42 protein-coding genes (1 of these 42 running past the window's edge) are annotated in these 57,671 nt (G+C 41.4%); 7 read left to right on the top strand and 35 right to left on the bottom strand.

The window, feature by feature from the left end; translation table 11 throughout:
• From HYT61_01150 to HYT61_01140, 3 genes are all read left to right on the top strand, one after another.
• Nucleotides 1–703 carry the 3' portion of an SDR family oxidoreductase gene (locus HYT61_01150; protein ID MBI2062830.1) on the top strand. The gene continues 128 nt to the left of window position 1, outside the view, so the window shows 703 of its 831 coding nt (coding positions 129–831); its start codon lies off the left edge, out of view; the stop codon is at nt 701–703.
• A 13-nt stretch (nt 704–716) separates the two neighbouring features.
• Nucleotides 717–2,624, top strand: a complete 1,908-nt coding sequence (locus HYT61_01145) for a transketolase (GenBank protein ID MBI2062829.1) — start codon at nt 717–719, stop codon at nt 2,622–2,624.
• Between the two features lie 91 nt (nt 2,625–2,715).
• Nucleotides 2,716–4,173 (top strand): aldehyde dehydrogenase, encoded by a 1,458-nt coding sequence (locus HYT61_01140; GenBank protein MBI2062828.1) that lies wholly within the window; start codon nt 2,716–2,718, stop codon nt 4,171–4,173.
• Between the two features lie 27 nt (nt 4,174–4,200).
• Here HYT61_01140 and HYT61_01135 read toward each other — a convergent pair whose 3' ends face one another.
• The 5 genes from HYT61_01135 to rfbB all read right to left on the bottom strand — a co-directional run bounded on the left by HYT61_01135 (nt 4,201) and on the right by rfbB (nt 10,313).
• Nucleotides 4,201–5,241, bottom strand: a complete 1,041-nt coding sequence (locus tag HYT61_01135) for an N-acetylneuraminate synthase family protein (GenBank protein MBI2062827.1) — start codon at nt 5,239–5,241, stop codon at nt 4,201–4,203.
• A gap of 114 nt (nt 5,242–5,355) precedes the next feature.
• Nucleotides 5,356–6,612, bottom strand: a complete 1,257-nt coding sequence (locus tag HYT61_01130; protein ID MBI2062826.1) for an ABC transporter ATP-binding protein — start codon at nt 6,610–6,612, stop codon at nt 5,356–5,358.
• A 127-nt stretch (nt 6,613–6,739) separates the two neighbouring features.
• Nucleotides 6,740–7,555, bottom strand: coding sequence for an ABC transporter permease (locus tag HYT61_01125; GenBank protein MBI2062825.1), 816 nt, complete (start codon nt 7,553–7,555; stop codon nt 6,740–6,742).
• Between the two features lie 17 nt (nt 7,556–7,572).
• Complete coding sequence (locus HYT61_01120) at nt 7,573–9,249, bottom strand: glycosyltransferase family 39 protein (protein ID MBI2062824.1); 1,677 nt, start codon at nt 9,247–9,249, stop codon at nt 7,573–7,575.
• 35 nt (nt 9,250–9,284) lie between these two features.
• Entirely contained in the window at nt 9,285–10,313 is a 1,029-nt protein-coding gene (rfbB, locus tag HYT61_01115) for a dTDP-glucose 4,6-dehydratase (protein ID MBI2062823.1), read from the bottom strand.
• Between the two features lie 53 nt (nt 10,314–10,366).
• On the opposite strand from rfbB, the gene HYT61_01110 reads away from it, so the two are divergent.
• Nucleotides 10,367–11,107, top strand: coding sequence for a glycosyltransferase family 2 protein (locus HYT61_01110; GenBank protein MBI2062822.1), 741 nt, complete (start codon nt 10,367–10,369; stop codon nt 11,105–11,107).
• On the opposite strand, the gene HYT61_01105 is transcribed toward HYT61_01110, so the two are convergent.
• The 8 genes from HYT61_01105 to HYT61_01070 are packed head-to-tail and all read right to left on the bottom strand — an operon-like array spanning nt 11,096 to nt 19,655.
• Nucleotides 11,096–12,229, bottom strand: a complete 1,134-nt coding sequence (locus HYT61_01105; protein MBI2062821.1) for a glycosyltransferase family 4 protein — start codon at nt 12,227–12,229, stop codon at nt 11,096–11,098. The two genes, HYT61_01110 and HYT61_01105, sit on opposite strands and share 12 nt — an antisense overlap.
• A 1-nt stretch (nt 12,230) precedes the next feature.
• Nucleotides 12,231–13,322, bottom strand: coding sequence for an FAD-dependent oxidoreductase (locus tag HYT61_01100; protein MBI2062820.1), 1,092 nt, complete (start codon nt 13,320–13,322; stop codon nt 12,231–12,233).
• Nucleotides 13,322–14,539: a glycosyltransferase family 4 protein gene (locus HYT61_01095; protein MBI2062819.1), complete on the bottom strand. Its 1,218-nt coding sequence runs from the start codon at nt 14,537–14,539 to the stop codon at nt 13,322–13,324. The genes HYT61_01100 and HYT61_01095 overlap by 1 nt, the downstream gene beginning before the upstream one ends.
• Before the next feature lie 19 nt (nt 14,540–14,558).
• Nucleotides 14,559–15,620, bottom strand: a complete 1,062-nt coding sequence (locus tag HYT61_01090; protein MBI2062818.1) for a glycosyltransferase family 4 protein — start codon at nt 15,618–15,620, stop codon at nt 14,559–14,561.
• Entirely contained in the window at nt 15,613–16,737 is a 1,125-nt protein-coding gene (locus tag HYT61_01085; protein ID MBI2062817.1) for a glycosyltransferase family 4 protein, read from the bottom strand. Before HYT61_01085 ends, HYT61_01090 begins: the two co-directional genes overlap by 8 nt.
• 5 nt (nt 16,738–16,742) lie before the next feature.
• Complete coding sequence (locus HYT61_01080; GenBank protein ID MBI2062816.1) at nt 16,743–17,816, bottom strand: glycosyltransferase family 4 protein; 1,074 nt, start codon at nt 17,814–17,816, stop codon at nt 16,743–16,745.
• Nucleotides 17,813–18,520: a glycosyltransferase family 2 protein gene (locus tag HYT61_01075; protein ID MBI2062815.1), complete on the bottom strand. Its 708-nt coding sequence runs from the start codon at nt 18,518–18,520 to the stop codon at nt 17,813–17,815. The genes HYT61_01080 and HYT61_01075 overlap by 4 nt, the downstream gene beginning before the upstream one ends.
• Nucleotides 18,510–19,655, bottom strand: a complete 1,146-nt coding sequence (locus tag HYT61_01070; protein MBI2062814.1) for a glycosyltransferase family 4 protein — start codon at nt 19,653–19,655, stop codon at nt 18,510–18,512. Before HYT61_01070 ends, HYT61_01075 begins: the two co-directional genes overlap by 11 nt.
• 23 nt (nt 19,656–19,678) lie before the next feature.
• Between HYT61_01070 and HYT61_01065 the strand changes: the two genes are divergently transcribed.
• Entirely contained in the window at nt 19,679–20,887 is a 1,209-nt protein-coding gene (locus HYT61_01065) for a glycosyltransferase family 4 protein (protein ID MBI2062813.1), read from the top strand.
• A 52-nt stretch (nt 20,888–20,939) separates the two neighbouring features.
• Here HYT61_01065 and HYT61_01060 read toward each other — a convergent pair whose 3' ends face one another.
• From HYT61_01060 to HYT61_00970, 19 genes are all read right to left on the bottom strand, one after another.
• Nucleotides 20,940–23,921 (bottom strand): hypothetical protein, encoded by a 2,982-nt coding sequence (locus tag HYT61_01060; GenBank protein ID MBI2062812.1) that lies wholly within the window; start codon nt 23,919–23,921, stop codon nt 20,940–20,942.
• Nucleotides 23,922–24,018: 97 nt separating this feature from the next.
• On the bottom strand, nt 24,019–24,264 hold the full coding sequence (locus tag HYT61_01055; GenBank protein ID MBI2062811.1) for a hypothetical protein: 246 nt from the start codon (nt 24,262–24,264) through the stop codon (nt 24,019–24,021).
• A 142-nt stretch (nt 24,265–24,406) separates the two neighbouring features.
• Entirely contained in the window at nt 24,407–25,678 is a 1,272-nt protein-coding gene (locus HYT61_01050) for a PQQ-dependent sugar dehydrogenase (protein ID MBI2062810.1), read from the bottom strand.
• Between the two features lie 68 nt (nt 25,679–25,746).
• Entirely contained in the window at nt 25,747–27,477 is a 1,731-nt protein-coding gene (locus HYT61_01045) for an SH3 domain-containing protein (GenBank protein ID MBI2062809.1), read from the bottom strand.
• Nucleotides 27,478–27,554: 77 nt separating this feature from the next.
• Nucleotides 27,555–29,375, bottom strand: coding sequence for a tetratricopeptide repeat protein (locus tag HYT61_01040; GenBank protein MBI2062808.1), 1,821 nt, complete (start codon nt 29,373–29,375; stop codon nt 27,555–27,557).
• 1 nt (nt 29,376) lies between these two features.
• The gene (locus tag HYT61_01035; GenBank protein ID MBI2062807.1) at nt 29,377–31,068 is read right to left on the bottom strand and encodes a tetratricopeptide repeat protein; all 1,692 of its coding nucleotides are present in this window, start codon (nt 31,066–31,068) and stop codon (nt 29,377–29,379) included.
• Between the two features lie 10 nt (nt 31,069–31,078).
• Nucleotides 31,079–32,668 carry a glycosyltransferase family 39 protein gene (locus tag HYT61_01030; GenBank protein ID MBI2062806.1) on the bottom strand — a complete coding sequence of 530 codons (1,590 nt, stop codon included), beginning with the start codon at nt 32,666–32,668 and terminating at the stop codon, nt 31,079–31,081.
• Nucleotides 32,669–32,670: 2 nt separating this feature from the next.
• On the bottom strand, nt 32,671–34,551 hold the full coding sequence (locus HYT61_01025) for a hypothetical protein (GenBank protein ID MBI2062805.1): 1,881 nt from the start codon (nt 34,549–34,551) through the stop codon (nt 32,671–32,673).
• Nucleotides 34,521–35,321, bottom strand: a complete 801-nt coding sequence (locus HYT61_01020; GenBank protein MBI2062804.1) for a hypothetical protein — start codon at nt 35,319–35,321, stop codon at nt 34,521–34,523. The genes HYT61_01025 and HYT61_01020 overlap by 31 nt, the downstream gene beginning before the upstream one ends.
• Nucleotide 35,322: 1 nt before the next feature.
• Complete coding sequence (locus tag HYT61_01015; protein MBI2062803.1) at nt 35,323–35,958, bottom strand: hypothetical protein; 636 nt, start codon at nt 35,956–35,958, stop codon at nt 35,323–35,325.
• A gap of 206 nt (nt 35,959–36,164) precedes the next feature.
• Nucleotides 36,165–39,767, bottom strand: coding sequence for a hypothetical protein (locus HYT61_01010; protein ID MBI2062802.1), 3,603 nt, complete (start codon nt 39,765–39,767; stop codon nt 36,165–36,167).
• A gap of 636 nt (nt 39,768–40,403) precedes the next feature.
• The gene (locus HYT61_01005) at nt 40,404–43,586 is read right to left on the bottom strand and encodes a PQQ-binding-like beta-propeller repeat protein (GenBank protein ID MBI2062801.1); all 3,183 of its coding nucleotides are present in this window, start codon (nt 43,584–43,586) and stop codon (nt 40,404–40,406) included.
• Nucleotides 43,583–44,152 carry a hypothetical protein gene (locus HYT61_01000; protein ID MBI2062800.1) on the bottom strand — a complete coding sequence of 190 codons (570 nt, stop codon included), beginning with the start codon at nt 44,150–44,152 and terminating at the stop codon, nt 43,583–43,585. Before HYT61_01000 ends, HYT61_01005 begins: the two co-directional genes overlap by 4 nt.
• 92 nt (nt 44,153–44,244) lie before the next feature.
• Entirely contained in the window at nt 44,245–44,865 is a 621-nt protein-coding gene (locus HYT61_00995) for a hypothetical protein (protein MBI2062799.1), read from the bottom strand.
• A 70-nt stretch (nt 44,866–44,935) separates the two neighbouring features.
• Nucleotides 44,936–45,769 (bottom strand): hypothetical protein, encoded by an 834-nt coding sequence (locus HYT61_00990; protein MBI2062798.1) that lies wholly within the window; start codon nt 45,767–45,769, stop codon nt 44,936–44,938.
• Between the two features lie 3 nt (nt 45,770–45,772).
• The gene (locus tag HYT61_00985) at nt 45,773–46,789 is read right to left on the bottom strand and encodes a beta-galactosidase (protein MBI2062797.1); all 1,017 of its coding nucleotides are present in this window, start codon (nt 46,787–46,789) and stop codon (nt 45,773–45,775) included.
• Nucleotides 46,790–46,815: 26 nt separating this feature from the next.
• A complete protein-coding gene (locus HYT61_00980) occupies nt 46,816–47,703 on the bottom strand; it encodes a DMT family transporter (protein ID MBI2062796.1) in 888 nt (295 codons plus the stop codon).
• 76 nt (nt 47,704–47,779) lie between these two features.
• Complete coding sequence (locus HYT61_00975) at nt 47,780–48,961, bottom strand: glycoside hydrolase family 1 protein (protein MBI2062795.1); 1,182 nt, start codon at nt 48,959–48,961, stop codon at nt 47,780–47,782.
• Nucleotides 48,962–49,024: 63 nt separating this feature from the next.
• Entirely contained in the window at nt 49,025–49,888 is an 864-nt protein-coding gene (locus tag HYT61_00970; protein MBI2062794.1) for a hypothetical protein, read from the bottom strand.
• Between the two features lie 139 nt (nt 49,889–50,027).
• Here HYT61_00970 and HYT61_00965 point away from each other — a divergent pair, with 139 nt between their 5' ends.
• Complete coding sequence (locus HYT61_00965; protein ID MBI2062793.1) at nt 50,028–51,221, top strand: acyloxyacyl hydrolase; 1,194 nt, start codon at nt 50,028–50,030, stop codon at nt 51,219–51,221.
• 170 nt (nt 51,222–51,391) lie between these two features.
• Here the strand turns inward: HYT61_00965 and HYT61_00960 are convergent, their stop codons facing one another.
• The 3 genes from HYT61_00960 to HYT61_00950 form a co-directional block, all read right to left on the bottom strand.
• Nucleotides 51,392–52,051, bottom strand: a complete 660-nt coding sequence (locus tag HYT61_00960) for a hypothetical protein (protein ID MBI2062792.1) — start codon at nt 52,049–52,051, stop codon at nt 51,392–51,394.
• A gap of 251 nt (nt 52,052–52,302) precedes the next feature.
• Complete coding sequence (locus tag HYT61_00955) at nt 52,303–54,915, bottom strand: HAD-IC family P-type ATPase (GenBank protein MBI2062791.1); 2,613 nt, start codon at nt 54,913–54,915, stop codon at nt 52,303–52,305.
• Nucleotides 54,912–55,364, bottom strand: coding sequence for a hypothetical protein (locus HYT61_00950; protein ID MBI2062790.1), 453 nt, complete (start codon nt 55,362–55,364; stop codon nt 54,912–54,914). Before HYT61_00950 ends, HYT61_00955 begins: the two co-directional genes overlap by 4 nt.
• Before the next feature lie 685 nt (nt 55,365–56,049).
• Between HYT61_00950 and HYT61_00945 the strand changes: the two genes are divergently transcribed.
• The gene (locus HYT61_00945) at nt 56,050–57,234 is read left to right on the top strand and encodes a hypothetical protein (protein ID MBI2062789.1); all 1,185 of its coding nucleotides are present in this window, start codon (nt 56,050–56,052) and stop codon (nt 57,232–57,234) included.
• Nucleotides 57,235–57,671: the final 437 nt, after the last annotated feature.

The raw sequence follows: 57,671 nt of genomic DNA, 5'->3' as shown, positions 1-57,671 counted from the left end.
GATCTTTGATCTGAAAACACCGAATGAAAGCTGGTTTGATAATCTTCGAAAAATGGGATTGGCAAGAAATATTTGCATAGATATAACCAAAGAATTACGAGTAGAGGAGGGTTTTACTATTACAAAACTTTTGCTGGGTACGCCAACAATTCTGATAAATACTGCGGGACTTGATTCTACTCCCGATGCGTCATCCAATGTAAACGGACCATTTGAAGATTACTCCGAGGAAGCATGGGATGCTGTTATTGATTCGCATCTCAAGGGTGCTTTTCTTGTTTCTCGGGAATTTCTACGAAATTTCAGGAAAGCCGGGCTAAACAATGGCAGTATAATTAATATTTCTTCGGATCTTGGATTGGTTGCTCCCAACCAAAAAATATACGAGTATCGCCGTAAAAAAGGTGAAAACTTTTATAAGCCAGTCGCCTATTGTGCGGCCAAAGCTGGTATGATTGGGTTCACCAAGTGGTTAGCCGGATACTCGGCTCCACTGGGAATCAGGGTAAATGCTCTTGCGCCAGGGGGAGTTTACAACCAACAAGATCCTGAATTCGTCCAAGCATACAACCAAAGGACAATGCTTGGTCGAATGGCAAAGATTGATGACTATGACGGAGCAATACTTTTCCTGGCATCAGACGCTTCAAAATATATGACAGGGGCCGTTCTCTCAGTTGATGGCGGTTCAACTGCTCTTTAAGAAAGGGGAGACGATGATTGAAAATGATAAGCTCTATTTTGTATCACCCGAAGAAATGCGTAGAATCAGGCTTCTTGCAACCGATCGGATCACTCTATGCGAAATATTATCCCAAGCGCTACGAATAAACATTCTTTATATGATAAAACGCGCTGGTTCAGGCCACATAGGCACAAGCTTCAGTTCAATTGATATTATGCTCTGGTTGTGGCTTGTGGAAATGATAAATGCCAACCAACCGGAGTTGCCATATTCCGACACATTCTTTTCCTCAAAAGGCCATGATGCTCCAGCACTTTATTCAATTTTAACCGCTTTTGAAATAATAGATTTTGACAACATCCACAAATTACGCCGATTGAATGGACTACCCGGCCACCCGGATATCAATACACCATTTATTGCGGCCAATACCGGCTCTCTAGGTATGGGCATATCTAAAGCCAGAGGAATGGCAATCGCTAACAGATTAAACGGAAAACAGGGCAGATTTTTTGTCTTAACCGGCGATGGTGAACTGCAGGAAGGCCAGATTTGGGAATCTCTGCAACCAACGGCAAATGGATATTTTGGTGAAATAACAGTTATTGCTGACATGAACCAAATTCAATCTGATAAAAAAGTATCTGAAGTAAGCAATCTAGGTGAAATAAAAGATAAATTTGAATCGTTCGGCTGGAAAGTTACTTCTTGCTACGGCCATAATTTTGAAAGTTTACAAAATACTTTTTATCGCTTAGGAAATATGGGGCGACCAAAAATTATTTTAGCTCAAACCGTTAAAGGCAAAGGCGTTTCTTTTATGGAACGGCTTGGCGATGACGGCTTGTACCATTATCACAGTGGCGCACCCTCAGATGAAGATTATGTAGCGGCATTAAATGAGTTGTTAGCAAACGCAAATGAAAAACTTCAAAAAATAGGTAGGCCACCACTAGCATTACAAGCTATTGAAAAATCGCCTATTGTTGCCACATTATCAAGTCCGGAAAATTTGATAACGGCTTATGGCGATGAACTGTCTAAACTCGGCTCTGAAAGAAATGACATCGTCGTTTTGGACGCAGATTTGGTAAAGGATTGCGGTTTATTGAAATTTAAGAGCAAGTTTCCTGACAGGTTTGTTGAGTGCGGCATCGCTGAACAGGATATGGTTTCTGTTGCCGGCGGTTTGGCTTTGCGCGATAAATTACCGATTGTCCATTCTTTTGCATGTTTCTTGTCAACGAGACCAAACGAGCAGATTTACAACAACGCTACCGAGAAAAAGAAAATTATTTATGTCGGCTCTCTGGCCGGATTGTTACCGGCAACACCCGGACACTCTCACCAGTCCGTCCGCGATATTTCATGTTTGAGCGCAATTCCTGGCCTGACCTTGATAGAACCATGCAACGAACAAGAAACACGCCTGGCTTTGCGTTGGGCAGTCGAAGAAAACAGGGAGAGTACCTACATGCGTTTGGTCAGTATTCCAAGAAAATTAACTTATAACTTGCCACGCAATTATAGAATGAAAAGGGGCTGTGGCGTGAGATTACGCGATGGAGGGCAAGTTGCGTTGATTACTTACGGACCGGTTATGCTGGAAAAAGCAGTGGGTGCCGCCGGGCTACTTGATATTGGGTACATGGGTGTCGCTGTATATAATTTCCCGTGGCTTAACTTTGTAGACACCGAATGGCTGGTTAAAGTATTATCTAAATTTGAAACTTTGATTACAATAGACGACCATTATATAAATTCCGGTTTGGGCACGCTAATTACGGCTGAAGTGGCACGATCATTTATTGGGGTACCGAAGATTATAAATCTAGGCTTAAAAGAAATTCCAGCTTGCGGACAGAATGATGAAGTATTGCAATATCATCAACTGGATGGACTATCAATTGCGGAAAAAATTAAAAAAATATTAAAATAAGCTCCCTACCGGGGGCTTTTGTTTGCCTTTACTTTTTTTAAAAATTAATGTACGGTTTAGCAAAAGTTCATTTAAAAAATGAGTAAAATCAATGAAATATCCTGAAAAAATTCACCATTGGATAGCCGATAATGAGGTCGCCCTGTCTGATGAAGAAACATATTTACCCAAATATAATCCAGCGAATGGATCTCAACTGGGTTTGGTAGCTGAGGGCAAAGAACATCAAATAATTTTTATGACCGCAATAGCGGCTTTTGAAGATTGGTCACGCATATCCGTCATTAAAAGGAGCGAAATTTTAAGAACAGCAACCCAGCTTATGGAGTCTCGCAAACAAGAAATAATTGAAATTGTTGCGCTGGAAACAGGTAAGTCACCCAAAGATGCCAGCGGCGAAGTACAAGCCGCCATTGAGCTTGGTTACTTTATCGCCGGTGAAGGCAGACGATTTTACGGCCAAACAACAACAAGCGCGATACCCGACAGATTTGCCTACACCATACGCCAACCTATTGGAATTTGCGCTTTAATCACCTCCTTTAACACACCTATTGCTAATGTGGCCTGGAAAGCGTTTCCGGCATTGCTGTGTGGAAATACGGTGATTATGAAGCCATCGGAATATACGCCCTATACTGCCATATGGTTCGCCAAGGTATTAAAAGAAGCAGGACTGCCAATGGGGGTTTTTTCAGTAATTCAAGGCGGTATTCGAACGGGTAGATTCTTGGTTAGTAATAATGATGTTAACCTTGTCAGTTTTACGGGTTCAGTAACGGCGGGCCGGGAAATTGCCGAAATGGCCGGCAGAAGACTTGCCAGAGTTTGTCTGGAACTTGGCGGTAAAAATCCTCTCGTTGTTTGCGATGACGCTGATATTGATTGGGCGGTTGAATGCGCTGTTTTTTCGGCATTCAGCAATGCCGGCCAACGCTGCGCTTCGGCAAGCAGGATTATTGTCTTTGATTCAATTTACGAAAAATTCAAACAAAAAATGTGTGATAAAACTTTGGCTCTAAAAATAGGGTTCACAGATAAAGATAATTTGGGACCAGTGATCAGTCAAAAACAGCACGATCAAATTTTACAAAATATACAGCTTGCCTGGGAAGAAAAAGCTAAAATATTAACCGGTGGCCGACATTTCAACCATCCAGAATTTCCCAATGGTTATTATATTGAACCCACGATTATTGAAGAAGCAAAACCCAATACGCAGATCTCCCAAAAAGAATTGTTCGGACCAGCAACATGCTTATTTAGAGTAAAAGATTTATCCGAAGCAACGGTACTTGCCAATAACTCTAAGTTCGGCCTAACGGGCGCCATTCACACTGATAGCATCAACCGCAAAGAATATTTCAAAAATCATTATAGAGCGGGTGTGATCTCAATTAACGGCCCGACTTGCGGGAGTGAACCGCATCTGCCATTCGGCGGACTGCGCGATTCCGGCAACGGCCGGCGCGAACCAGGCACTCAAGCACTTGATACTTATTCGGAATGGCAAACTATTTACGAAAAATACGATCTGAATTTAATTTAAACAAAACAAAACCCCGTTTGGGGTTTTTTAAATGTGTTCAAAACTTATGGCCTCATCTTTTTTAAGCGAAACTTTCAATGTTTTTCCATAAAATTCTTCGGCATAATACGGTTCAAGACCATCACCTGGCGACTTGAAATTAAGATCACCCCTACCGATAATATGGCCCGCCTGTAACTTTTTGGCGGCAACAATTTTCTTGCCCATTTTTAAACGGGCCGGTTTTTCTTCAGGATAAAAATTCTTAGTGCCATCTCCAAGCGCGGCATAAGTACGCTTCAAATCGCGGACCAATCTGCGCATGCCCGTCGGTTCAATGGAAAAAGCGTGATCAGTGCCTTTTGTCGCATGGCTAAGCGTAAAGTGCTTCTCTAAAATTCTGGCCCCTAAAATGTAGGCGGCAACCGGAAGGGCAATGCCGTTATAATGGTCGGACAGTCCGATAATAGCTTTCGGAAATTTTCTTAAATATGTCCCAATTACGTTCAAATCAAGTTTTTCAGGCTCGGTGGGATAAATCGCCGTACACTGGAGCAGGGCTATTTGATTATTGATGGGGATAACGGCTTCAAAGGCTCTTTCCACATCTGCCATCAACGCAGCACCGGTACTGATTATCATCGGTTTGCCAAAACTAGCAACATACTTAAGCAGTGGGGTATTGGTTAAATCGCCGGAAGCAATTTTAAAACATGGCATACCCAACTCGTGTAAAAAATCTGCGCTTGTAAAATCAAAAGCGGTCGCGAAGAAAATCAAATCAAGTTGTTTGGCATACTGCTTGAGCTCATAATAATCCGCATTGCTCAATTCCAGGGCTTCGCGGTGCAACCCATAGGTCGGACCAAAGGCATTTTCTGAATTATACGGCGAATTGTAAAATTGTTCGGTGTAAAGCTCGCGGTTGCTTCTTTTTTGCAACTTTACGGCGTCCACATCGCAACTTTTTGCCGCCTCAAACATTCGCTTGCAAATCTCCAAACTACCCTGGTGGTTATGGCCAATTTCCGCGATTACAAAACAGGGAGAGCGGTCATTAATTATCCTATTTCCCATGAGAAGTTCCATCACCCGAACTCCGTTTTTAAAAAACTAACTAAATCATTATTAGAACGTAAAACAAACTCCTAATTGAGTAAAGATTGACGACTTTTAAAAATAGTTTGTGGTAAAAGTCTGATTTTAATCATGAATGGCCTTTGTTGTCCAATCCAACTTGGGCCTAATTAGTCCGTTGTAAGTAGAGGTATAAAAAGGTGTAACCGAGGGAATAGGGCCTTCAAAAATTTTAAATGTCAGTAGGTTGTCCTCATGAATGTGCTTTATTTTCTTAACAACCTTGGTCCAAATAAAAAATCCAACACGATAGATGCCGGCAACCAAAAGATTTTTTGGAATAATAATTGTTTTTTCATACTCGCCCTTTGAGTACTTTTGACTTAGCGCGTCTGCAGTTGAAAACAATACTTCTCCGGACTCGTTGTATAAATACAAAAATGGGGTAATAGGTGTCATTTCGTCAATCACTGAAATCTTGATTTTTATTACTATGTCATCCTGCAACTCAAAACTGTCCTTCTGGTCTCCCCCAACCCCCTCCAAGCCAATTGAAAGCAACCTGACAGACTCGTCGCCTGGCGCAGTTAGGGGGTTATCCCAGATTCGTCTGCCAATTGTCCTATGATCAGACCGCAAATAACGGTCTATCGCTGTATGAGCATCGGCGTCAATCACAACTTCACCCTCCTTAAGCACAATGACTCTTTTGCAAAGCCGAGAGATAGATTCCATGTTGTGACTTACAAACAAAATAGTCCTATCTTCCTGCTGTGTTACTTCCTCCATCTTGCTTAAAGATTTTTTTTGAAATTCGGCATCGCCGACAGCTAAAACTTCGTCAACAACCAAAACGTCCGGATCCATATGGGCTGCCACCGAAAAAGCCAGTCGGACACTCATGCCGGATGAATAACGTTTAACCGGTATATCAATGAATTTTTCCACGCCGGCAAAAGAAACAATTTTATCAAATTTTTCTTCGATTTCCTTTTTTTTCATGCCCAAAATTGCACCGCCAAAAAAAACGTTTTCCCTGCCCGTTAACTCCGGATGAAAACCAGTTCCCACCTCAAGCAGAGAAGCCAGCTTACCTCCAATTCTTATTTCCCCTTTAGTTGGCGGCGTAATCCGGCTTAAAATCTTAAGAAGGGTTGATTTGCCAGCGCCGTTGGCTCCAATTATTCCCACTATTTCACCTTTTTTAATTGAGATACTTATGTCTTTTAATGCCCAGAATTCTCCTTTCTTAAAGTTTTCTTCGCCCCCAAAAATACGAAAAGGATTTCGAAAAAAAGATGCAATTATGTCTCGCAACGCAAGATACCTGCGCTGACGGTGCGCGATATTATACTTCTTGGAAACGTTTTTTATTTCAATAATTGGTGAATTCATCCCGTACGAAGTAGCTGCTGCGCAGCTATAAATATAAGTTACAGGCGCAGAACTACTGTTATTTTGTATTTGATATTCCCGTTCGTTTAGCCCGCCAGGGCTACTTCGTTCGGGATTAGACGATATCGGCAAAATATTTTTCAGTATTTCTGAAAATAACAATCCCAACCATAAAAATAGCCACGCCAACGGCTCCCGATATGGCAAGCAGTGCCCAATTAACTGGTGAGCCGCCCAAAATTGCAGATCGGGCCGCTTTAATCACTCCTGTCATGGGATTAGCAGCAAGTATCCAAGAATACTTATGCAAAATGCTGGGTGGGTAAATAACGGGTGTTACGAAAAGCAGTGTTTGAATAAAGAACGGGAGTGCATACCGCACATCTCTATATTTAACGTTGATTGCCGCAAGTATCATCCCTCCGCCGACAGAAATCAAAAAAGTGATTAATAGTAGGAGTGGCAAAATTAAAAGACCTGCGAGGTTTGGCAGATATCCGTAATATATCATCAGAATTACAAGCATCCCTGAAGCAATAAAAAAGTCCACGAATTGGGTAACCGTAGACGATATGGGCATGAGCAAGCGCGGAAAATAAACCTTGGTAATAATCCCCTGATTGCCGACCAGACTGTTGCTGGCACCAGACAAAGACGCAGAAAAAAACTGCCACAAAAGAAGACCGACAAAGACAAATATGGGATAGGGAATTCCATCCGAGGGCATTTTGGCAAAGTTGCCGAAAAAAATACTAAAAATAACCATCGTAATAAAGGGCTGGAAAAGCGCCCACAAAATACCAATCGCCGTTTGTTTATAACGAATCTTTATGTCGCGCCATGTAAAAAAATAGAGAAGCTCACGGTAATCCCAAATCTCAGCGACTTCGCGCCAAGAAAATTTCTTTTTTGATTTTATGATTATTTCCATATTTATGACTGCTAGGCTTACATGTTTACGGCATTTCTGCAATCGTAAATCCGAGCTGGTATTTTGCCGGAAAATTCTTCATAAACTGTTTTACAAGAAGAAAAATACTTTACATATGGGCTATCAGAATGCAAGCGGGGAATTTCAATTATTAAGTAGTGATTTTTAAAATTTTTAAGAATATCCGTATAGCTTGATTCAAATTTAGGTGCGGCGTAAAGCCGTCTTTCGTACTTGCCTATTTTTAACAGTTCGCGGTAACCGATATTGTTATAAGTAATCACCCTTTTTATGTCCGGATTGTTTTTTATAAACTCAACAGCGTTTTTCAATACCACGGCCGGGCTACCGTTGATTTTGCCAAATAAGTACTCTTCAACAAAAATACCGTTATATAAAAGCCCAAGAATTATAATTACTATCCAAAACTGTTTTCGCCAGTTTAAATTTTTAAAAGCCGCGATTGCCAAAACAGCGGTTATTAACCAAATAAGTGCCATAAATAACCAGGAAACATAAAAACCCATCGGACCCGAACCGCCGATGAACGGAAACAAAAAATCCCACTTTAAGCTAAGAATGCGGTTAAACCATTCTGTTTTGGGATACAGTGCCGGCACGAAATGAGGCAAAAACTGAAGAAAAAACAAAGCCGATCCGATAGCACAACCGAACACAATGGCCCTCCGCTTATTATAGACGCCGCTACCTTCAAAAATGTTGCTTACGACGACACCCGAAATAATGGACAACGGCACAATCATGAATTGAAAATAACGGTCCAGCGCGCCAGATGAAAAGTCAAAAAGTACCAAGTAGAAAGTTAGCCCAAGAAAAAGAAAAATTATAAAAAGACGCAACTTTCTTGCCAAATCCCTTGTTAAAAACAAAAGCGGCAACAACAGGAGCGGCGAACTGTATAGTAGGGCCTTGAAAAATTGAATCGAAATCTGAAGATAATTCCTGCCGGAAAAAACCACAAAATGTTTCCAATAAGAAAGCGGCCTTGAAACGTTAGCGTTGGGCAAGACATACATAATTCCCAAAATCAGTAAAAATAATAAGGCAAACAGACCAGCGACTATTAAGACAATCTTGGATAACTTTTGACGGGATAATGAGTGTTTTTGTGAATACAAAAAATCCAAAACAAAGGCGCTAGACGCAATAATAAAACTTACCTTAGTTAGAGACCCCAGAAAAATAGAAACTGCTAAAACGCCTCCCCAAATAAATTTATTTTTTAAATTTACACTTTCCCTCCATTTAAAATAGGAGGTGGCTGAAAGTAAAAAAAAGAAAGGCAAGACCTGCCCGTCAGTATCTATCATTAAAGAAGCCAAGACACTAAAAAAACCAGCGCTGAAAAATAAAGAGCTCCAAAACGCGGCTTTTGTGGAAAATCTACGTTTTACTAAAGCAAAAAGCAGCCAAAAATTAATAATACCGAACAGAAACGGCAAATAGCGCAAATGATCCTCGCCAAATGTGCTTACCGCCGCTATAAAAACTAGATTGGTAAATGGTGGGTGAACAAATCCTCCCAAGCCCTCCAAACCGGCGCTGCCAAGTCCTGGCCAAACCCGTTCATCCTCATGGTATGGCAAATCCAAACCTGGAATTCTTAAAACTAAAAATAATATAAAAATTATAACCAGGAACAGGGGTATTTTTTTGTACAATTTGGAAAACATATAAAAACGGTTTGGCGACATCCTTTAAAACTATATCAGAAAATATGCGGATTAAAAACATCGGCCTTCTTGCGCACTCGTTCTATCCATTTGGGATTATCCAGATACCATTTTATGGTAGTCGCAAATGCTTTCTTAAAATTATATTTTGGTTTCCAGCCAAACTCTCTTTTTATTTTAGACGAATCAACAGAGTAACGACGATCGTGGCCGGGACGGTCAGCCACAAATTCAATCCTGGATTCGTTACGGCCAAAGTAATCAAGAATTAATTTTGCAATTTCACGGTTGCTCATTTCGTTGTCGGCTCCAATATTGTAAACCTCACCCGGTTTGCCCTTAAATAAGCAGAGTTCCAACGCTCGGCAATGGTCTAAAACATAAATCCAGTCGCGTACATTTCTGCCATCGCCGTAAAGGGGCAGTTTTTTGTCCTCTAACATTCTTAATATAAAAAATGGGATTAGTTTTTCGGGATACTGGTATGGCCCGTAATTATTGGAGCAATGGGTAACCACAACCGGCACGCCCCAGGTTTTAAAATAAGCGTTGCAAAGCAAATCTCCGCCGGCCTTGGTGGCAGAATAAGGAGCATTTGGGCAAAACACGGTATTTTCTTTAAATTTTTTTTTAGAACCAAGGCTCAAACTGCCAAAAACTTCATCGGTGGAAACCTGAACATAGTTTTTTACACCATATTTTTTGACCGCCTCCAAAAAATTAAAAACACCTATGATGTTGGCGTAAATAAACTCTCCGGCGCCAACATGAATACTGCGATCAACATGAGTTTCTGCGGCAAAATTTATTACATAGTTTGGTTTATAGTTTCTAAAAACTTTGTATACCAAATCATTTTCGGCAATATCGCCTTTGATAAATTTATATCGTCTGTTACTGACAACATCTTTGAGATTGTCAGGGTTGCCGGAATAAGTCAGCTTGTCTAAATTAACTATCCTAATTTTCGGGTACTTACCCAAAATATATCTAATAAAATTAGAGCCGATAAATCCGGCTCCGCCGGCAACCAAAATTGTGGACGCATTTTTATTTCGTAACACAATTGGAGTATAAAATACTGGAAATCTTAGTCAATCTGTGATTTAATTGGCTAATGTGGCAGAACAAAACCATATCAGTTGTTATTTCAACTTACAAAGAAAAAAATTCAGTTAGAAAGATGGCTGACGATTTTTTTAATACCGGACGTGTTGACGAAGTAATAGTGGTTAATAATAATGCAGAACCAGGAACAGATGATGAAATCCGCAAAACCAGGTCACGACTTATCTATGAATCTAAACAGGGATACGGCTATGGTTACCGGCGGGGCATCAAGGAAGCCAGCGGCGATTATGTTGTTTTGTGTGAAGCTGATAATACCTACGCCGCAGAAGACCTGGAACGGTTTTTGGTTTTTGCAAGAGATTTCCCAATTGTGGTCGGATCACGCACCAATCGCAGTACCATATTTGATACTAAAACCATGAATCTATTAAGAAGACTAAGCAACGTGATCTACGCCAAAGTTATAGAGATTATCTACTCCACCACGACCTTAACTGATATTGGCTGCACTTATAAACTTTTCCGCAAAGAAGCTCTGCGTAAACTTGAACCGCAATTCCAAACTACTAATTCACTTTTTGCAACTGAACTTGTGCTTCTTGCGGCTGTAAACAGAATCCCATTTGTAGAGATACCGGTTACATTCCGTGAGCGGGTTGGGATTTCAGGAACAATCCCCCACTTTGGCAAACTTATTGAGTGGGCTATTCGTATCTGGGTTTTTATTTGGATCTATTGGTGGAAATGGCAGTGGAAAAAACTTTTCCATCACAACTCAAACTTCTAAAATGTCATGGTGGGAATTTATCACTTTATCCCAGGTTTGGTTTAACGCCATTTCCGCCACAATCGTTTCGGCTCTCTTATAAAATTCCGCGTTAAAAAACTGGCTCATTTTTGATTGAAGCTCCTGTTCACTTTGTGGATCAAACAAAAATTCTTCCGGCATTTTGACTAATAACCCATTCTCACGGCTTAAAAGCACCGGTTTACCAAACGATAAACACTCTAAAATAAAATTTGGGTTAAACTCGGTAAGCGCCGGCCCAATGCCCACCCACGAAGAAGAAATGTATTCAAACAATTTATCCTGATTTACTTTTGAAATTATATCGATGTGGTTGGCTGAGGGTAAATTAGAGATAACTTTTTCCAGCTTTTCCCTGTCCGGCCCCTCGCCTATCAACACCAGCTTTCCCTTGTTAAATTGTCGCCATACGCCGTCAAAAGCCCTGATTACTAGCTCTAGATTTTTATATGCCACAAAGCGACCGGCAAATAAAACCGTCGGTTCGCTGCTTAACTCAAAACTAATCGGCTGTCGCTTAAAAACGGGATTGAGAATAATTGTAATTTTGCCGGCTGGAACATCGTAATATTTCTGATAAATCTCCGACAGAAACGGCGTATAAAAAACTATTTTATCAAATTTCGGCAGGATGAATTTTATAGTTTTGAAAAGCCACGGCCTGTCAATCAAATATAGTCCTTGTTTGTAATAATTAACAAAAGATACCAGACGTTTGCCACCCTCGACTATGCGTTCCCAAATTGGATCACCCGGAACGCGAATTATAATTTTTTTTCGCAATACTTTACCGACGATAAAAACAGGAATTCCGGCGGTTGACAAATTAAAAGCATACAGTGTTTTTGCGCCAAAAGCCTGTTTAAATAAGACAAGTAGGTATTTAAGATGTCTTGGTAGTGGCGATAACTTATTAGAAATTCTGATAACTTTAAACGGAAATTGTTCCGGACCATCATAGTCGCCATAGGCAATAACTACCGGCAGGTGGCCTCTTCCTGCTAACGCTTCAGCAATTTTACGCACATGTATCGCCGGCCCGCCAACATCGGGATAAAATATACCTGTAGCTAGGACGATTTTTATCGGTCTTACGGCCATTTTATAGTGTTTTAAACTTTTTATTCACCGCGGCCAATACTTCATCTGCCGCCTCCACGCAATTACCTATTTTGCCAGAAAAAATTGTTATTGTTTTGGGATCAATTCTTGAAACAACTGTCGGCCTCTCATCGGTTTTTTCTTTGTGGGGCAACACTGTGCGGAAAGTAAACATGGAACCAACATGTTCTGCCTTAGACAAATCGGGTATAAATTCCGACCCGGATTCAATAAATTTACTGAAATTGGTTACTGGCGGATTTTTTATTATTCCTTTGTTCAAAAGTTTTTTGAAAACCGGATCAAACTTCGGGTACGGACCGATATTGGTTTGGTGTATGGCATGCACCACGTTGCCCAATAAAAACATGCCAGTCTTACTAAAGGGATCAACGCACATGAATGGTCCGTCCATAACAACAAAACATTTGCGATTAAATTTTCGCGGCAAGCGCACTACTGGCTTCTCGCAAAGTTCAAATTGATAATTTCTGCGGTGGGCTTGTGGAAGCAATTCATTAATCATCGCGTAGGTCGCAATAACCGTGAAATCATATTTTTTTAAATTTTTATGATTCGCCGCTTCGCCCAATCTCACATTAACCTCCGCTTTATTTAGCTTCTGCCAACAAATTTTACGTAGAGCTGTGGGATCAATTCTCTTTTCTTCTCCCTTGGCTGACAACTCGAGTTTTTCATGGTTGACCAGGCCCGGCTTGGCTACTATATATTTCAAATCTAATTTTTGGCAAACATTTTTGTGTTCTTGGGCCGAAACTAAACTGCCCTCCTTGGCTATGCAATAATAATGTTCCTCGCTGCCAATTGTAGCACTGCCATATTCTTTCAAAAAACTCTCTTCGGCTCGCAAACAACTGCGCATGGTGTCTAAACTGCGCGGATAGTGGTAACCGCGATGCAAACGAAACTGATTAATTCCCGATGCCACTTGTAATATGTCTTTTTCTCTTTCAAAAAGATCAACGCTAAAACCGGCTCTCGCAAGACGTACCGCCGCTGTTACACCAAAAATACCACCTCCCACAACGGCGATTTTGGCTTTTTGGCTGTTATTTTGCTTCTTTTTCATCATTATTTGTTTGTAAACCTTAGCAAAAATTCCTCTATTTTGGAAGCGATTACTTTGTGGCTAAAATTATTAAGAATATATTCCCTGCCCGATTCACCCATCTGTTTAGCAAAGTCATCGTCTTTTAAAATTTTGTAAATTGCCACCGCCAACTGTTCGGGATTATTCGGCTCAACCAGCAAACCGCTTTTTCCATCTTGAACAACCTCATCTATTGATCCTGTTTTAGTCGCCACTACCGGAATCCCACAGGCACTGGCTTCGGCCATAGCATAGCCGAATTGCTCTTCCCAGCCGCCAGATGGCACGCTCGGATAGACAAAGATGTCGGACACATTCAGCAGAGCCGGCAATTGGTCATTTGGCATCCAGTCAAGAAAAATAATTTTATCTTGCAATTTTAAACTTTTCACTTGCAATTTTAAACTTTCTTCTTCAGAACCGGTACCGACAATTATGAGTTTAGTAACTGGCAACTGGTAATTAGTAACTAGTAATTTTATAGCATCAATTAGAACGTTCAGGCCTTTGCGTTTATCAAGGGCACCGTAGAATAAAATTAACTTTTCATCCGACTTAATGCCGAGTTTTTGTCGCCAGTCACTTATTATGTCAGCCCTGCTTAAAGGTCTAAATTTTTCCGTATTTATTCCGGCAATTGGCGAAACTAAAATTCTTAATTCGTGTTTCTTGCTTCTTAATTCTTCGATAATTTTAGCTGCTTTTTTGTTACCGCAAATCACGCCGTCCGCAAACCAAAAATTAAGACGCACAAGCATATTGGAAAGTTTGAGTTTTAACCCTGTCATTCTATCTTCTGACACTACGTTTTGCCAAGTAAAAAGTATATGCTCCAAACCGCAAAGTTTTGCAATTATACCGTTACATAAAGTCGTAAGCAGATTGGGCTCGGAACAAGAATAAAGAACTTTTGCATCATATTTTATTTTCAGATATGGCAATAAAAAAAAGATGCCGGGCAACCAGCCCTTGAATAAACCCCTTATCAAGTGACCACCATAAGACATTGACTTCAAACCATAAATGGTGAAATCGGGTTTTTGCTCAAGTTTGATTCTTATTTTACCGGCTTTGGCTAGCCAGAGTTTTGGCAAAACAAAAACAAAATTATCTTTATTTTTCAAATACTCAAAAACCTTAAAATAATAAGGGAAAGCATATGGAAACCCAGTTATTATAATCGGCTTTATTTTTTTCATGCTTACTACTTACTACTTATTACTTGATGCTTGCTACTAATTTCTGCGCCCATTGTTTTTGTGAATGATGGCTAATTATTATATCCCGCAATTTTTGGCGAAGCCTGGTCTTGATTTCCCCATCTAAATTTAAAACTTTTACCAACTTTTTAGCTAAGTCGTGTGGATCATCTTGGCCAAACAAGAGTTGTTCCCGAAGTTCGTCATCAAAAAACTTCAACCAGGCACGATTTGATGATAACAACAAAGCGCCAGATGACATTGCCTCGAGCATTGTCTTGTCAAAGCTTCCGGTCGGCGTCATGTTGACCACCGCATCGGCCTCCTGAAAAAAAGCTGCGGTTTGTGAGTGAGGAATTCGTCCGGTCCATTTAATTTTTTCTGATACGCCAAGATCTGACGCTAGTTTATTTAAAGAATTAATATATTCTTCATCGCTGGCGTTACTGGAGCCACCCACTATCTCCACCTCTATTTTATTATATAGTTCAAGTTGGTGTTTTTTTAATTCCGAGATTGCTTCAAGTAATATATCTAATTTTTTAATCGGCGATATGCGTCCGAGATATAAAATTTTGTTTGGCTTGCGTTTATTTTCATCGGGTTTAAAAAAGTCAGTGTCTATCCCCTGCCCAATCGATATAAGTTTATCGGTTTTAAAAGGAAATGCCTCTGACACTGAACAGAAAATTTTATCAACCAATTTTTCAGCCAACCGTAATTTCCAACTGCCACGCCAAACCGCATACCAAAGATACAATTTCTTTTTCAAAATTCTAACCAAAAATGATGCCGCAATGACCCATGAAGGCGCCATAATTACAAAAACACCATCATAATCATGCCTTAATCGCCAAAGCAAACACCAAAATTTTAAGATGCGCGAAACTGGATTTGGGTTTTGTTTTTTTTCTATAGAAAAAACTCTTAAATTGTCGGCATGGTCAAATTCGCCAAGATATTGAGTTACCACAACAATCGCCGGCAGGCGCATAGCCAATTCATTAACCCAGCCGACAAAAAAACCAAGCAAATCGTCATTTTTATCAAACTTATTTACAAAAATTAGTAGTTTACTCATGGGTTATTTTTTGTAGTTTTTCGGCATAGTTCTTAATGGCAGACTGTTTTTCAAAATGACCGGCTATTTCCAAACCGTTGGACCGATATTTTTGGTATTTTACGGTGTTTTCTAGTAATTCCTGCGCTTTTTGTGAAATATCTGAAGAATCCCAATTTATAAATCCACCGGATTCGTCGTCCCTTATAACGTCCGGCACGATACCGACGGGTGTGGCAAGAACCGGCACACCGCAAGCCATTGCCTCCAATACAACGCGAGGACCGCCTTCGTTATATGAAGGCATAACTAAAATGTGGGATTGATTTAGCAACCTGGCCACTTCTTGAGAATCCCTGGCCCAACCATGAAAAATAATATTAGTTTCTAGTTTATAGTTCATAGTTTTCAGTTTTAAATTTTCTAATAATGGTCCGGTACCCACTATTAATAATTTTATATTTGGCATTTGGATTTTTATATTTGACATTGCTTGCAATAGCAAGCCCGCTCCTTTGTTTTCTACCAAACGGCCGATAAAAATCAGATCATATTGCTTTTGAATACCCACTGGTTTAAAAACGTTCAGATCGATATAAAACGAGGGCACATGGACAATTTTTTCTTCGGGCACGCCGGATTTGACCAAAAACTCTGGGACTTGGTGTTGGTTGACAACACGGACTGCTTTGGCTTTAGCCGCATCAAATTTTATAAAACACCTCGTAGCAAATTTATAAACCATTTCTTTGAAACTGGCTGCTTTCGGATGGCCAGGAATGTGATGTATTTCTAAAACATACGGAATACGGGTTTTTTTCCAAAGCAGTCGCGCACCTATACCGTTATAAAATGGGGGGTATTCATGAACGGTTACCAAATCAAACTTTTGTTCATTGTAAATCTCGTAACCCTTTTTCAAAATCCACCACGACTGCAACCACAGTGACCACGGGGAAGAATGAATTTTGACGTTGTCAAATAATTTTAAATTTTCAATTTTAAATTTTAAATTTGGCTTGGGCGTTATTATGTCAATTCTCTCCCAGTATTTATGAAACTCTTCCAGCATATTATAAAACGCACCGCGTTTACCCTCGACCAACGAACGATCTCCCGAAATCATTAGTAATTTCATAGAATTTATAATTTAGAATTTATAACTTTGGCAGTTTCTTTAATTGTCTTATCCAAACTAAAAGATTCCGCTGTTTTTTTGCCTTCTTCCGTAAACCGTTCCCTCAATTCGGGCATTTGCCAAACAGTTTTTATAGCCTCAATCAGATTAAATTCATCATTATATCTTACCATGAAACCATTCTCGCCCTGCTTAATTATTTCTGTATTGGCACCCACAGCAGTAGTTATAACCGGGGTTCCACAAGCCATTGCCTTGATTACATTGTTCGGAAAAGGCTCATGGCCACTATTCAAAACAAACATATCAGAAGCGGCCAAAAACAAATCCAGTTCTTCTTGATTTTTGTGTCCAACCAAACTAACTTTTTTATCAAGACCCATATTTTTAATCATGGTTTTAAGTGTTTTATATTCCGGCCCGTCCCCAATTATAATAAGACGAAAAAATTGATTAATGGTGCTAATCTGGGGCATTAATTTAATAAGCATTCTAAAGCCATTCCAAGGCACCAGCGAACCGACAGAAACAAGCAAATTTCCCGGAATTGCAACTTTCTTTCTTGCTTCTTCCTTGCTAATAGGCACTGCAGAAAAATTAACCGGATCGGAAATTGTTTTTATTTTTTCTTGTTCTATGCCCCAACTATGTACAACGTCCGACATAAATTTAGATGGTACGATTACCAGTTCGGCTTTATGACAAAGCCGGATTTGCCTTTTATGCAGCGCGGCTATTCGGCTGGTTTTTTTGGATTTCTGGAAGTCACTCGCTAAAAAATAGGTTTTACCGCTTTCAATGGCAGCCCGCCAGGCATAATCGTCGTCAATTTTGATGAAAAACTTTTTCTTACGAAATCCGGCAGAAATGTAACCACTGTAACCGCTACCCAACGGCGATAAAGCAAAAACCGCATCAACGTCGGCAGCTATTTTTAACATTTTCAAAAAACTACCCGATAAATAAACTTTGAGATTTTTTGACAATTCTTGCGCCAAAACACGGCCGTATGAAAACGGATCATTTACTTTACTGCCATAATTGTCTCCCGTTATTAAAATACTTTTCGTGAAGTTCATTTCTTGGTAAACAAATTAAACATAGTTATGTGCCAAATTGCCGCTAAACCATCTTTCCAATTTATCTTTTTACCATCTTCGTATGTTCTACCCCTATAAGAAATCGGCACTTCAATTATCCTAAAATTAAATTTAGCCACCCAAGCAGTTAGTTCGGGATCAATACCAAACCTATTTGACTTTAGCCGCGGACAAATTCTTTCAACCGCATCTTTGGAAAATACTTTATAGCAAGTATACATGTCGGTAAGACGGAGACCTGCCAAAGCATTGGAAAACCAATTAAGCGCTTTGCTAAAAAAATAACCGCGCTTATAAATAATTTTATTTTTTTTAGACACATCCGCTTTTAAAAAGCGGGACCCATACACGACATCCGCTTTTCCGTTGATAATCGGTTTTATCAAATCTGGATATTCTTGCGGACTATATTCCAAGTCAGCGTCTTGAATAACCGTCAAATCGCCCGTGGCTTCGGCAAACCCCCTTTTTACGGCCGCGCCTTTGCCCATATTTTTTGGCTGGTAAAAAATCTTTACTTTGCCTTCCAGTTTCTGCAGTATTTCTCTCGTACCATCAGTTGAACAGTCATCAACAACTATGATTTCTTTTTCTAACCCCATAACCACTCTTTCTACCAATTCTAAAATCACCCCCAAGGTTTTGACTTCATTAAAAACAGGTATAATAACGCTAAGCTTCATATAATTTCTTGAATTCGCCGGCTATTTTATCCCAATCATACTTCTGAACAATCAATTCTTTTGCATTTTTTATAATCTTATCCCTTAATTCCTTGTCGGATAAAATTAAATTAATTTTTTCGGCAAGATTTTTAGGGTTGCCGGCTTCAGCAAAGAGTCCCGTTTCCTTGTTTTTCAAGAAATCGGGTATGCCCCCGACTTTTGTACCGATTACGGGCGTACCGGTTGCCATCGCTTCCAAAAATGCGCTACCCAGTCCCTCTGAACGAGAAGGTCTCACAAATACATCGGAAATTTTAAGATATTTTGGTAATTCGGCGTGGCTTGTGGGGCCAGCAAAGATTATATTTTGAAAAACGCCTGATTCTTTTGCCAATCCGATTAATTCATTTTTTTGTTCGCCATCACCGACAAAAACCAATTTGTAATTTCTGGTTTCTGGCTCCTGATTTAAAAAACCAAAGGCTCGAACCAAAACATCCAGGCCGTTTTTGGGAACAAGGCGCGATACGCTGATTATAACTTTTTCACCGGGCTTAATGCCGAGCCGGTCGGCTAATTCTGATAGTTCACCATAACTATATTCTTTACTGAAGTTCTTTATATCAACTCCGTTGGGAATAATAGTGATTTTTGCCTTTTTGTTAAATCTCCTGGCATAATCTTGAAGATAATTACTGATTACCGTAATAACATCGGCCCTTTTTATAACAATTTTGCGTAAAAACCTTATCCAAAATCCCTGGTGATCAAGATCTTTGCCTTCCTGCAAAGTAAGAATGAATTTGGCCGCCGAATTAAAAAGTTTGAAAAGATAAGCAGCTCCCCCGCCATATGAGGCCTGGTAAGCATGGATAATAGCGTAGTTATTCAGGTGCGATATCCGTCTGGCCGTCAAAAATCCTGAAATTGGAAAGAAAATTTTATCGCCCAACATTCCCCAGCCAACCCTAAAAATACGCACATGGCCAAAGTCTTCAAGTTTCTTTAATTTACGAGTATATCTTGGAGTGATTATGTCAAAATTAACGTCCGGCAAACGTTTGGCAATCTCTTCTATGGCAAGTTCTGAACCGCCAATGAACGGACGAAATGCGGTGGTAAACAAAATAATCCTATTTGAATTTTTTTCCATTTTAATTTATTATATTATCATAAATGGACGATAAAATCAACCCCAAAGAACATGCAAAAAATAACCCCAAAAGAAGGGTTTTGTTCGTAATTACAATGTCTGAATTGGGCGGAGCGCAAAAGTTTTTATCACAATTGCTGAATAATTTAGATCTGGGAAAGTTTGAATGCGCTGTCGTTGCTGGCCGCGAAGGAAATAAAGAAATTAAAAATTTGTTGCCACAAAACATTAGCTATATAGTTTCGAAGCACTTGCGGCGCAATCCCAACATTCTAAACGATATCGCTTCGGCATTTGAACTTAAAAAAATAATAAATGAGTTTGGGCCGGATACACTTTTTTTAAACAGTTCCAAGGCAGGATTTATAGGCTCCCTTACTACGCACTTCTTACTACGTACTACTCGTCCCAAAACTATTTACCGCATCGGCGGCTGGACATTTAACGATCCGTGGCCCTTGTGGAAACGTCTGTTCTACCGTCAGTTGGAAAAAATCAGTGCCCCATGGAAGGACTACATCATCGTCAACAACGGGCACGACTACGAACAAGCCAGAAAATATGCCATTAGGCCTCGCAAAGAAGTAGTTTTAATTTATAACGGCATAGACCCGTACAAACTTGATTTTTTAGACAAAGACGAAGCAAAAATACGTCTATACGAACTATTGCCACCGTCACAAAAACACTCCAGTTTTCTGCAGGAAAATTTAATAATCGGAACGATAGCCAACTTCTACAAAACCAAAGGTCTAGAGTATCTGATTGGGGCATTCAAATTACTAGTTACTAGTTACCAGTTACCAGTTACTTTAGTTATAATCGGCGACGGTCCGGAGTGTGAAAATATCAAATCTAAAATCTCGAATCTTAAACTGGAAAATCATATTTTCCTAGCTGGCAGAATTCCCAATGCTTACAGATATCTCACCGCTTTTGATATTTTTATTCTGCCTTCCGTCAAAGAAGGATTCCCGTGGGCTCTGCTTGAAGCAATGTCAGCCAAATTGCCAGTAATAGCTACTGCCGTTGGTGCAAACCCGGAAATAATTGAAAACGAAAAAAATGGGCTTCTTGTCGCACCACGCAATCCACAAGCGCTCGCCCAAGCAATCGTGAAGCTCGCCGACGATGAAGCTATGCGTAAAGAACTTGGCATCCAAGCTCATCAAACTGTTTTATTCAAATTTTCACTCGACAAGATGGTAGCAAGGATAAACGATTTGTTGTAATGTCAAACTAAAATCCGCTTTAAAGCGGATTTTAGTTTACCTCCTATTGCTTCTAGTGAACCATATAGAAAAGACGCAATATACTGGCCAGACCGCTATTCTCATAGAATCGTGCGAAAAGTCCGTTTGCTTCGCAAATTTTACCATTCCAGCTCCTTCCTAACTGCTGACAGTGCGTTACTATATAGCTAGGAAAGAGGCCAGATGTTGGGGGTGGCGTCGTATATAGACAAGTCGAGCCATCCCAAGTTCCTCCAGAATTAGCACACGCAGTAGCAGGATCAGCCGTAGGATAAGGAGTCGGGTTAGCCACACAAGCGCTTCCATCCCAGTATTGGTCTGATGAGCATGATGGTGGTGGTGTATAAGTAGTCGTGTAAGTGGACGTCGGATAGGGTGTATATGTAGAAGTCGTGGAGTTGTCTACACAAGATGAACCATTCCAATATTGAGTAGAGGAGCAGGTTGGAGATGGGGTATAGCTTGTGCTTTGATAAAAACAATAGTTATCAGCAGAGTTCCAATAACAATTTGCTACTGATGTACAAGATGACTGGCTTGTACCCGTACAACCTCCATATGAAGTATTTGATCTACAAGAACTCGTTACACTATCCCACCATTGACCTGACGGACAAGAAGAAGATGATGGATAAGGAGAATATGTCGGCTGGGTAGGACAAGTAATCCTACTTGTACCGACAGAATCATAACAAGTACCGCCATAATTTTCCTGGTCGTTCATGCAGAACCCCCCTGATTCGCCATGATAATGATAACCTGACGGACAACCACCAGAACCTGGACCTGGCGAATAAGTTGGATAAGTGGAACCAGTTGGGTATGGAGAATAGGTCGGAAAAGGCGAAACCGTAGTTGATGCGGTATCAGAACAAACAGGAATACCGAATTCTTGCCAATTATTCTGGTCGCCGCCGCCAGGTTTCCAACCGGCAAAGTATTTATTCAAACAGTCATTATACACCCTATTTATATGACCGGCATATTCACTGTCTATTCTGTTAAGAATTGATGAGTGTTGCGTAGAACCGTCTTTAAAACTCCAGGTCTTATTTATCCAACCACTATTAGTACCTGGTGAATATGTCGGGTATGGCCCCTGGGAACCAGTTGGGTATGGAGAATAGGTTGGATAAAGTCCCGGCGAGTAACTCGGAATCGTACAAGGTCCGTCTATCCAACAACCGTCTTCATTTCTAAATGATTCGGCATGATACTGGCCTGCCGGACACTCTATATACGGCCTGGCCTGACATGTTGAGGTATGATCGTCTGATATGTTGGGAGAGGTGCAAACCGCTTTCGCTTTTATAAAATCGCCTGACTGAATCGCGGCAAAACATTCCGGAGACGGTCCAATCGGTCCCGTCCCTGGCGGAGGATTGAACCCGGGACCAGGCTGGGTAAATCCAGGAACTTGTCCTGGCGGGACATAACCAGGCTGGAAACCCGGGTAAGGGCCTTGCCCAGGAAATTGGGGGTACTGGCTATCTGAAGTCAAACCAGGCCTTTGAAGATTTTGATTATATTCTTGTAACTTTTGCACTGCTTCCTGTCCTCTGAAACCAGAAATATTTTGCTTGGCCCCAAAGGAAATACATTCCGGACCATTGGTAGGATTAGAACAATAGGAGTAACATTCCCCCTCTGACCGACATCCGCCTGGGCCGCCTTGCTGGTTGAACACCTCCCTGAATTCATCTTTTCTTTTGATTAAATTTTCCCCCTCGGAAACATGTCTCTTAATATCCTCAATAATAAATCGGGCTTCCCGCGATTGGCCGGCAAGACCCAAACTTTCCATTTTTGCCAAAGCCCTCTTTGAACCTTCAAAACATTTTTTACCAATGGACTCATCAACCGCGCCACGTTCGCATTGTTGCGGGTCAAAGCCAATTTCTGTCTTCATAATTTCAAATATCTGATTACCAGCGTCAAAACTCCCAATCTCATCTTCGGGAAGAAAATCGCGGCAAGAGGCGGGATTAGATAAACACTGCTCAAAGTTAACATTCTGGCTCTTTTGAGTGAACGACTCCATTAATTTAAGCCCCTTGTCCACTTCAGCTTGAGAGACAAACCCATTACTTACTGCAAAACTGCCACAAGCCCTGGCAACTTCTAAGTTACGATTGGAAAATGCCTGGTCGCATCTATTCCTTATCTGTCTTTCACCTACTATTTCACTACCATCAGGCAATACGAGAATAAATTTTTTAGAGTAATAATCTTTGACTTGCCCGACTTGTTGATGGGCCGCTTCCAATTGTTTTACCCCTTCTGATCCGAATATTTCAGAAGCGATTTGAGAGCAGACCGGAGGAATACTAGTTCCTTGAATCGGATTCAAGCAAAAGTTTCCGCACCCCTCAAGAGTTCCGTCGCCACATTGGTACTTGCCGGCAGACAGGGCTTCTCTTAATTTAATAGTGGCTGAGTCTTCAAACTCCGCGGCGAGTAACCTTTTTTCTTCCGGTATGTATTTTTGAACACGAGAATCTTTGGCTAATTTGGCGCACTTCCTTAATAAATCAACTGGAGCCGTATCTGGATTCATTGCCTCGCAGTCACGAAAATTAACACCAACCTCCTTGGCAGCCTGAATAACAGAGTTTTTTTGTTCAATAATTGTAGAGGTTAATTTAAAATTAGTAGCCAAAGTCGGGTTATTAACCTTAACTTTTTGAGCCAATAAGTTGGCAACTTTTATCAAACATGACTCATCCTGGCAGGCTTTTATATCCTCCAAAACCTGCCCCTTTACTTCATTTAAAAAGGCGTCCACTTGCGCCACTTCGACTTCTGTGTAAAGACCGTGCTTCTTCCCGATATCTGCGCAAATATCAAGATATTGCTCCTGATTGCACAGTTCTTTCGCTTGTTCCTCCGATTTTATATCCTGCCCAACAGCAGAACTTAAGTCCTCAATGGCGGCTTGGATTTGCGCCTCTTCAGCGGCTTGAGTAAATAAAGTTGAAAACAAAAAAACCGATGCCAAAAAGACTCCGGCCATAATTAGTGATACGACCAAATAGTTTTTATAAAAATATAAATTCATCATCAGTTATTAATCGTTATTAATCAATGATAAATGATCAATAACTAATAATTTAGTTAAATGGATTGAGAACCTTTTTGGCTTCTTCAAAAGGATTGGCCTCTACGCCTTCAAGCGGATTAGTTGCCTTGAAGGGGTTAGCGGCTTTTGCCGCATCTTCAGCGGCTTTCTGGCCTGCCACTTCCTGGGCTTTTTTGACCTCAGCCTGAGATTTTGAATATCCCCGCCAATCGCCAACAAAATAACCCAAAACGCCGACCGCGATGATAATCGCCCATAACAGTTTCTTGTTAATCAAATTGCTTATTGCAAAAAAACCGCCGGCCAAAAAATTATTTTAGCAAGTTTGAGTTTTGTTGCATATTAAAAAATTTATAAACAGAGTTTATGACCTAATTTTATGTTTCTCTGCTAAACTATGCAAAAGCAGTTATCCACAATTAGTTTGGACTAACTCTAAATATGATTCCCGCCGCATCGTCTGATATATACAACGCGCCGTCAGGGCCGAATTTGATATCAACCGGACGACCAAGAGTGTTACGACCATCGTAAAAACCGGTTATGAAGTCCACGCCATCCTTCGCCAGGGTTTCGGAGGGTAAACCGTTTTCATCCAATTCAAATCTCACGATTTTATAACCCCTTGGCTCGCTGCGATTCCACGAACCGTGGTAAGCCACCAGAAGGTCGTTACGCCACTCCTTGGGCCATTTATTGCTTGTTATGAAGGCCAGACCGAGAGGCGCCGAATGAGCCGGAATCTCAATGGCAGGCGGATAAGTTTTGGCACAATCAGTTGGTATGTCAGTGCGATCAATTTTGGATGGATTAAAAGAGTTATCTCGTGTCCTGTCACCATAGCAAAACGGCCAACCGTATTTTTTGGCGCCGTAATCGTCATGCTGTCCAGCAACTTTGACCATGTTAATCTCGTCAGGCGGTAGTTCATCGCCAAGATTATCGCGACCCATCTCTGTCGCCCAAATTTCACCAGTCACAGGATGGAATGTAAAAAATACTGAATTACGCAACCCACCGGCAAATTCAGCAACAAAACTTCCTTCCGGATCTGACTCCAATATTGCCGCTCTCTTCCAGGTTTCGGTCTCAACACAAACATCGCAAGATGAACCCACACTGATATAAAGCTTGGTTTCGCTCATGGTTTCCTTTTGAAGCTGTCCGTTAAGAATGGGTTGGGTGCGGTAATTGGGACCCAGAGCGATCGTGCGCGTAAAGTGCCCGCCATCAGCAGGAAGATTGGCAATAGTTTGCGGGGAAGTTTTTTGCGCTTCATCAATGTCGCCGGTTTTTACATCGTAAACATAACGCGCAACCCTATGCGTTTCGGCAACATAAAGATAAATTGTTCCTGTTTCTGAATCTTTATAAAAATCAAGGCCGTGTGGCAAGCGTAACCCGTCAAGTAAAACCTTCTTTGAATCAGCGGCATCATCTTTGTTTTTATCTTCTAAAATCAAAACTTTACCCTCTTGGGGCTCGCTTATCAACATTCTACCTTTGGGGTCAAAGGCAATGACGCGCGGATTAATAAGTCCCTCGGCAAATTTGGTAACTTGAAATCCCTCCGGCACACTTAAAAAATCAACTTTTTTAACCGGCCCGGAATCAAACTGAAACAAAACAGCAACCACTAGCACAATCACAAAAATACAGACGATTGATTTTAGAACCTTAAGCTTGCCCATACTACAAGGTTTAATTCCATAACCCAAAAACGCCACACGGGCGTTTTTGGGTTATTATATATTTTGGTTTATATTTCACTGACATATCCGCCATGCACCCAGCCGAAACTACCGTCATCTTTTTTAATCTTATACCAACCATTAGTCCATTCATAAAACTGCAGTAATCGTCCGGGTACCACTGTGCCCAAGATTGCATTTTTGGTTGATGGACCGCTGCGTACCCTCAAAAATGATATATCTTTAACCACTCTTATTTGACCGCCTACTTTCATTTTGCCAAACTCCTCACCGGTAATTTGTTGAACGTCGGCCCAATTGTAACCAGCGGCATTGAAATCTTCGAGGGTCTTAACCCAGGTTAATGTTCCGCCATCTCCTTGAACGTAAACCTTCGGCTCATTTGCTTTTCTAAAAAGTTTGGCTGTTATAGAACTCGGCTCAATTTTCAATTGCGCAAACTCCGGACCTGAAATTACTTGCACATCAGCCCAATTGTAACCAGCGGCATTGAAATCTTCAAGAGTCCTGATCCATGACAACATGCCATCTGCTCCTTGGACATATACTTTAGGATCGGCTACCTTGCGATAAAGTTTCTTGGGTCCGTCTGACGGCATGGGCGTAGGTGTAACTTCCGGTATCGGGGTTGGACTTACGCCAGGTTCGGGGGTGGGGGTTGGTGAAGATTCTGTAACAACTGGCTCCGTTGAAGCACAACTGGCACAACTTCCGCCGATTGCTTTTCTTGTGGGTAAAATTGTGGGTGTCTGCTGGGCATCAGCTTTGGCCGTCCTATCAGTATATGTTGCCGTGGTAGTATTCCAATTGTCATGGCTAAATTGGGCTGTTATGTCGGTCTCAGCCAAAGGAACCGCGCAATACCAATAACCAGCATTGCTCCCCGTACCGGCCGTGCAGTTTGTTCCCAAACTATCTCCTGCCGTAACCGTTCCACTCGTAACTTTATAGTTAGTGAAGTCTCCACCTCTTTCATATACCTGCGCCTTAATGGCAAACGCTAAACCACTTTCGTTGTGGGCACTTGTATCTGAAGTACCAAAATCAACTGAGGTAGACGTAGTAGAATTAATCGTTAAGATCGTGGTTGTAGTCGCACGGACATAACCATTACGATAACCATGAACATTTCCGCCTGTGGTAGTACCGGCAATATATTTCTTCCAAGTCCCAGCCCCCAAAGGAAGATAATTACTGTACGACTGGGAAGCAACTGTACCGTCATAGGAAGCAGATGCGTTCGTGCCACCATTTAAAGTCAGATCGGTACTTAATTCATCAGTAATACCATTTACCACAATCGTATAGTCCATGCTCGCCCTTTGAGTAAAGACGCCAACGTCAAAATCGGCGGCAGTCGAAGCTCCCGGAAACGAGGTTACCGTCCACTCTCTTTCCAGCCAACCATCTAAAGAAACTGATGCCCTCAAGGTTTCACTGGCCCCGATAGTACAGCTGGCATCCGTCATTTCTTTGGAGTTAGAAGCGACTCTAATAATACCGTCCAGGGAGTCAGTACTTTCTGAACCGGTATTGTCGGTTACCTCACCAAAAGTAGAAGCACCATCGCAATACCACCTAACTGTTACCTTATTGCTCGTATCCTTGGCATTAGGAACATTAAGTTCCGTATCAACTCTGAATAATAGGTGCTCGCTGGCATCTGCGGCATAAGCCCTACCAGATAGCAATAAAAAAGCCGTTAACAAAACGGTTAAAAATGTTAAAATTAAAAAAACTCGACCAAGCATTTGCGGGAAATATTGTATTTTAATCATATGCTGTTAATTATAGAACGCCGCTTCTATCAATACAAAACAAGTTATCCACAAGCAGATGGTTTTTAAACTCTTTTCTACTCCAATACCTCCAAAATTCTTCTAATTTCAGCGGCAACCTCCGGATCACCAGCCGAGAACCCAAAAGCCGTCTTCAGGTTTTCCAACGCCAAGTCTTTTTTGTTCTGGGCCAGGTAAACAAGCCCGAGATTATAATAAACTCTTGGATCTTGGGGCTTGAGTTTTTTGACTTCCTCCAGCATCAATGCCGCTTCCACCAAATTGCCGCGGCCCGCGTAAATTACCGCAAGGTTTTGATAGGCAAACGGAAAAGAAGGGTCGGCTTTTATGGCTTCCTTATACTGCTCAATGGCTCTTTCTGTCTCACCTCTGTCTCTATAAATGTTACCAAGATTATAATGCGGTTGTGCAAAAATGTTTCCGTTTGGACTCTCTATGGCCTTTGTGTACATTTCCTCGGCCCTACCAATCTCACCTTTTTCAGAGTAAAGATTACCCAGGTTATTCATTATTCTCACGGTATTAGAATTATATTTCAGAATGTCTTCATAAAATTCCAGCGGCTTGCCCCAGAGAATGTTGCGCTTGATGGATTGATAGCCGAGGAAAGAAGCATAAATCACGAAAGCAGTAGCTAGTATTAAGTAGTAAGTATTAAGGGATTTGGATTTAAGATAGTCAAATACCTTAGTCAAGTAAAAGCCAATGAGAGTAAATAAACCGATCAATGGCAAATACAGCCAGTGTTCATACATCACCGCATTAATCGGGATAATGCCTGACACAGGAGCAAGGCCAATAAAAAACCATGACCAACCGAAAAACCATATCCTGACATCGGATGTCGCAACGGCATCCGATGTCGTTAATTTAAGAACTCTTCCCTTCTTATAAAGCACAACTCCTACCCAGACAATTAAGACCACAATAACCACTGCAAGCCAAACAGGCCATTGGAATAAAGATGTCTTGAGCGGTAAATCCCTCTCCATGTGAAGCCCGACTGGAACAAAAATAAGTTTAAAATATTCTAAAAGAACGTGTCCAAAGGTATAAAGCCGATAACTTAAATGCTGGGAATAGTCACTGGCTTGGGAATAAAAATTGAGGGTATTTTGAAAGTTTAAAACAGTTAGACGCAAAACAAAGTAACCGATAGAGATCGCCCAAAAGTATGATGTTTTTAAAAATGCTGTCCGCAATGACATCAAAAAACCACCACTAGTGAGAAAACTTATGTAAAAAACCATCAACAAAAGCGGCAACAAAATGGCAGTTTCGCGGCTTAGCACAGCTGCAACCATAGACAACAAGGAAGCGCCAATCCATAACCAACTTTTACGGCATCGCAGGTTGTGAAACTGCACGACTTGCGATGTCGTGCAAGATTCGGCTTTGATAAAAAACCAGAGTGCGAGAAGCATGAAAAACACTGACATTGGATCGCCGCGGCCCGAAATATAGGTAACAGCTTCGGTCTGGAGCGGGTGAATTAAAAATAAGAGGGCAGCAATGAAAGCCGGCAATCGCCGTTTAAAAATGGCCAATAAAATGAGGAATAATAGGATCCCGTTGGCAAGATGAAATCCATTGCTGACCAGGTGGTAACCCAACGGTTTAATGCCTCCGATGGCATAGTTGACGGCAAAACTTAACAAAAGTAGAGGTCGGTAATAATTGCTGTTCAAACCAAAACCAGAAAGGATATTTTGGGTAAAAATTTCTTTAAGGTGTGAGAAATCATGAACAAAAACATTTCCTTTTATCCAATCATCATCATCCCAAAAAAGCGGGCCATTCAAATTAAAAGCGTAGACTAAAAAACCGATGGCAACTAAAATGATGATGCATATTTTTTTATCTCTTATATTCAGCATATTAGAACCCTCTTATTATTTTTATGAGCGAGGATAATTCCTCTCCCTCTTCTTGGGTATAAGAACCCACCTTGCGATCTTTGAAATCTTCTAGAACTTGATATAAAATCTCATCTGTCTTAATAATTTTCTCACTTCCTCCAGCAGCGGGAAATTCAATGGCTTTTTTCATATACGCGAAAGCTTCACGATTATTTCCCAAATCAAGATTTAAAAATGCAAGCGTTCTGTAGAAACCGCGGCTATTGCTGTCCCTAACATCCGCTTCAATTGCCTTTTCAAACGCCGCTCCGGCTTCTTCATACCTGCCGTCCCGCCAATACAACTTGCCAAGAATATTTAAGGCAGGCATGTGGGCATTATATATTCGCAGTGCGGCCTCAACTTCTTCTTTTGCTTTGTCAAAATCCTTTTTGCCCAGATAAACCGCGGCCAAATTAGATCTCGCAAAAGCACTGTTGGAAGACACCTTTGCCGCATAAACAAAAAGTGATTCATTGCTAAACCATATTCTGTTCTGTTTAATTATTACGAAAGAAAACCAACCTGTCAAAAATAACGAAAAAATAATAAAAACCGGCTTTAATCTTTTGTATTTACCAATCACCCAATCAATAAAAATCATAACCACAACTGCAAGGCCGAAAGACGGCAAATACCACCAGCGCTCGGCAAAACTACCGCTGGTTAGAAAAAACATGTTTGAAATAAAAATAAAAGGAACCAGCAAAATTGAAGCGGCCACTTTTAAATTTTTATGACCGAATACAATCATCGCAACAAAGCCCAAAAATAAAATGAGGCCGGCTATGGCTTGAGGCGAATAAAAAATGTTTTGCACCGCCGGAATTTGATTGAAATAGTAGTCTGGAGAAAGATCAACGGGATAAAAAGATTTCCTTAAATACAAAAAGAAACTAAAAAAACCACTAAAAATCCTTTCTTTCAAACTAAGAAAAGCTAGCGGAGCGGTAACATGATCAAAAATAATACCCCCAAAAGCATACTTACCCAAGACCAAATAGCGAAGAAAGAAATAAATCGCAGGCGGGGGCAGATAAAAAAGTCCGATTCTGATAAATTTTTTTAATTTTTTTGTTTCCACGGCTTCAAATAAAAGCAACAGTCCGATTAAGGGCAACAAAATAACGGCAAATTCTTTAGACAGAAGCGCGAATAAGAAAACCAGAGAAGCCCAGATATGTCTATTTTTCAAAAACAACAAAAGGGCCAAGAGAATAAAAAATACGCTTAGTAATTCACTACGGCCAACAATTGATGAGACGGCTTCCGTGTGGATCGGCAAAAATAAAAAAAGGAGCGAAGAAAAATAGGCGATTTTTTTGGAAGTAAACTTACAAGTTATCAAAAAAACCAGAACAACATTAAGAGCGTGGATGAGTATGTTTAGGATATGGAAACCGGCCGGTTTTTCTGAAAACGTAAAATTAAAAGCATATGAAAAAAGGGTCAAGGGTCTATAAAGTCCGACTGAAGCCTGACCGGGATATGCAGATGAAGTAAAAAAATCGGGGATATTTTTTAAACTCCTCAAATCCGTTCTGCTGTTTACAACGGCATTGTCATCACCGACAAATTTACCACTTATGACATTGCCAAATAGAAAAAACGATAAAATTATGCTCGCGAGAAACACTGCAACAATCTCTTTTTTTTGCCTAGATGAAATCATTGAATCAAAACTAAAATTCGTAGACAAGGAAAGAATAGCCAATCCTATCAACCGGTTTATATAAGTCCAGCCAATTAAGGTATTTGTCAGGCGTCATGGAACCTTCAAGTTTTAACCGCACCAAGAAATGCGTGTTGACCGCGTATCGACCCGAAGGCTCCGACAGCCATCGCTTCTTTATGCCTTCTGAAAACAAATCGTTTTCTATGCCGTAATAACCGGGGTCAGATTTCCTCCAAGAATAAAGTATTTTCGTTTCCGGATGCCGAATTTGATAAGCCCCCAAACGCTTTAAGTCTTGTCCCCATTCAATATTGGAATCATCAAGATATTTATACCCATTAGCCGACCCGCCGACAAATTCATTAAAGTAAGCCAGGTAATCAGGATAAATCCTAACCGCTGAAAAAATGTACCAGCCAGCTAATCCCGTTAGAAGTAGCCCCGCCAAGGTCCTTCGGACTCGCGACAGGGTCGCGAGCGAGACTTCTAACGGGAGGGCCAAACCCCCGGCGTAAAGGATCAGAAATGGATATATCGGAAGAATATATCTCACTCCTATATTTCCTGCTTTCCAAATAGTAGCTAACAGAAAAACAACTACCGGAATAAATATGATCTGTTTTTCCAGTAAGGTCAATTTGTACTTTTTATAAAACGCAAGAGATAAAGCAAAAGCAATTAAAGCCGGGATCGGTGTTTTTACAAAGAAAGCAAATATAAAATAATACCACCAGCCGTCACGAGAAAAATTGCCGTTAAGATAGTAATAATAATTGGCTGAAATGTCAGAATAAACAGAGCGGAATCCTTTTAAATAAAAGTCTAGACCGGTTGGGAACAGATAAATAATCCAGATTACCAAAAATCCAATCGCCCCGATTAAAATAGAATAAATAAAAAATCTCCTCGTTTTAAAAAAATAATCGCCCGCATTTTTGCGTGCATAAACAAAAAGTAAAAAGGCAACTATGGGAATAAGTAAAACGCCGGAAAATTTTGAACCCAAAGCCAAACCCAAACTAATGCCAACATGAATAATGAATTTTTTACTGCCGGTTTTAAACAGCTTCCAAAGATAGTAAAGGGTTATAAAAGAAAAAGCTGCCACCGCCACATCAGTAGTCACGAATTGGGCATGGGCAATAATATTGGGCATAAATGCGTAGATAAACAACGACGTGGTGCCGGCCTTTCGACTGAACATTTCCGAAGCCCACTTGAAAATATAAAATCCGAGCAAGACCGATATCAGAATCGGAACAATTCGCCCAAGTAAAAGAAGCTTGTCGGTGTCATTCCCGAATAAGAAATTTTTGCCAAATTGCCATTCATTTACGGAAGGACCTGCTAAGTTGCTATCGTTTTTATCAAATTTTAAATTCAGGAATAATAAAGGGAAAGACGCCAATAATTTGACCAGGGGCGGGTGTTGGGGATTCAAAACAACATCTCCTGTTTTCCAATAAGAATAGCCGCTGGGCAAATGGGCTATCTCATCGCTGGAGGGACTGAAATTTTGAGCGCTAAAAAACGGGATAAGAAAAACGGCCGATAAAAGAACGGCGGCGGCGACAAAGATTTTGGTATATTGTGTCATTTCTAGAATGCCTGCAAAATTTTTATTTTTTCCGCCTCGGATTTGCCAGAATCCCAGTTAAAATATTTTCTTGCTTCATTCATATTGCCCATCTTAAAATAATCTACGGCCAGAATCATTTTTACCTGGGAATCACTGAAGTTGCCGACTAAATATTTATTCACCGTATCAATGCTTGCCTGATATTGCTTAAGCTTGGCTAATGCAAAAGCATACATCAAAGCGTCTTCGGTTTTTGGATGCGCGTACGCCCCAAGCGCCGAGTCAAACATCTCTTTTGTTTTTTCATATTGGCCTGTCAAATAATACAATCGGCCGGCATTAATGTATCCTAATGGTATATGTGGAGCCAACTCAATGGCTTTAAGGAACGCGGTTTCGGCCAAATCATAATTACCATCCTTAAAAGCAATGCCGCCTATAGTATTCAATAATGGCGGATATTCTTTATCTATTGTGAAACTGATCTCGGCTTCAATTTTCGCTTCTGTGGTTTTACCGTTACGCATATACAAATTGGCAAGATTGGAATGACCTTGGACACTGTTCGGCGCGGTTTTTATCATACTGCGAAATAAGTTTTCATCAGAAAGCCAAATTTTATTGCGAGAAATGATAGTCACCGCATAAGCCGTAAGCACAATTATAAAAATGGCAATAGCCGTAATTTTTTTCCATTTATGAACCAATAATATCAAATAAGCGGCCATAATGCTCAAACCCACGGATGGGAAATACATCCACCTTTCGGCTAAAATATCTCCTGATTTAAATATAATTTTAGAAATGACCAGATAAGGAATCAGAAATGAAAGCGCGCCGATGCCCAGGGGAGTCAGACGGGTTCTTTTCCAGAAAAATAAAAAAAGTAAACCAACCAAAATAACAAAACCCGCAACTGTTTGCCAAGAATTAAAAAAATAGCCGACTAAGGTCAAATGGTTAAAGTGGTAAGTGGCCGAAAGGTTTATCGGCACAAAGGTTTTGCCAATATACACAAAAGCAATCTTAAAAGCCGTCCATATCCTTGTTTGAAAATCTACATACCCCAAAGGATTAATGGCAAAATATGACTTGTCACTGCCAAAAGCGTAAGGCCCAAGAATTTGAAAGCGCAACCAAAGATAAAAAGCTCCAGTTATTAAAAAGCCGCTTGCCGCTTTCAGAAAAAACGGAAACTTCGGTTTTTGCTTTATCCAAAAAACTGTCAAAAATAAAATCGGAACAATAATAATAAGCTCTTTGGATAAAACCGCCAGTAAAAACAGGATGGCACTGCCTATTATTTTTTTCCAGTTTAATGAATCCATTTTTTCAGTTGCGGAGATAAATCCCGTACGAGACAGAGGCACGCTGCGTGCCCTCGCGGTCTCATTCGGGATAAATAAAAGCCACGACCAAATGGCAAATAAAGCCGCGAGTATCTCGTCACGCGACTTGATAAACACTACAGATTCGGTATGGATAGGCAAAAAGGCGAAAAATAGAGCGGCAATGGTTGCGAGTTTGCGGTCACCGAAAATTTTAAGGACAAGAAGAAAGACTAGAAAAATAACAATGCCGTTAAGTATTATATTAATGAGGTGAAAACTGATCGGTGACTCGCCGAATAAAACAAAATTAAGAACAAATGAAAAAACAGCTAAGGGGCGATAAAGACCGGCCGCCAGATTTTGCGGCAAGTATGGTTCGGTCCATATTTGAAGAAAGTGCGTCGAATTCCTTAATTCCGGCCTATCGGAAAAAAAATTATCGTCATAAACAAATTCTCCGCCCAAACTATTGCCATATAACAAAAAACTAAGCGCAATCGCGCCCACAAAAAACAGCCATAATTTTCTATCCCGGAACATTAGAAAATTAAATTTCTCAGGAACTGCCAAAATGATATAAATGGCAAGATTGCCCGACTAGTTTTGGGCTGTAAACTTGCCGAAGGACTTGGGACAGGTGTAACCGCACTGCGTAATTGAATGGGCGGACTGGTTGTTGATATTGGAGAAATTTTCGGAGAAGTTTCGGAGGGTGAGAGCTTCGGGGTCGGAGAAAATAACGGTGAACTGGATAATGCAGGAACCGTGGTCGGGGTCAACGAAACAACTGGAGAAACTAATAAAGCCGGGGTTACTGAAAGTGCTGGAGTCACAGTTTCAGAAGGCACGGGAGTAGCAACAAAATTTTTGTTGAATGTTACATTAATCGTCTTTGTTTCTATGACTGAATAATCATAGACATCCACTGCCTTAATTGAAATCTCGGCAATATAAGAGCCGTCGGACACCATCTCCGGTCTTACATCAAGTGTAAAATTTACAGCACCTTCACTTTCAAGATAAAGAGAAGTTACATTGTCGTAACCCTCGCGCGAAATAAAAATCCAAGGAACATTTACTGAAACATCAAATCTTTCTTTTTGCGACCCAATGTTTTTGAGGTTAAAATAGTAAAGCGGCCTGCCATCCCCGGTTTGGTAATCAAAAACAACACTGGCCGTGCTTAATTGAATATAAGACGGTGCAGAAATGACCCCCAAAATTGAAGCAAAGGATAAAAATAGTTTTGCAAAAATTGAATCCATCCCGTTAGAGGTAGCCCCGCCAAGGTCCTTCGGACTCGCGACTATGTCGCGAGCGAGACCTCTAACGGGATCCATTTTAAGGCATAGTAACGGTTATTATCCCAAAACAAGATGCTTCTTTTATTTTCTCCACATCCCTTTCGTCTGTTTCCCCGTAGGTAACAGAAGCGGTAAGAGTATAAGACTTTGCCGATGCAGCTTTTTCTATAGATACCCCTATTTCTCTTTCACCATTAGGAAGCGGCAATCCAGAAAAAATATTAGGCCCTATTTTCAGGACTCCATCATCGGGTGTTGTTTTCCAAAAAATCAGGCGCGCAGGACTATCAACGTTATTATAAACTATTTTAGCACCCTTTGATTCATAAAGATCTTCACTGATAAAGTTTATGCTACCTTCAAGACGGCAAGTTGCAGGACCGATAATTTGCTCCTTTGGAACGGAGGTCTGGACTAGTCCCTGATTTGGAATTCCTTTAAATGATTCATCGTCGTTTGGCGTAGGAGATGGAGAAACGATCTTGGTTATTTTGGAAACAATGCCTGATGAGTTAGCTGGTGAAATAGTAGGTGAGACCATGGCCAACGATGAAGAAGACGGATTTTCCACGTCAGACACATTATTTCTTGAAACCGAGGAAAAAATAATAAAACCAAACCCGCCGACAAGAACCAGCACCCAAAATACCGCTTTGGAAGAAAATTTAATCATACTAAAAACATAGCATAAAAATCACTATCCAGCAACCAAAAACCGCCCGAAAGCGGTTTTTGGTTACCCGGTCAAACCCTGCTGCAAGGTCAGGTAAACCGGATGTCCCGATTTGTCCACGATGCCTTCGGCATCGGGACAAATCGAGGATCCTCGATTTTGTAACCAAATCGAAGATTTGGACAAAATCGGGACTTAACTAGAGTTTACTGCTTGACGAAGATAGGTCCGTTCATTGGCAAGAGTTTGAACACGCCTGCGGTGTTCGTAATCTCTTGATCTTCATTTGAGCGGGCACCATCAACATATTTGATTACGCTAGCATCATCCCTAAGGATAAGCTGGTAGTAATCTGACTTGTCAAGTAAGTTCTGGAAAGCCGTTTCAATTCTGAATGACTTGGATTGGCCACCTTGAATTTCAACGTCTTTCTCCCAGTTGTCGAAGGTGACAGAAGCGTTTTGCGCTGGAGTTAATTGAATTGAATCCGGGGTATCTTGAATGCTGGCTACCAATTCTCCGGTATCCATATCATACAAGTAATGCCATAGCGCCTGATCAGCACCACCGGAAGCGACCACCTCAAACGCCAAGGATGTGGAAGTGGGGTCGTCAAATAATATCTTTGAATCTGACAGACCCATCGCGGTAATCTTAAACTTCAACGTATCCTTAGTACCCAGAGGTTCGCTGGCAGCTAATGTCAACTGTTCAACCTTCGGGAATACTCTGTAGACATACATGCTATTCCCGCTAAGATCAGCGATCGTGCTAGTGCCAGTATTGCCTTCAATCAATGAACCTGAACCTTCACCAACAGCTCGGAACTCATCTGCGGCGCCGCCTGAGAAGCTAAGCGCGAAGTTAACTTCAGATGTAGCACCCTGCGCCTTAGTCTTCATGTCGGCTCTTACAATGATATCAGTGCTTGAATCCTTTGGTATGTATGGCCTGTTATCACCGGTAAATCCGAATGACACGGACGGTAGTGTGCTTGTATTAAGCGAACCAACCGCCGTCAAAGTAGTACCAGCCTTGTTGGTGTATGTGAGCCTAACCTTATCAATGTTGTTGGTTGAAGCAGTCGCCGTATTGGCAGTAAGGTTGTAGAAATTCAATCTTTCAACCTGGAATGCTTCTTTGGTTGATCTTAACCTGATACGAGTAAACTCCGTATCTGTCTGACCCCAATACTTGGCTTCGGTAATCGGATTAGCTGGAGCTAGAGCCGCAACAATAGTTCCGCTGTTTGCAACTCCCGCAAAAACGGTAGGAGCACCAGCATTGTTCGGATCTGCATTACCCGAATTAACCGTTGTGCTTCTGTCGTCAATACCAGTCACATCAGAAGTGGCATTGATATCAAAGGTGAAGTAATCCGTTCCTGAACCTGAAGTGGCATTGGATGAAAGGTCTGCCTTCACCAATAATTTATTCGTCTGACCAGCCGGAATTGTCCAGTTCAAATTGTTGAACTTAATCGTACCGGTAGAGTTGTTTAGCTGGTTGCTATACGGGGTGGCGGAAATCAATGTTCCGGTATTTCCGTCATATAACTTCACGGCTGAAACCAAATTACCTACTGACAAGTTGGCATCAGAGCCGGAAGAAACACCCACATCAAAGCTAACGCTGGCGTCATCAACATATCCGGTTAGGGTAATGTCGGTAACCTTGATAGCAGAAGCCAGTGATGCGGCAAATGAAAACGCTACAACTTCAACATCTTTGGTTCCCTTCACGCTTGTCGCACTCTTCGGTGAAGATGACAATCCGAGGGTTAACGTAGATGCCTGAAGCGTCATATTATTACCCGATAAGTCTGTATTTGGAGAAATGTCCGAATCATCAACCGCCGTGCTTGTTCCGCTGTATTTCATAACACCGATATCGCCTGCGGTAGTAGCCAAATCTGCTTCACCATAACCGTCAAGGACAACCTTTATGATGTCGGCAGCGCCCAAAGTAGCTGTGCTGGAATTAGTATTGGCCGATTTAACATCGGCAGTAACCTTGAAATTCCTCGGCTTGCCGGCTAACAAATCAAACGTATCAGTGAATATCTTACTCGCGCCTGTTGCAGAATCCGGACAGCCGGTCGCTTCGCTTGTGGTAAAGGCAGAACCATCGGCTGGACCGACAATAACTTGTCCAGAATCTTCATCGGTTATTTTAATATCTTCTAAGTCTCCGACACCGTTTGTTGTATCGGCGGCATCATTAAAGCCGTTTCCATCATTATCCCAACAAATAACCAACCCCAATTTCTTAACCTCAATGTTTGCGGCGGCTGTAAAAGTATACTTGGCCAAAACACTATCGGTAGTTGTCGTGCTAACATTGGTCGCGCTAGGACCGTTAAAGGTAATAGTCAACACGCCACCTTCCAATGTAAGGTTATGAGATTCAGTTGAAGCAGAAGTGTCAAACGCGGTGATTGTTGCTTTCATTCCTTGGCCATACTGATCGCCCCAACCGTAAATATCAGAAGCATATTCAAGGTAGAACTTAATGGTCTCGTCTTTCTTGCTGGCAACATCACCATACATCGTAAATATCTTACTGTCGCCCTTGGTAATAGTATAACCGGAACCGAAGTCAAATACGGCATAACCGTCACCGGACATATAACCATCAGCAACTTTAGCACCGCTGACTTCTAAGCGAAGATTGGTAAGATCGGCTGACTTCGTACTGCCACCATTAAGCAACTGCATTCTCTTAAGCACCGAGGCTTCCGTGGCTGTTTCAATCTTGAATTCCGAAAGTATGGCGTTCTTTTGGCCAACTTTTGGATTTGAAACTGAACCGCTCTTTGAAACAGTCAGGGTTCCTGAGTTAGATCCGGAAATTTGGAAATTATTGCTGGTTAAAGGATAGCCACTGACAGTTCCTGAAGCTCCAACATTGGTCAATGTCCAATTGTTGACATTACCAGCAACACCGGAGTGATCAGCAACTATAAGTAAATCTTTGGTCCCGCTAACCGCAACACCCAAGCTGATAAACGTAACCGTACCATCAGATGAAGACGGTGATCTGCCGCCAGTTAAGCGTCGGACACCATCATAGACATATAAGTTATCGTAGTCGCCAACGGCACCCGCGCCGCCTCTCTTTAGAGTTAATTCATTGACGGTACCACTCCCGCTGAATCTTAAAGCCATAACCGTCATACCATAAGAATTTATGGTGATGGTTTGGGCTGGCGGGTTGGACGGAGACAAGCTAACAGTTAATGGACCGGTTGCAACCGGAGTTACTGAACCGCCTCTTGTATATGCAGGAACCTGAGTTACAGAAGTAAAGTCAGTTCCCATGGTATAGAGGGCTTTTTCAGCAGCGTTGATGATGAAAACTTTCTTGAAGAAATTTGGATCATCGGCAACCGCCTGTGCTCCTGATGTATTAACCCATCGGAGAACGGCTGTGTCCTCTCCTGTCGTTTCTAAACCGTAGACCTTTTCATCTCCGTCAACTCGGAATAAGCCGGAAGTTACGAAGGCATCTCTCGTTGCCGGAGACACACTCTTCACCGCCGCAAATCCGCCTAGGTGACCGTAAAGATTGAAGATCGCGGGGTTCAAGAATAATCTCTTGTAACCCCAGTCATTTACAATGTACACGTCTGGGTCGTCGGAACCGGCGGCGCTAATTGTGTCGCCTTCCTTCAATCCATAGTCGGAGGGGGCCACCGCAAAGGTGTTACGAACACCAATGAAGTAAACCAGACCTACGACGAGCAACATCGCTGTTGCTATCGCGACAACCACTTTAGTGGTATCGCTATAAGTCATAGCTTTACTCATAATTTTAAAATTTGGTCTTCATCGTTTCCTGTCTAGAGACCGGAAAGCGAAAAAGAAAATTAATAGTCAATACATATCGAACGAAACAATCGGGTCCTGTTCGTGTTTTTGTTGCAACTTGTAATTTTGGAATTCGTTTTCGACCGCGAATACCAATATCGTTGCGAATACTCGACCGTCCAGAAACCCGCTAAATTACACGTTAAACTTTTAAACTTTCAACTTCTTAACATCAGCAACTTTTTATTCAGTTTTCAACGTTCCTTCATTTTGCAGACTCGTGTCAGAATCTCTATAAAATCTGGCGATTCTGACACTAACCCACAAAAACAACAAAGCAACCAAAATGGTTAATCCAAAACGGTTGCGTAATTATTCAAAAATATCATATTTTTCCTGTTATTTCTGCTAATTTAAGCCTTTATTGTGCCTATTAAACAGGTTGCATAATCATCTTAGCAACCCATTAAACTCAAGTCAATAAGCATCTTCGGCCTTTATCAAATACTCTTTAATTCTAACAGATTACAACATCGGCACAATTGCCAAGTGTGGATAATCATAACTAACTTACATACATTATAAATCCCTGAAAAAACACCACAAGTCCCATCTGTGGATAAGCCAGCTCAAACATCAGTTTCCAATTTTAAATAATTTTCCATCTGCGCCCACAAAAACCGCATTATCAGCAAATACGGGATAAGTATCTACAATTACTCCCAAATCAACCTCCCACCGTTTTTGACCATTTTTATCCAAGCTATAGACCTTGCCGGATCGTGTTGCAAAATAAAAGTTACTACCTGGATCCACGGCTACTTGGCTAATAACACGCGAATCAACGGGAAAAGTCCATATTTTTGACTTATCAGACTTGTTTAAAGCTACCACCGCCTGACCGGAGGCGGGATTTTGTAGGGTAAAATCAACGCCAAATACCAAAATATCCTCAAAAATAACTATTTTTGAGGTAGTAGGAACTCCAAAAGCAAATAAATGACTGGATATTTCTCCGTCAGAGTGATTAACAGAAACTACATGTCCGGCCGTTGTCGTGGTGTAAAACTTGTCTGATACTTTGTCAAAAACCGGATCGAATGCTTGGTATTGATGACCGTCTGATACCCTATTTTGCCAAATCACAGAACCATCACTACTGCCTAAGCGGTAAAATTCCGGTAACCCGGCGCTATCTGTTACCAGATAGACATCCCTGTCACTATCGTCAACAGATACCGGCGTAAACCCAAAAGCAAAAGGATTATGGACACGCCATGCTTCACTGCCATCCGGGCCAATTTTATTTATCATCTTATTATTTGAAGTGGCATAGACATTGCCGTCATCATCAACACTGACACCGTTGACACGGCTAGTGTCATACAACCACTTAATCGTGCCATCCGGGTTTAAAGCATAGACCCCGGGACCCGACAGGTGACCAAAATAAACCGTGCCATAATCAGATACGGCTGGAATTGTAGGCATGCCGGTATCCTCAAAATGCCACTTTTCAACACCGTCAGAACCAATAGCATATAACATAAACTCACCAGTCGTATTGTTGGGGGCTCCGAAATACACCGTGCCATCATTTGCAACCGCCGATTGACCGATATAATTAGCATCAGGAACTTCAAATTGCCAGACTATGCCCGGGCTAGGCGTTGGGGTTGTGGTAGGAGTGGGAGTGGGACTTGGAGTTATGTTTTGATTAGCATTATAAACACTATTTTGAGCTTTTGGCGTGCCATTTATGGGGTTGCCACCAGCGTCTTGGCCATTACCGATTAGACCATTATTGGTAGCCCAATTTGTGGCATCATTGCCAGGTTTTAGAGGATCAATCCTTTCCATGGAAAATCTTTGCCACACATTACTTATTTTCTCATTTATACCAGCATACCAGCCATCTTGTGAGCTAGAAACCACATCTTGCAGATCTCCTTTTCCGTCCCTTAACTCCAAGGTCTCGCCAATATTATCCAAACCACCGTTATATATTTGGTCAGCCCCAATATCAGATACCGGATTATCATCGGTTCTTTCCAACAAGAAAAAACCAAATGGATCAATTATTTTATTGACAAATGTGATTAGCGGATCGGGTTGAGAACTTGAGGCGGTATTAGTAAGTGATTTTAATGTCCAATCAGTTAAATCAATGGATCTTGATGTTGTATTAAACAATTCCAACCATTCATCATTGGACGATTTTTCAGTTCCCATCCAGGCAATTTCATTTATAATAACCCGTCTTGTAACAACTGGCGTTGGAGTGGGTGTTGGTAGTGGTGTTGCTTCTTCGGTGGGTACGGGCGCTGGTGTGGGTGAGGGCAATAGTGTTGCTTCCTCACTGGGTGCGGGAGTGGGCATAGGTGTTGGGGTGGACACAGAAGAGGAACTTGGAGATGGAGTGATATCATTGATTGTGACCACTGACGAACCGCCACCAGAACCACTGATGGGTCCATAATAATCGTTGAATGGCTGACTTGGTGACTGGCCTGGCAACACACTCGGTAATGGTGATGGTGTCAATGGTGTCTGCGATGATGTCACGGATAGTGATAATGGTGTCGTGATGATTGTGACATCATTTATACTATTGCTGACATCATTGTCATCATTGCTGACATCATTTGTACTGTCACCAAGTACCATTGGTTGGCTAATTATTGACTCGATTAGGTCAGGATTAAAAATCACGGGGCCACTGCCACTTCCAGAAAAACCCAAAAATACCAAAAATTGTCCTACCATACCTGAATCTTGTCTCCTGAATTGATCATTTGTTGCATATTCTTGTTTAATTTTTTCAGCTTGATCTAAAAACAACTTTAATGCCCCCGCTCCGTGCATCACAAAATCTGTGGATAACCTGGACCAGTAGTCGTCAAGGATTAGAGTTCCAATACTAGGGTCAACAAGTGTAGCGTCTTTAATTTCAACTATATTTCTACTTGTTCTTGTATTTAAAAGTGCCAGTTTTAAATCCTGGAGATTTTTATCCTTGCCAATTGCAAATTTTAAAAATTTTCCGTCAAATTCAAATGTTTGGATTTTAGTTATTTTTGGTTGATTATACTTTTCTGAATCTATGGTATCCTCACTAAAAAAATATTTATTTGAGTACCCAGCAATTTCATCAAAATAACTACCGATTTGATTTAATAAAACTGGTTTTTTAGATTTTTTAAATAATTCGCTTGCGATGTTAATATTGTCCGGATTCCATTTCGCCATTGTTTTTTCATATGGGCTTTCTGTACCATGCCACGGCAAGTGCGTATCTCCTCTTGTGTGCTCTGGCACATTTGAATCTTCAAGCAGGTGCATCACGTGCCCCATTGCAAGCATTGCTCGCTCTCTGTTGCCGCTTGCATAATCATGCAACGCCCGCTCGTAAGAAAAATCTGTCGGCGACAAACCATCACTGAATAAATTGGCAAAACCACCATAGTTATAGGCGGAATCAGTAAACGCTTGTTGGGTACCCGAACTTATGGCCCATTTCTTGGATGTTGTATAACCAATCCAACCGATATTGTAAATTGGATCATAGAAATGATTTAGCCAGCGCGGAGGAGTATCTTCTTCAATCGCGCCCTTGATTAATAATCTTTTGTCTTCATTAGATAACAGGTTGGTTGGAAAATTAAGATTATAAAAATCAACTGCTTCATCTGTAAGCGCGGGGTGAGTATTTTGCTGGTCGTAGCTAGATACGAAATTTACAGAAATAAAAAGAGCGCCTCCGATGAGCGCCCCTCCAAGCGCAAATTTATTTAATTTCCGTTTACGTTTTTTATTCACAAAATACTGATTTTCCAAATTCCATTAGAATATTTTTGAAATAATGATGTGTTGGTTGATGTTCCAGCTTCTATTGAAATCTTCTGGCCATTAAAATCAACCACTGAATCTTTCTCAATGGTAACTGGGTAATAAAATGCTGCGGCGTTAGGGTCGTTAGTTTTTTCACTTTTCCATATTTTTTTTTGATTTTTTAATTCAATCACAAAATCTTTTAGTAAATTTTGTGCCTTATACTCCTCTAGTGTTTTTTTCCATTGGTCTTGTTTGTTCAATACAAAATACTTGCTGGCCAGTTCCACATCATCATTTTCCAGGGCCGCAATAAACATATCAAAAGTTTCTTCGGGAGTTTTGCCGCCATACTTGTCATTACGATATAGTTTCTCCAACTGTTCTTGCGCGCTTTTGGCAGCTCTCTGATCCTGCCATGACCGTAACCATGGCCCAAGATTTAGCATGCTCCAAATCACCAACCCGGCCAAAATGGCTAAAATTAAAACGACACTCCAGTGCCGCCACCAAACCCTCAATCGGGTATTTTGGATATTATTACCGTTAGCCATTACTATCACAATCCTACCTGGGTTTATTTTCGGTTGTCAACAGATATATCATCAAGTTATCAACAACAGGTTGCGACATTTGCATTTTCAACTTACTTAATACTGTCGGCTGGCGCCGTATAAAAAACCTTCTTGCCGAGACCGATTCGCTTGATAGCGCCGGCACCGACCAACTCGCTTAGTTTGCGTTTTAGGGTGCGCCGGCTAATGAAATCAAATTTGCTAAAGATTTCTAAGTTTTGTGAACGGTTTTCGCTTTTTATAAAATCGGCGATTTGCTTATGTAATTCACTTAATTCCAGAGATTTAGTAATTTTTTTTATATTTTTCTTCTTGGTATTGGCGGCCAAATCGTTATTAGTATTAACATCCCCACCAGAGGACGTAGTTTTACGGAAATTTAACAACAATAACTTGAGCTCCAGCAGTTCCAATTCAAGGAGTAGGGGAGTGATTTGATCTATTAATTTGAGATGTTTTATAATCTCAAGGATTCCAGTGATACTCCCGATTTGGAAAATTAATGCTGACCCATATTGTGCGACGTGAGCACCGTTCCCTGCTTTCAAAAATTTTACATATTCCGTTAACAAACTTTGAGAACAATCTTGCAGTAAATTACCAAAGAAGCTGTCCTCAATGGACATGCTAATTTTGGCAAGTAATCTAAAACAGTTAGCAAATGTTTTGACTAAATCGTCCCCTGACTTCATCTTATAACTCTTACTACTTTTTCTTAGCGGTAGTCAAATAGACATTGCCGTTTTTTTAACCCGCACTTACCTAAACCACAAGTAAAATAACGCCAACTACCAAAAAGAGGAAAGAAATTATCTTTACCACAATATGTTTTTCGTGAAAATAAGCGTTGCCGAATAAAATAGCCCAAAACACTGACGTAGACCGCTTTGCGGAAGTAATTATGGAAGCAGGGGCAAACAGATAAGCAAAACTTACCAGCACCGAACCCGCGCCCTCCGCAAAAGATTGACCAAAAAATATCCTTTCCTTGAGAAGTTTGATCGGATTCTGTTCATGTTTCCTTATGGCGGAAAAATAGAAAAATATCAGCAGAAACAGGTGCATCAAAAACTGCTCTGCTTCCACGGAATTAAAATTTGCAATGTTGTATTTAAACAATGAAATTGTCGCAACGGCCCCGACTGTTGAGTATAAGACAAGGCCTAATCCCTCTCGTTGTATTCCATGGTTTAAAGACAACACCAACAATGACAAGACGATAAAACTTATACCAACAATCTGCATCGGAAAAATAGTATAACCAAGCGCCAAATCCACAATAAGCAAAAGTGGTAAAGTACCAGTGCGGATAAAACCATAAGTGCTCCTTTCGGCTAGAACAATCGCTTTCATTGAGACATACACTTGGATTACCTCGAGCACGAGGCGCACAGAAAAGGTGGGCAATGAACCCAAGGAAAAATCAAATCTTTGCTTATATAATATGACCCCCAGAAACCAAAGCGTTCCCCAAAACAAAAACAAGAAAGCCATCGCGTATATGGTCTCTTTCTTTTCTCTTACTTTCTTTTTCCCGATGGAACCGGCGATTTCTTCAAAAAAAGTTCCCAACGAGATTAAAATTAATCCGAACATATATCAAAATAATAACCTGGCACGCTCCCAAAACTCCGGATGATTCTGTTTAGTTTTCATATAATACCACCACTCCGCACCCCAAAGATACTGCGCGTCAAATCCGGTTTTACTTGCAAAATCAATTACCTCGTTAAACTTGTCTATGCCCATACGGCTAAGTAACACCTCGTTTGACGTATCCACAATGGGATGGAGTAACCACGGTTCCGCAGAAAGTTCTATGATCATTTTTGGTTTTTTACCGTAAACCAGTTCCACCATGCTTTGTTTAATTCTGAAAAATGCAGGCGTAATTGGGTAGCGTATTGGCCCCCATTTCCACCAGACATAAAGATACATACTTGTGCCAAAAACTGCTCCGTGATGACGATAAGCCTTATACCACAATCCAAACTCACCGCTATCGGTTACCAATATCTGCCGTGACGGATCAATTTTGTGAACTAAATCCATTTCTTTTTGTAAAAATTCTTCATCCAACATTCCGCACAACGAACGGCTGAAGAATGCCAAATGCGGTTCGTTCTCAACCTGCCAATATTTTATGTTTTCGTAATTTCTGTACCGCCTGACAACCGCCTCAATATATTTAAAAGTCCTTTGTTGCTTAAATTCTATAGCTTCTTGCTGATTGCCAAGTCTTTGCTCACGATCAGTAAGCCACTTCGGTTCGTGACATTCCGGCCAGCCAGGCAAACGCCGGCCAACAGACAAGATTACCGGGACACCACGTCTGCGCGCTTCGTTCATTTGAAAGTCAAGTTCCGAAAAATTAAATTCACCGTCTTCGGGCTCAACCATCGGCCAATGGGCCGTTAACCGGATATGGCGAATTTTTAAATCATCGAGCATGGCCAAATAGGCCTGTTTCCAGTCCAAACCCAACTCATCGGAATGGAATTTGCTAAAAGAAGCACCATAAGTAATTTTTTCTGGCAAGGATCGAATAGATAAAACATAAAAAACAGCTGCTAATAAAAATGCTACAATCAAAGGTATTTTTAATTTATTTTTCATAATCTATGGTGGCCACGGACTGATAATTACAAAAATAACAGGGCCAATCCGACAACTATTACTCCCGTAGCAACAGTTTTGCGCAAAACAGTATGGTGGTGGTGAACCGATTCGTAAAAATAATTTGGAAATTTTTTGGTGAACAAAATTGCAAAGAGCAATAAAAAAGCGAACTGTACCCCAGTCAAGGCGTTAATTATGGAAACGTCACCAAGTTTAATCGCGTAAAGTATCAAAAGGAAGGCAAAACCGGCAATTACTTTATTGGCAACCACTGCGGTTTTGGTACCGGCAGATGAAGTTTTGATGTTTCTCCGGATGGCTCTTGCGTTACCTGGCCAAATCAACAACAATGCCACTCCCAGCACATTGGCCAAACGCGACCAAAAAAAGCCGTTCCAAAAAGCTGTTTGATTGAAAAGTTCTTTTAAAAAAATAGTTGACAGGCTAAATAGAATACCGGCAGTTATCAAAAATAGTGTTGCCTTTTTTGTAAGGTGGAAATATGAGGTTATAAAAGTTCCAAAAACAAGTAAAATAAAACCGTATAAAAGATTGCCGGTTGGGTTCTCGCCCAAAAACAGAAAACTAAAACCAAGCGTTGCGATGGCGCTTACCGCGCCGAGTGCCGGCGCCACGTCTGACGCATCAGATAATTTGAGAGACTTATACAAGAAAAGTAGCGAAAAAACATAGCTGACCCCGGCCACAAGAGAAAGCAAAAATACGTCGGGAGTGGGAACCGCTACAACACCAAATGGTAAGAGCAAAATCGCGGCCACCGACATGGCTCCAATATAAAAAGCGTAAACCGACGGTTTGCCGATAAGAGCCGAGGTAACAAAATGCTTATCAACAAGCGTTACAACAGCATTCAGAAATTGGGCAAAAATTATTAGATAGATCCAGAGCATAAAAAAGTAGCAAGTATTAAGTAGCAGGTATTAAGGGTTTATTTTGCGCTTAATACATAATACTTATCCCTAAATACTATAAAGAATTTGCTTCGCAAATTCTTTTGTATTCATGGGCTGATGGTCGAATTTTGCGCTCCATTGTCTCGTAATCCATTTCTATCAAACCAAACCTATATTTAAAACCGTGGTGCAACTCATAATTATCTAAAAGCGACCAATAAAAATAACCCCGGACATCAATTCCGTCATGAATCGCGCGATAAATCCAGTATAAATAATCTTTTATAAATTTGGTACGTTTGGTATCAGTAGCATCCGCAATACCGTTTTCAGTAATGTAAATTGGCTTGTGATATCGCTTGAGTTCCATAAGAACATTATAAATGCCCTTGGGATAAATATCCCAGCCCATATCGGACTTTTCATGGATATTTTTGCCGCCAAATTTTTTATAAAAATAATGGTTAATCCCGATAAAATCTTGCGATTCAGAAATTTTGCCTATAAACCTATGATTCCAAAACCAAATTAAAAATTTGGCGAGTAGGCGATTGATAGGATTTCTATCGGCTTCAAAGTTAAACTGATTTTTAGCAATTCCAATTTGAGCTAACGGTTGGATTGATTTGATTTTTTTATATGCCACATTGTGCGACACGGCTAAGTTATCCACAACCTTAATAAACCTGAAAATATTTTTTTTAAATGGCGGCCAGCCACCACGCAAATATCCTTGGCTTGCATAAACTATCGGCTCATTTATTGTAATCCAAAATCTTACCCCTATCCCCCCTTGACTCGCGGTAGTCTTAGTGGAGGCGGCAAGCTTGCTCATAACATACTCACAATATCGCTCAAAATAAAAAGCGGCTTTTTTGTTTTCAAAACCACCCATACGCGCAAACCAGACCGGCAAATTAAAATGCCAAAGAGTTACAAACGGCTCCAGCCCTCTATCGTGCAACGCCCGTAATACACTGCGGTAGTGCTCAATAGCACGTTCGTCAAATCTCCCCTCCTCCGGTTCAATTCTGGCCCATTCAATTGAAAATCTGTGGGCGTTCTGCCCAAGAGATTTGGCAATATCAAAATCTTCCTCGTAGCGATTGTAGTGATCACAGGCGCGCCCGGCTGGTGGTATTTTGCCCTGCCTTGCCGCTTCCGCCCAATCATTGTTTTCTATCCCACCCTCAACTTGATATGCCGAGGTAGCACTTCCCCATAAAAAACTTTTAGGAAATTTCAAGCTTTCCATTATTCCCAGTATAGCAAAAATTTAAAAAGACGGCTTGTACCGTCTCATTTGTAACTAATTAACCTAGTGTGCATCCCAGATCAATCGAACTCCAGTTTTGAAACCACCACGGCGTACGCCCTCGTTAACGCTCGGCTGTAACTGCTGATTTGGAGAGTATCCGATATAAATTTGTGCCCGTCCATCTTCTTGCTCGTGTAAAAATAAGTCAACACTTAGATAGCCGACATTAAAAGGACTGATGCCAAATTCATGTTCAGTGGCAAATGATAATTTTACATATCGCCCCTTAACAAGCGCAAAACGCGATGTAAAATACAGCGGCTGGCCGTAAAATTCAAAGCCACCACCATAATGAAATCTTATCGGCTGAAATAGAAATACAAATTTCGGTTCGGCCGGCGCTTTCAACATAAAACCTGCTCCGAAAGAAATTACGTTCACATCCATTGTATAGATTGAGGGTGTTATTCTTCCCTTCTCAATTTCTTCTTTTTCCAGTACTAACAACTCTTCCGTTCTGTGCAAAGAAAGATGGTTGTTGCAAACCGAAAACCAGTTTGTTTCAGTCCTATAATATTTATAACACGCGTCCAAACCGTAAGCCAAACCGGCAATGTTAATACTGCCCCGACTTGGCCTTGCGCCAACAGTCAGAAATCTAACTCTGCCGGTTAGATTATGCCGTCCTTTGCGATAGCCGACAAAGTCCATGTCTATATCGGCCCGCCAGGAAAATAACGGATTCTCAAAAAGTTTCTCAAAACCAGCCGTAAAGGTCGCGCTTGGCAAAACCTCCGATTTGGGGGCTTTTTGCAAAACTTTATCTTGAGCAAAAACCACAGTGCAAGTCATAACCACAAAAAGCACAAGAAACATGACTATTCTTTTCATCTGACACCACCTTTTTATTTTAAAGACCGGCATGTTTTAGACTATCACTACTTGAGTTAGAGTCAATCAAAAAATTTAACAAGCGTGTTTGACGCGTATCATCAAACGCAATATATTAAGCATAAGCACATTAAAATAAAGAATCGTAATCGCTAGGGAAGGAGAATTATTCGTGAAAACAGTATTCTTGTCCACCGCTTTGGCCGTATTTATTCTATCTGGGAATGTTTGCAGAGCCGCCGAAGACAGCCGCGCCCAATATCCTCCCTGGCTCTCAAATTCATATATCGGTTTTAACATTGGATATGTAAAACAGACCTTCACGCATGTTCAGTTAGAGCGCGGATATCAAGCCTCGACAATTGAGAACCCGAAGTTAATGGTCTCCGTAACACTATTTGGCCATCATTTTAACAAAAATTTTTCGGCACAGCTGACATATAAGCGGCCCGTGCATTGGGTCAGATATAAAAACATAAACGGGATTACTTCCGAACATACCGTGCGTACCAATTTGGCAAGCATAACTGGGCGAGCGACAGCACCGATTGGAAGTTTATTTTCTATCTATGCCGAAGGCGGCTTGGGCATAGTAACAAGAAGCGGGTTCAATTTGGAAAATCGCAACATTGTAAAAGACGCGAATTACCCGACCATGCTCCTAGGCACCGGGCTTCAATATCGCCTAAGCGATTCATTGGATTTACAAACAAGCATTGCTTATGCCCCGCCTAACAAAAGTTTCATGCAACCACATACATTCCTGGTTTCAAGCGGTATTGTGTTTAATATGCGACCATTATCTGCTGAAAAGGTTAAAAATATCGCTCAATTGGGAGTTATATTTCCAAAAAATCTTGTTCAGATCGGTTATGCGACAAATACATTCGGAACCGGCGTAAATCGCTTTGTGTCACGGGCTAAGATTTTCTGGGGTGGCAGCCATGAGGTAACACATGGGGTCACCCTGCGCTATCAGCGTAATGTTTTCCATACCAAGAAAATATTTTCTTTAGACTTGGGCGTGAGTGCCGCCAATTGGCGAGGTGCCAAAAACCAAATTAGCTTCTACACATTCTCTTTATTCCCCCAGTTTAGATTCACGCTTATCCGCCTCAAACAGATTGACCTGTACTTGGGTTATTCTCTGGCTGGTCCGACATATATTACAAAAACTATAACCGATGGCCGCGACATCGGCCAACGCTTTACTTTCCAAGATCTTTTGGGTCTCGGATGGTACATGGGTAAACAAAGACACATTAATATGGAAGTAGGCATCGGACACTTTTCCAACGGGAATATCTTTCCCCAAAACCCCAGCGTGAAAGTACCTCTTACATTCACGGTTGGCTACACTTTCTAGAACAAAACATGCAAAACTTACAAGCACCGATCAATTATTGACGGCGCTTTTTTTATTTAGATATGTTTTGTTTCAATTTTCGATTTTTATAGACCTCGTTAAATACTTGGCCAGACAATACTCCTCAAACAAAAATCAGCCCTTGGGCTGATTTTTGTTTGAAGTAAATGTTACGGCGTTGGGGTCGGCGTGGAAGTTGCAGTGGGGGTGGCTGTCGGTGTAAGAGTCGGCGATACTGTTGGAGTCGGCGTCCTCAAGCACTTCGGATGAATGGCTAACATCCTTGGCTTTCCAAGTTGCTTGAGAGCGTTGAAAATTCCCTTCTCTGCGGCAGCTTTTGCCGAGGTGCTCATACCGTCATAAGCGGCCTGAATAGCTTCTCTGGCCTCTGTGGCACCAACCGTGGCCTTACAAGCATCTTGGTCGGGCAATGTAGCAACCCATGCTAACAAATTGGAGAGGGCCGAATCTATAAGATCCAGGTGGCTCTGTTTTTCGGCATCGGTTAACGTGCCCGGCGCTCGCTGTGCTTCTTCATATGACTTCACGGACTTAAACAAGGCTCCATAATATTTCATCTCTTGTGAATTCCTGAAATCTTTTAGCACGTCTTTTAGGTCACGGCCAAGATGGAATCCTTTACCACCGGCGTCAGCCGGTCTATGGAAAACGGCGTCATACAAATCGTCAAGCATTTCGCCATCAACAGCTGTGCCGCTCTGGGCATTTGCCATATCGCCGTAATTTCTGGTCAGAAAAAATCCAACCGTCATTCCGACCACCAAAACGGCTGCGATCAGGGTAACCGCTAATCTCTTTGGTATGTTCATGCGCCAAAAAGGGCAAGTATTGTTCAATACCCCGCCAGTGCAAACTTGCGGTGTGTAACAGTACTTGTATTTGTTAAATTATAAAAACCGCCAAACAGTTCTCATCGTTAATTTTAATATAACACGCTTTTTACTGCAATATTTGACACTGCCACGGTATAGGGATTCGAACTAATCTTAAGGATTGGCTTAAAATCTAACATTTATTCTTTTAAATATCCGCAAAACAGGTTTGAGTCCAAAGGGGGTACCTAGTTTACTCTTTCCATTAATCTTTTGCGGCGAAAAATCCATTTCCCAAATTCAACCGCCAGAATATTAATGAGGCCTATCAGCACAACCCCCAAAAGCCAATGAAGTGGCAACGAGGTTGTCTTTAATAAAGACTGCATGAATGGAACATAAATAGCTACAATCATAAGAATAATTCCAATACCGACACCAGCAACCAGATAACGATTTGAAAAAACAGGATATTTAAAAATACTTTTGTCTAAACTTCTGACCGAAAGGGCCAAAAATAATGTATAGCTTCCGAAACTGGCAAATATAAATGTCCTCACGAGGTCTTCCGCGAAACCTGCTCGCAGTAAGAACCAATATAGAACGAACAGGAGAGCGCTCGTGGAAAGGCCGATAAATAAAATTAGGAATCTCATCATGGGATCAAAGAGGCCAGTTTTTGTACTCCGGGGGCGGTAAGCTAAACCGTCAATATTTTTTTCAAAAGCGAATGCGACAGCCGGAAAACTATCCGAGAAAAAATTCACATACAAAATCTGAAGCGCATTCAGCGGAAGAGCTAAGCCGGTTATCAAAGCTCCGCCGATCAAAAAAAGCTCGTCAGCCGTATCAGAAAGAAGATATACGAGGACCTTGCGGATATTGTGCATAATTTGACGGCCTTCTTCCACGGCAGCAGCAATGGTCTCAAAATTATCATCCAGCAACACAAGGTCTGCGGCATCACGCGCCACCTCTGTTCCTGAACCCATAGCAATCCCTATGTCGGCTTGTTTAATACTCGGCGCATCATTTACGCCGTCGCCAGTCATTGCCACGACTTCTCCTGTTTCTTGAAATGCTTTTACGATCCGCATTTTATCAAGCGGGGATACGCGAGAAATAACTCGCAGAGACGGCAAACGCTTTTTGAGATCCGCATCTGAAAGTAGTCGACATTCTGAAGAATCAAGAACACTTTCTTTCTCAATTTCAAAGCCAACTTCTTTCGCTACAGCTTCAGCGGTACCGCGATGATCACCAGTCATGACCATTACCCTTATGCCGGATTCTTGTACCTTTTGGACCGCCTCTTTAACATTTGGCCTTATCGGATCCCGCAAAGTAATTAATCCTTGAAATACAAGATTCGCTAATTCCAAGTCCTTCGAGAAAGTAAAATCTTCTTTTTTTTCAATTTCTTTTATTGCTATACCAACTACCAGTTCCCCGGATCCCGCAAGAGAACTGATTTCTTTTAAAGCAGTCTCTCGTTCCATGCTATTTAAAGTTGAGTGACTGATAAAAACATCCGGCGCACCGAAGAATAAAAGCAAATGTTTTTCTCCGTCATGTATCAATGAAGCGGAAAATTTATTAGCCGCATTGAATGGCAGTGAATTTAAGATTGAGGTTCTTTTCTTAACATCTTCCACAAATATATCTCGAAGGGCAGCCGACCTAACCAATGCCGTCTCCAGTATTCGTCCATTTGTTCGCCACTCTGTCGGCGGATCATTGGGGTTCTCTATTAAGATATTGGTGTTAATGAGAGCTAACTCGAGCAGATTTTTTTCTTCCACACCTTCAATAGGAAGCACCTTGCTTAATTCCATTTTTGCCATTGTTAATGTTCCTGTTTTATCAGTGAGAATTACGCTAGTATCCCCAAGTGTTTCTGCTGCGATCAGTTTTCTAATAACACCCTTACGCCTTGCCATATGCTGAACTCCTATTGCCAAGATAACCGTCATGGCTACCGGCAGACCCTCCGGAACGGCCGAAACGGCTATCGCTACGGATGTCAGAAACATATCCACGCGTGAATATCCCAAAGCAAGACCCATACCAAAGATGATAAGCGTAAGGACGCACAAAAAGATTGCCGCCTTTAGGCTAAAAAGTTTGATTGCATTTTGTAGCGGAGTTTCTTCTCTTTGTGACTCTGAAACTAAGGCTGCGATTTTTCCCAGTTCTGTCGCAAAATCAGTTCGACATATAACCGCAGTACCAATACCTTGTGTTACAAGGGTTCCGGCAAAAACCATAGGGTACTGATCGCCAATGACCGCCTCTGCATTTACCGGCTCAACTGATTTTGACACCGGCAGAGATTCTCCCGTAAGAATCGCTTCATCAATTTGTAAGTCATTAACAAATATGAGTCGCCCATCAGCAGGGATACGATCCCCTTGGGCAAGATGGATTATATCTCCAGGCACCAACTCTGAAGCATCTATTTCACGTTCGATGCCGTCACGGATAACTCTGGCTCTCTGCTTAAGATATGTTTTAAGTTCCGCTAATGCTCTCTCGGCCTTATATTCCTGATAAAAGCCCAGCGCGGCATTGGCAATTACAGCTGCGAAAATAAACAGAGCGTCCCGATAATGAGCAATAAATAAGGTGACAATACCAGCGAATAACAGAATCAGAATCAGCGGGCTTTTGAATTGGTTTAATGAAATAAAAAGACCGGGAGCTCGCCGGGGCTTTTCAATCACATTGGGTCCGAAAACTTTTATTCTTCTCTCGGCCTCGCTTTCTGAAAGACCGCCTCGAGCGTCAGTTTCCAACGCCTTGACAACCTTTGAAGATGGCAGAGCCCAAAATAGTTGTTCCTTTTCAGTTCTTTGAATCATAGAGATTTTGCAATTAAACCAATGAGAACGATACCGACAAAGTTAAATGAGAAGGAAAGAACCATAAAAAGCGACGTCTTCATTTTCGAAAAACCCAATAAGCTAATCCCCAGTTCATCCGGCAAGGGAGAAGCAATGATAGCTCCACCAAGAAAAAAGGTTAGCCATCTGAAATACTTTAGTTTGAATAATACTCTAAGCCTTTTTCTACCACTCTGATGTTTAATCAATTCCATTAAATGTTCAGACAGTCTATTCTTTATAAACTTAAAAATAATAAGGTCTCCGGCTACCGCTCCCATGCCTCCAAAAAGAGCTGTAATAAACACAGAATTAGCATTAGCGATTTCACCCAGAGCAACAATTGCCGGTGCAGTGGTAAAAATTGAAGTAAAAAACATTCCAGCGACGAAACTTCCTAATATCTCCAGCTCTTTTGCTGAAGTCAAGAACTTGACTATAACTTCAGTCCTAACCAAGACAACCGACGCTAAGACGCTCAAAATTATTATAGCAACATCTTGCAATAAAAAATTATTCCGGTGATTATTCATAATCCTATATCCTTATTCTATCAGGAAACAAAAAATCACCCTAGGGTGATTTTTTGTCTTGAATACGACGCTCCCGCCTTCGCCAAAGCTTCGGACGGGCGGGCAGCCGGTATCCTCCTTCGCTAAAGCTCCGGACGGACACAGTGACTTGGCCGGGAAAGTACCGCTGTGACGGCGCGACCCGCGGTGCCGTTCGTAGCTTTCATTGACCTTCGTAGCTTTAGCGAAGTAGGTAGCGTAGACCCGTCGCGGTCGCAAGAACCTGTCACAGGACTGCTGCGTATTTAGAACATTCTCAAACTTTTGAACTTATTTTACCAAATCTGATTCACAAGTCCAAAAAGCGAAACCTGCGCTGACCCGCCGCCAGCCGCCGCACCTGCCCGCCAAAGCCTCGGCGCAGGCGGGAAGCGGCGGCTGTGCCTCGCAGAAAAATTGTCCTTCCCTTCTAAGAGAAAAATCGGCGCGCGCAAAAACAAAAAAGTAAGGGCAATTTTCTGCTCGGCTCCGCGCGAGTACGCGCGGGCGGCGAGATTCGCTCGTGGGCAAAAATTAGATATTATTTTCCTTGCTATGTGTTATGATGTTATTATCCGTTGTTAATTTAATCCCATATATAGATATGGCTAATCAAGAACTTCTAAATTATGTCAATCAGCAATTAGTTTTGGGTACTAGCAAAGATGAAATCAAAAATATTTTACTTGGTGCTGGTTGGCAAGAAAATGATATTAATGATGCGATAAGTCAAGCTACTAATTTATTTCCTGAATCAATTAACTCTGAGCAGGTAAAACATATTTCAGGTAAAAAACTTTTTGTGTTCGTATTTATCGGGGTCTTAATTGTTGGCGTTGGTGCTCTGGGTTATTTTATCTATAACAGGAATAAAGTTATAACCTCGTATTTACCAGTTTCACCTAGCCCGACTGTTTCAGTGGGGTTACCCATTGCAACATCAACACCCACGCCATCACAAACTCCAGTATTCACACCCACACCTCCACCATCACAGATTCCCACGCCCACAAAAACACCAAATTATTCTGCCGCTCCTAAACCGACCCCTACACCAACTTTGTTGCCAGGCCAGATAACTAAAAATGGTTTTCTATTGAGTGGGTCATTATGTACTTTTGATTTTTCTTTGGCACCTCAATCTGAGAGTAACGCGAGAAGATTACTTAATCTTTGCGAAATTGACGTTCCTAAACTAGAAGCAAAATTTGGTCGCGGGCCCAGTGCTCCTCCATATAAAATTCAATTCTATACCCCTGGGTCTGGTAGCCAAGGCACCGGAGCAGACTCGCGTGCTTATGCGGGTAGCTCCGGGGTCTTTCTTAGCACAGACTCTTGGCGCACCGAATTTCCTTACGATGCAAAAATTCTCGCGCATGAAATAACTCATGTCATTCAGTCATTTTATGGTTATAATACTCCGGAATACCCCGGATGGTTAGTAGAGGCTCTTGCGGATTATGGATCTTACGTAGCTGGCTACTCTAACGATCTAGAAAGTGATTGCTATCATTTTTCAAACGATATGCAAAATCAGACACAAGTATATGGTTGCACATACAAATTTCTTAAATTTGTTGGAGGTAAGTATGGCTCAGAAATACCTTTCAAATTACATAAAGCATTACAATCAGGAACCTATTCCGATAATCTTTGGATTCAATATACTGGGAAAACTTTTAATCAGTTAACTGGTGAGTGTTCTCAGGATTCTGATTGTGGAGGCAGTTATCATGGAGGTCTCTAGTCCTCTATAAATATTTAGAATTTTATTTTTTGCCCACGAGCGAAATCCCGCCGCCCACGCGATAGCGCGGGGTCGAGCAGAAAAATTGCCTTTGCATTTTTTATTTGCGCGCGCCGTTTTTAATTTTTAAAGGAAAAGGCAATTTTCTGCGAGGCACAGCCGCCGCTTCCCGCCTGCGCCGAGGCTTTGGCGGGCAGGTGCGGCGGCTGGCGGCGGGTCAGCGCAGGTTTCGCTTCTTGGATTTGTGTATCAGATTTGGTAAAATAAGTTCAAAAGTTTGAGAATGTTCTAAATACGCAGCAGCTTCTGACGAAACGAACTCTGAATTTGAAGATGAGAGGGTTCGCTCACCCAGCCCCGCCAAAGGCGGGGCTGGTTTCGCTTTCGCGGCGGCTTCGCCGCCGGTATTCGCCAAATTGAAGCGGATTTTAATGCTT

The sequence above is a fragment of the Candidatus Yanofskybacteria bacterium genome (genome assembly GCA_016181175.1).
GTDB lineage: Bacteria > Patescibacteriota > Minisyncoccia > 2-02-FULL-40-12 > IGHO2-01-FULL-4-A > 2-01-FULL-44-17.
Note: the sequence above shows the minus strand (reverse complement) of the source record. Positions and strands in the feature narration are given on the sequence as shown.

What these genes read in the sequence shown, in the direction of transcription:
- HYT61_01145 (MBI2062829.1), top strand. Translation starts at nt 717, where the DNA reads ATGATTGAAAATGATAAGCTCTATTTTGTATCACCCGAAGAAATGCGT.
- HYT61_01140 (MBI2062828.1), top strand. Translation starts at nt 2,716, where the DNA reads ATGAAATATCCTGAAAAAATTCACCATTGGATAGCCGATAATGAGGTC.
- HYT61_01135 (MBI2062827.1), bottom strand. Translation starts at nt 5,241, where the DNA reads ATGGAACTTCTCATGGGAAATAGGATAATTAATGACCGCTCTCCCTGT.
- HYT61_01125 (MBI2062825.1), bottom strand. Translation starts at nt 7,555, where the DNA reads ATGGAAATAATCATAAAATCAAAAAAGAAATTTTCTTGGCGCGAAGTC.
- HYT61_01120 (MBI2062824.1), bottom strand. Translation starts at nt 9,249, where the DNA reads ATGTTTTCCAAATTGTACAAAAAAATACCCCTGTTCCTGGTTATAATT.
- HYT61_01110 (MBI2062822.1), top strand. Translation starts at nt 10,367, where the DNA reads ATGTGGCAGAACAAAACCATATCAGTTGTTATTTCAACTTACAAAGAA.
- HYT61_01105 (MBI2062821.1), bottom strand. Translation starts at nt 12,229, where the DNA reads ATGGCCGTAAGACCGATAAAAATCGTCCTAGCTACAGGTATATTTTAT.
- HYT61_01100 (MBI2062820.1), bottom strand. Translation starts at nt 13,322, where the DNA reads ATGATGAAAAAGAAGCAAAATAACAGCCAAAAAGCCAAAATCGCCGTT.
- HYT61_01095 (MBI2062819.1), bottom strand. Translation starts at nt 14,539, where the DNA reads ATGAAAAAAATAAAGCCGATTATAATAACTGGGTTTCCATATGCTTTC.
- HYT61_01090 (MBI2062818.1), bottom strand. Translation starts at nt 15,620, where the DNA reads ATGAGTAAACTACTAATTTTTGTAAATAAGTTTGATAAAAATGACGAT.
- HYT61_01085 (MBI2062817.1), bottom strand. Translation starts at nt 16,737, where the DNA reads ATGAAATTACTAATGATTTCGGGAGATCGTTCGTTGGTCGAGGGTAAA.
- HYT61_01080 (MBI2062816.1), bottom strand. Translation starts at nt 17,816, where the DNA reads ATGAACTTCACGAAAAGTATTTTAATAACGGGAGACAATTATGGCAGT.
- HYT61_01075 (MBI2062815.1), bottom strand. Translation starts at nt 18,520, where the DNA reads ATGAAGCTTAGCGTTATTATACCTGTTTTTAATGAAGTCAAAACCTTG.
- HYT61_01070 (MBI2062814.1), bottom strand. Translation starts at nt 19,655, where the DNA reads ATGGAAAAAAATTCAAATAGGATTATTTTGTTTACCACCGCATTTCGT.
- HYT61_01065 (MBI2062813.1), top strand. Translation starts at nt 19,679, where the DNA reads ATGGACGATAAAATCAACCCCAAAGAACATGCAAAAAATAACCCCAAA.
- HYT61_01060 (MBI2062812.1), bottom strand. Translation starts at nt 23,921, where the DNA reads ATGGCCGGAGTCTTTTTGGCATCGGTTTTTTTGTTTTCAACTTTATTT.
- HYT61_01050 (MBI2062810.1), bottom strand. Translation starts at nt 25,678, where the DNA reads ATGGGCAAGCTTAAGGTTCTAAAATCAATCGTCTGTATTTTTGTGATT.
- HYT61_01045 (MBI2062809.1), bottom strand. Translation starts at nt 27,477, where the DNA reads ATGATTAAAATACAATATTTCCCGCAAATGCTTGGTCGAGTTTTTTTA.
- HYT61_01040 (MBI2062808.1), bottom strand. Translation starts at nt 29,375, where the DNA reads ATGCTGAATATAAGAGATAAAAAAATATGCATCATCATTTTAGTTGCC.
- HYT61_01035 (MBI2062807.1), bottom strand. Translation starts at nt 31,068, where the DNA reads ATGATTTCATCTAGGCAAAAAAAAGAGATTGTTGCAGTGTTTCTCGCG.
- HYT61_01030 (MBI2062806.1), bottom strand. Translation starts at nt 32,668, where the DNA reads ATGACACAATATACCAAAATCTTTGTCGCCGCCGCCGTTCTTTTATCG.
- HYT61_01020 (MBI2062804.1), bottom strand. Translation starts at nt 35,321, where the DNA reads ATGGATCCCGTTAGAGGTCTCGCTCGCGACATAGTCGCGAGTCCGAAG.
- HYT61_01015 (MBI2062803.1), bottom strand. Translation starts at nt 35,958, where the DNA reads ATGATTAAATTTTCTTCCAAAGCGGTATTTTGGGTGCTGGTTCTTGTC.
- HYT61_01010 (MBI2062802.1), bottom strand. Translation starts at nt 39,767, where the DNA reads ATGAGTAAAGCTATGACTTATAGCGATACCACTAAAGTGGTTGTCGCG.
- HYT61_01000 (MBI2062800.1), bottom strand. Translation starts at nt 44,152, where the DNA reads ATGGCTAACGGTAATAATATCCAAAATACCCGATTGAGGGTTTGGTGG.
- HYT61_00995 (MBI2062799.1), bottom strand. Translation starts at nt 44,865, where the DNA reads ATGAAGTCAGGGGACGATTTAGTCAAAACATTTGCTAACTGTTTTAGA.
- HYT61_00990 (MBI2062798.1), bottom strand. Translation starts at nt 45,769, where the DNA reads ATGTTCGGATTAATTTTAATCTCGTTGGGAACTTTTTTTGAAGAAATC.
- HYT61_00985 (MBI2062797.1), bottom strand. Translation starts at nt 46,789, where the DNA reads ATGAAAAATAAATTAAAAATACCTTTGATTGTAGCATTTTTATTAGCA.
- HYT61_00980 (MBI2062796.1), bottom strand. Translation starts at nt 47,703, where the DNA reads ATGCTCTGGATCTATCTAATAATTTTTGCCCAATTTCTGAATGCTGTT.
- HYT61_00975 (MBI2062795.1), bottom strand. Translation starts at nt 48,961, where the DNA reads ATGGAAAGCTTGAAATTTCCTAAAAGTTTTTTATGGGGAAGTGCTACC.
- HYT61_00970 (MBI2062794.1), bottom strand. Translation starts at nt 49,888, where the DNA reads ATGCCGGTCTTTAAAATAAAAAGGTGGTGTCAGATGAAAAGAATAGTC.
- HYT61_00960 (MBI2062792.1), bottom strand. Translation starts at nt 52,051, where the DNA reads ATGAACATACCAAAGAGATTAGCGGTTACCCTGATCGCAGCCGTTTTG.
- HYT61_00955 (MBI2062791.1), bottom strand. Translation starts at nt 54,915, where the DNA reads ATGATTCAAAGAACTGAAAAGGAACAACTATTTTGGGCTCTGCCATCT.
- HYT61_00945 (MBI2062789.1), top strand. Translation starts at nt 56,050, where the DNA reads ATGATGTTATTATCCGTTGTTAATTTAATCCCATATATAGATATGGCT.